General features: G+C 63.7%; 58 protein-coding genes (1 of these 58 cut by a window edge). 36 read left to right on the top strand and 22 right to left on the bottom strand.

The genetic code is table 11. From position 1 onward, the window contains the following. Positions 1-129: 129 nt before the first annotated feature. Genes ACZYTC_RS03210 through ACZYTC_RS03200 form a run of 3 tightly spaced genes read right to left on the bottom strand, consistent with a single transcriptional unit; the run spans position 130 to position 1,604 of the window. Positions 130-480 carry a cupin domain-containing protein gene (locus ACZYTC_RS03210; RefSeq protein WP_488988884.1) on the bottom strand — a complete coding sequence of 117 codons (351 nt, stop codon included), beginning with the start codon at positions 478-480 and terminating at the stop codon, positions 130-132. 21 nt (positions 481-501) lie between these two features. Further along, entirely contained in the window at positions 502-1,167 is a 666-nt protein-coding gene (locus ACZYTC_RS03205; protein ID WP_488988883.1) for a ribonuclease T2 family protein, read from the bottom strand. Continuing rightward, positions 1,164-1,604, bottom strand: coding sequence for a hypothetical protein (locus ACZYTC_RS03200; protein WP_434957451.1), 441 nt, complete (start codon positions 1,602-1,604; stop codon positions 1,164-1,166). The genes ACZYTC_RS03205 and ACZYTC_RS03200 overlap by 4 nt, the downstream gene beginning before the upstream one ends. A gap of 367 nt (positions 1,605-1,971) precedes the next feature. Here ACZYTC_RS03200 and ACZYTC_RS03195 point away from each other — a divergent pair, with 367 nt between their 5' ends. Beyond that, on the top strand, positions 1,972-3,186 hold the full coding sequence (locus ACZYTC_RS03195; protein WP_441770502.1) for an alanine racemase: 1,215 nt from the start codon (positions 1,972-1,974) through the stop codon (positions 3,184-3,186). Positions 3,187-3,282: 96 nt separating this feature from the next. Beyond that, complete coding sequence (locus tag ACZYTC_RS03190) at positions 3,283-3,873, top strand: PDZ domain-containing protein (RefSeq protein WP_488988882.1); 591 nt, start codon at positions 3,283-3,285, stop codon at positions 3,871-3,873. On the opposite strand, the gene ACZYTC_RS03185 is transcribed toward ACZYTC_RS03190, so the two are convergent. Together ACZYTC_RS03185 and ACZYTC_RS03180 are read right to left on the bottom strand one after the other, a co-directional pair. Beyond that, the gene (locus tag ACZYTC_RS03185; protein WP_441770500.1) at positions 3,870-4,658 is read right to left on the bottom strand and encodes an SDR family oxidoreductase; all 789 of its coding nucleotides are present in this window, start codon (positions 4,656-4,658) and stop codon (positions 3,870-3,872) included. The genes ACZYTC_RS03190 and ACZYTC_RS03185 overlap by 4 nt on opposite strands. A gap of 32 nt (positions 4,659-4,690) precedes the next feature. Then, positions 4,691-5,149, bottom strand: coding sequence for a RidA family protein (locus tag ACZYTC_RS03180; RefSeq protein ID WP_434957455.1), 459 nt, complete (start codon positions 5,147-5,149; stop codon positions 4,691-4,693). 92 nt (positions 5,150-5,241) lie between these two features. Between ACZYTC_RS03180 and ACZYTC_RS03175 the strand changes: the two genes are divergently transcribed. Then, on the top strand, positions 5,242-6,093 hold the full coding sequence (locus tag ACZYTC_RS03175) for a LysR family transcriptional regulator (RefSeq protein WP_488988881.1): 852 nt from the start codon (positions 5,242-5,244) through the stop codon (positions 6,091-6,093). A 32-nt stretch (positions 6,094-6,125) separates the two neighbouring features. Here the strand turns inward: ACZYTC_RS03175 and ACZYTC_RS03170 are convergent, their stop codons facing one another. Then, on the bottom strand, positions 6,126-7,148 hold the full coding sequence (locus tag ACZYTC_RS03170) for a helix-turn-helix transcriptional regulator (RefSeq protein WP_488988880.1): 1,023 nt from the start codon (positions 7,146-7,148) through the stop codon (positions 6,126-6,128). A gap of 315 nt (positions 7,149-7,463) precedes the next feature. Between ACZYTC_RS03170 and ACZYTC_RS03165 the strand changes: the two genes are divergently transcribed. Genes ACZYTC_RS03165 through ACZYTC_RS03145 form a run of 5 tightly spaced genes read left to right on the top strand, consistent with a single transcriptional unit; the run spans position 7,464 to position 13,822 of the window. Next, positions 7,464-9,644, top strand: coding sequence for a TonB-dependent siderophore receptor (locus ACZYTC_RS03165; protein WP_488988879.1), 2,181 nt, complete (start codon positions 7,464-7,466; stop codon positions 9,642-9,644). Beyond that, positions 9,638-10,843 carry an ABC transporter substrate-binding protein gene (locus tag ACZYTC_RS03160; protein ID WP_488988878.1) on the top strand — a complete coding sequence of 402 codons (1,206 nt, stop codon included), beginning with the start codon at positions 9,638-9,640 and terminating at the stop codon, positions 10,841-10,843. Before ACZYTC_RS03165 ends, ACZYTC_RS03160 begins: the two co-directional genes overlap by 7 nt. Next, positions 10,840-11,910 carry a FecCD family ABC transporter permease gene (locus ACZYTC_RS03155; protein WP_488988877.1) on the top strand — a complete coding sequence of 357 codons (1,071 nt, stop codon included), beginning with the start codon at positions 10,840-10,842 and terminating at the stop codon, positions 11,908-11,910. Before ACZYTC_RS03160 ends, ACZYTC_RS03155 begins: the two co-directional genes overlap by 4 nt. Further along, positions 11,907-12,749, top strand: coding sequence for an ABC transporter ATP-binding protein (locus tag ACZYTC_RS03150; RefSeq protein ID WP_488988876.1), 843 nt, complete (start codon positions 11,907-11,909; stop codon positions 12,747-12,749). The genes ACZYTC_RS03155 and ACZYTC_RS03150 overlap by 4 nt, the downstream gene beginning before the upstream one ends. Beyond that, the gene (locus ACZYTC_RS03145; protein WP_488988875.1) at positions 12,746-13,822 is read left to right on the top strand and encodes a DUF2218 domain-containing protein; all 1,077 of its coding nucleotides are present in this window, start codon (positions 12,746-12,748) and stop codon (positions 13,820-13,822) included. The genes ACZYTC_RS03150 and ACZYTC_RS03145 overlap by 4 nt, the downstream gene beginning before the upstream one ends. Positions 13,823-13,853: 31 nt before the next feature. Here ACZYTC_RS03145 and ACZYTC_RS03140 read toward each other — a convergent pair whose 3' ends face one another. Then, positions 13,854-14,282, bottom strand: coding sequence for a MerR family transcriptional regulator (locus ACZYTC_RS03140; protein WP_434957463.1), 429 nt, complete (start codon positions 14,280-14,282; stop codon positions 13,854-13,856). 80 nt (positions 14,283-14,362) lie between these two features. Here ACZYTC_RS03140 and ACZYTC_RS03135 point away from each other — a divergent pair, with 80 nt between their 5' ends. The 4 genes from ACZYTC_RS03135 to ACZYTC_RS03120 all read left to right on the top strand — a co-directional run bounded on the left by ACZYTC_RS03135 (position 14,363) and on the right by ACZYTC_RS03120 (position 18,324). Next, complete coding sequence (locus ACZYTC_RS03135) at positions 14,363-16,672, top strand: heavy metal translocating P-type ATPase (protein WP_488988874.1); 2,310 nt, start codon at positions 14,363-14,365, stop codon at positions 16,670-16,672. A gap of 219 nt (positions 16,673-16,891) precedes the next feature. Continuing rightward, positions 16,892-17,242: an ArsR/SmtB family transcription factor gene (locus ACZYTC_RS03130; protein ID WP_434957465.1), complete on the top strand. Its 351-nt coding sequence runs from the start codon at positions 16,892-16,894 to the stop codon at positions 17,240-17,242. Continuing rightward, positions 17,235-17,711 (top strand): SRPBCC family protein, encoded by a 477-nt coding sequence (locus tag ACZYTC_RS03125; RefSeq protein WP_488988873.1) that lies wholly within the window; start codon positions 17,235-17,237, stop codon positions 17,709-17,711. The genes ACZYTC_RS03130 and ACZYTC_RS03125 overlap by 8 nt, the downstream gene beginning before the upstream one ends. A 25-nt stretch (positions 17,712-17,736) precedes the next feature. After that, a complete protein-coding gene (locus ACZYTC_RS03120; protein ID WP_441770488.1) occupies positions 17,737-18,324 on the top strand; it encodes a dihydrofolate reductase family protein in 588 nt (195 codons plus the stop codon). 9 nt (positions 18,325-18,333) lie between these two features. Here the strand turns inward: ACZYTC_RS03120 and ACZYTC_RS03115 are convergent, their stop codons facing one another. Continuing rightward, entirely contained in the window at positions 18,334-19,224 is an 891-nt protein-coding gene (locus ACZYTC_RS03115; RefSeq protein ID WP_488988872.1) for a LysR family transcriptional regulator, read from the bottom strand. Positions 19,225-19,318: 94 nt separating this feature from the next. Here ACZYTC_RS03115 and ACZYTC_RS03110 point away from each other — a divergent pair, with 94 nt between their 5' ends. Continuing rightward, complete coding sequence (locus ACZYTC_RS03110) at positions 19,319-20,317, top strand: aldo/keto reductase (RefSeq protein ID WP_488988871.1); 999 nt, start codon at positions 19,319-19,321, stop codon at positions 20,315-20,317. A 671-nt stretch (positions 20,318-20,988) separates the two neighbouring features. Here the strand turns inward: ACZYTC_RS03110 and ACZYTC_RS03105 are convergent. Then, complete coding sequence (locus ACZYTC_RS03105) at positions 20,989-21,882, bottom strand: branched-chain amino acid aminotransferase (RefSeq protein ID WP_488988870.1); 894 nt, start codon at positions 21,880-21,882, stop codon at positions 20,989-20,991. Between the two features lie 580 nt (positions 21,883-22,462). Here ACZYTC_RS03105 and ACZYTC_RS03100 point away from each other — a divergent pair. From ACZYTC_RS03100 to ACZYTC_RS03085, 4 genes are all read left to right on the top strand, one after another. Beyond that, on the top strand, positions 22,463-23,014 hold the full coding sequence (locus tag ACZYTC_RS03100) for a MarR family winged helix-turn-helix transcriptional regulator (RefSeq protein ID WP_434957471.1): 552 nt from the start codon (positions 22,463-22,465) through the stop codon (positions 23,012-23,014). Continuing rightward, the gene (locus ACZYTC_RS03095; RefSeq protein WP_434957472.1) at positions 23,011-23,724 is read left to right on the top strand and encodes a response regulator; all 714 of its coding nucleotides are present in this window, start codon (positions 23,011-23,013) and stop codon (positions 23,722-23,724) included. Before ACZYTC_RS03100 ends, ACZYTC_RS03095 begins: the two co-directional genes overlap by 4 nt. 53 nt (positions 23,725-23,777) lie before the next feature. Beyond that, positions 23,778-25,172, top strand: coding sequence for an ATP-binding protein (locus tag ACZYTC_RS03090; protein WP_434959678.1), 1,395 nt, complete (start codon positions 23,778-23,780; stop codon positions 25,170-25,172). 143 nt (positions 25,173-25,315) lie between these two features. Then, positions 25,316-25,882 (top strand): hypothetical protein, encoded by a 567-nt coding sequence (locus ACZYTC_RS03085; RefSeq protein WP_454815107.1) that lies wholly within the window; start codon positions 25,316-25,318, stop codon positions 25,880-25,882. 25 nt (positions 25,883-25,907) lie between these two features. On the opposite strand, the gene ACZYTC_RS03080 is transcribed toward ACZYTC_RS03085, so the two are convergent. After that, the gene (locus tag ACZYTC_RS03080; protein WP_488988869.1) at positions 25,908-26,516 is read right to left on the bottom strand and encodes a TetR/AcrR family transcriptional regulator; all 609 of its coding nucleotides are present in this window, start codon (positions 26,514-26,516) and stop codon (positions 25,908-25,910) included. After that, on the bottom strand, positions 26,506-27,315 hold the full coding sequence (locus tag ACZYTC_RS03075) for an alpha/beta fold hydrolase (protein WP_488988868.1): 810 nt from the start codon (positions 27,313-27,315) through the stop codon (positions 26,506-26,508). Before ACZYTC_RS03075 ends, ACZYTC_RS03080 begins: the two co-directional genes overlap by 11 nt. Positions 27,316-27,408: 93 nt before the next feature. Here ACZYTC_RS03075 and ACZYTC_RS03070 point away from each other — a divergent pair, with 93 nt between their 5' ends. Beyond that, a complete protein-coding gene (locus ACZYTC_RS03070) occupies positions 27,409-28,599 on the top strand; it encodes an acetyl-CoA C-acyltransferase (protein ID WP_488988867.1) in 1,191 nt (396 codons plus the stop codon). Positions 28,600-28,677: 78 nt separating this feature from the next. On the opposite strand, the gene ACZYTC_RS03065 is transcribed toward ACZYTC_RS03070, so the two are convergent. The 5 genes from ACZYTC_RS03065 to ACZYTC_RS03045 all read right to left on the bottom strand — a co-directional run bounded on the left by ACZYTC_RS03065 (position 28,678) and on the right by ACZYTC_RS03045 (position 31,771). Then, positions 28,678-29,040 (bottom strand): tRNA-binding protein, encoded by a 363-nt coding sequence (locus ACZYTC_RS03065; protein ID WP_434957477.1) that lies wholly within the window; start codon positions 29,038-29,040, stop codon positions 28,678-28,680. After that, positions 29,037-29,777 carry a TetR/AcrR family transcriptional regulator gene (locus ACZYTC_RS03060; RefSeq protein WP_488988866.1) on the bottom strand — a complete coding sequence of 247 codons (741 nt, stop codon included), beginning with the start codon at positions 29,775-29,777 and terminating at the stop codon, positions 29,037-29,039. The genes ACZYTC_RS03065 and ACZYTC_RS03060 overlap by 4 nt, the downstream gene beginning before the upstream one ends. A 96-nt stretch (positions 29,778-29,873) precedes the next feature. After that, a complete protein-coding gene (proC, locus tag ACZYTC_RS03055; RefSeq protein ID WP_434957479.1) occupies positions 29,874-30,701 on the bottom strand; it encodes a pyrroline-5-carboxylate reductase in 828 nt (275 codons plus the stop codon). A 135-nt stretch (positions 30,702-30,836) separates the two neighbouring features. After that, positions 30,837-31,337: a type III secretion system chaperone family protein gene (locus ACZYTC_RS03050; protein ID WP_068288472.1), complete on the bottom strand. Its 501-nt coding sequence runs from the start codon at positions 31,335-31,337 to the stop codon at positions 30,837-30,839. Positions 31,338-31,516: 179 nt separating this feature from the next. Continuing rightward, positions 31,517-31,771, bottom strand: coding sequence for an accessory factor UbiK family protein (locus ACZYTC_RS03045; RefSeq protein WP_488988865.1), 255 nt, complete (start codon positions 31,769-31,771; stop codon positions 31,517-31,519). Between the two features lie 110 nt (positions 31,772-31,881). On the opposite strand from ACZYTC_RS03045, the gene lgt reads away from it, so the two are divergent. Both lgt and ACZYTC_RS03035 read left to right on the top strand, forming a co-directional pair. Next, positions 31,882-32,745: a prolipoprotein diacylglyceryl transferase gene (lgt, locus tag ACZYTC_RS03040; protein WP_434957481.1), complete on the top strand. Its 864-nt coding sequence runs from the start codon at positions 31,882-31,884 to the stop codon at positions 32,743-32,745. After that, positions 32,742-33,842, top strand: a complete 1,101-nt coding sequence (locus tag ACZYTC_RS03035) for a class I SAM-dependent methyltransferase (protein ID WP_441770481.1) — start codon at positions 32,742-32,744, stop codon at positions 33,840-33,842. The genes lgt and ACZYTC_RS03035 overlap by 4 nt, the downstream gene beginning before the upstream one ends. Before the next feature lie 17 nt (positions 33,843-33,859). Here the strand turns inward: ACZYTC_RS03035 and ACZYTC_RS03030 are convergent, their stop codons facing one another. Continuing rightward, the gene (locus ACZYTC_RS03030) at positions 33,860-34,435 is read right to left on the bottom strand and encodes a DUF992 domain-containing protein (RefSeq protein WP_434957483.1); all 576 of its coding nucleotides are present in this window, start codon (positions 34,433-34,435) and stop codon (positions 33,860-33,862) included. 179 nt (positions 34,436-34,614) lie between these two features. Between ACZYTC_RS03030 and pgeF the strand changes: the two genes are divergently transcribed. From pgeF to ACZYTC_RS02980, 10 genes are all read left to right on the top strand, one after another. Further along, on the top strand, positions 34,615-35,400 hold the full coding sequence (gene pgeF, locus ACZYTC_RS03025) for a peptidoglycan editing factor PgeF (protein ID WP_441770480.1): 786 nt from the start codon (positions 34,615-34,617) through the stop codon (positions 35,398-35,400). Positions 35,401-35,429: 29 nt separating this feature from the next. Beyond that, the gene (locus tag ACZYTC_RS03020; protein WP_434957485.1) at positions 35,430-36,578 is read left to right on the top strand and encodes a M24 family metallopeptidase; all 1,149 of its coding nucleotides are present in this window, start codon (positions 35,430-35,432) and stop codon (positions 36,576-36,578) included. Between the two features lie 172 nt (positions 36,579-36,750). Then, on the top strand, positions 36,751-37,719 hold the full coding sequence (locus ACZYTC_RS03015) for a ribose-phosphate pyrophosphokinase (protein WP_434957486.1): 969 nt from the start codon (positions 36,751-36,753) through the stop codon (positions 37,717-37,719). A 418-nt stretch (positions 37,720-38,137) separates the two neighbouring features. After that, on the top strand, positions 38,138-39,733 hold the full coding sequence (locus ACZYTC_RS03010) for a peptide ABC transporter substrate-binding protein (RefSeq protein ID WP_488988864.1): 1,596 nt from the start codon (positions 38,138-38,140) through the stop codon (positions 39,731-39,733). 223 nt (positions 39,734-39,956) lie between these two features. Continuing rightward, complete coding sequence (locus tag ACZYTC_RS03005) at positions 39,957-40,880, top strand: ABC transporter permease subunit (protein WP_434957488.1); 924 nt, start codon at positions 39,957-39,959, stop codon at positions 40,878-40,880. Beyond that, positions 40,873-41,997, top strand: a complete 1,125-nt coding sequence (locus tag ACZYTC_RS03000) for an ABC transporter permease (RefSeq protein ID WP_434957489.1) — start codon at positions 40,873-40,875, stop codon at positions 41,995-41,997. Before ACZYTC_RS03005 ends, ACZYTC_RS03000 begins: the two co-directional genes overlap by 8 nt. Positions 41,998-42,006: 9 nt before the next feature. Continuing rightward, on the top strand, positions 42,007-43,656 hold the full coding sequence (locus tag ACZYTC_RS02995) for an ABC transporter ATP-binding protein (protein WP_488988863.1): 1,650 nt from the start codon (positions 42,007-42,009) through the stop codon (positions 43,654-43,656). A 379-nt stretch (positions 43,657-44,035) separates the two neighbouring features. After that, positions 44,036-44,467 carry a DUF6636 domain-containing protein gene (locus ACZYTC_RS02990; protein ID WP_488988862.1) on the top strand — a complete coding sequence of 144 codons (432 nt, stop codon included), beginning with the start codon at positions 44,036-44,038 and terminating at the stop codon, positions 44,465-44,467. A 124-nt stretch (positions 44,468-44,591) separates the two neighbouring features. Further along, positions 44,592-45,872, top strand: coding sequence for a BtaA family protein (locus ACZYTC_RS02985; protein ID WP_441770475.1), 1,281 nt, complete (start codon positions 44,592-44,594; stop codon positions 45,870-45,872). Positions 45,873-45,880: 8 nt separating this feature from the next. Then, entirely contained in the window at positions 45,881-46,537 is a 657-nt protein-coding gene (locus ACZYTC_RS02980) for a class I SAM-dependent methyltransferase (protein ID WP_488988861.1), read from the top strand. A gap of 34 nt (positions 46,538-46,571) precedes the next feature. Here the strand turns inward: ACZYTC_RS02980 and ACZYTC_RS02975 are convergent, their stop codons facing one another. The 3 genes from ACZYTC_RS02975 to ACZYTC_RS02965 are packed head-to-tail and all read right to left on the bottom strand — an operon-like array spanning position 46,572 to position 48,149. Further along, positions 46,572-47,045 (bottom strand): MaoC family dehydratase, encoded by a 474-nt coding sequence (locus ACZYTC_RS02975; RefSeq protein WP_434957494.1) that lies wholly within the window; start codon positions 47,043-47,045, stop codon positions 46,572-46,574. Continuing rightward, positions 47,042-47,500, bottom strand: coding sequence for a MaoC family dehydratase (locus tag ACZYTC_RS02970; RefSeq protein ID WP_434957495.1), 459 nt, complete (start codon positions 47,498-47,500; stop codon positions 47,042-47,044). The genes ACZYTC_RS02975 and ACZYTC_RS02970 overlap by 4 nt, the downstream gene beginning before the upstream one ends. Positions 47,501-47,504: 4 nt before the next feature. Further along, positions 47,505-48,149, bottom strand: a complete 645-nt coding sequence (locus ACZYTC_RS02965; protein WP_488988860.1) for an LbetaH domain-containing protein — start codon at positions 48,147-48,149, stop codon at positions 47,505-47,507. 204 nt (positions 48,150-48,353) lie between these two features. Between ACZYTC_RS02965 and phnC the strand changes: the two genes are divergently transcribed. The 4 genes from phnC (at position 48,354) to phnE (ACZYTC_RS02945) (ending at position 52,065) form a co-directional block, all read left to right on the top strand. Then, positions 48,354-49,178 carry a phosphonate ABC transporter ATP-binding protein gene (phnC, locus tag ACZYTC_RS02960; RefSeq protein WP_481272702.1) on the top strand — a complete coding sequence of 275 codons (825 nt, stop codon included), beginning with the start codon at positions 48,354-48,356 and terminating at the stop codon, positions 49,176-49,178. A gap of 60 nt (positions 49,179-49,238) precedes the next feature. After that, entirely contained in the window at positions 49,239-50,171 is a 933-nt protein-coding gene (phnD, locus tag ACZYTC_RS02955) for a phosphonate ABC transporter substrate-binding protein (RefSeq protein ID WP_434957498.1), read from the top strand. Between the two features lie 71 nt (positions 50,172-50,242). After that, positions 50,243-51,175, top strand: coding sequence for a phosphonate ABC transporter, permease protein PhnE (gene phnE, locus ACZYTC_RS02950; RefSeq protein ID WP_488988859.1), 933 nt, complete (start codon positions 50,243-50,245; stop codon positions 51,173-51,175). Further along, complete coding sequence (phnE, locus tag ACZYTC_RS02945) at positions 51,172-52,065, top strand: phosphonate ABC transporter, permease protein PhnE (RefSeq protein ID WP_488988858.1); 894 nt, start codon at positions 51,172-51,174, stop codon at positions 52,063-52,065. Before phnE (ACZYTC_RS02950) ends, phnE (ACZYTC_RS02945) begins: the two co-directional genes overlap by 4 nt. A gap of 3 nt (positions 52,066-52,068) precedes the next feature. On the opposite strand, the gene ACZYTC_RS02940 is transcribed toward phnE (ACZYTC_RS02945), so the two are convergent. Next, the gene (locus ACZYTC_RS02940) at positions 52,069-52,749 is read right to left on the bottom strand and encodes an ArsR/SmtB family transcription factor (protein ID WP_434957501.1); all 681 of its coding nucleotides are present in this window, start codon (positions 52,747-52,749) and stop codon (positions 52,069-52,071) included. 74 nt (positions 52,750-52,823) lie between these two features. Here ACZYTC_RS02940 and ACZYTC_RS02935 point away from each other — a divergent pair, with 74 nt between their 5' ends. After that, positions 52,824-52,952 (top strand): hypothetical protein, encoded by a 129-nt coding sequence (locus tag ACZYTC_RS02935; RefSeq protein WP_434957502.1) that lies wholly within the window; start codon positions 52,824-52,826, stop codon positions 52,950-52,952. A gap of 564 nt (positions 52,953-53,516) precedes the next feature. Beyond that, complete coding sequence (locus ACZYTC_RS02930) at positions 53,517-54,557, top strand: lysine-2,3-aminomutase-like protein (protein WP_434957504.1); 1,041 nt, start codon at positions 53,517-53,519, stop codon at positions 54,555-54,557. Between the two features lie 111 nt (positions 54,558-54,668). On the opposite strand, the gene phnF is transcribed toward ACZYTC_RS02930, so the two are convergent. Further along, on the bottom strand, positions 54,669-54,883 hold the end of the coding sequence (phnF, locus tag ACZYTC_RS02925) for a phosphonate metabolism transcriptional regulator PhnF (protein ID WP_488988857.1). Its footprint extends 613 nt past the window's final position; the window shows 215 of its 828 coding nt (coding positions 614-828); its start codon lies off the right edge, out of view; the stop codon is at positions 54,669-54,671.

The raw sequence follows: 54,883 nt of genomic DNA, 5'->3' as shown, positions 1-54,883 counted from the left end.
TCCATCTGCCACGAGTATTCGACCGAGGGATTGAAGGCGAAAGGGCCAAGTAACGCTTCAGTAATACTCAAAGGCCGCGCGCACCCAGCCTTTCATACCAATCTGCATAGAGGACTACTCGGTTGGTATTCAAAGCCGGATCACGTAGCTCTTGCGCGTCGTCTCTACCACTTCCCAACTACCGGCAAAGCCCGGCTCGAGGATCATGGTGTCGCCGGGCTTCAATTCCACCGGCGCCCCGCCATCCGGCGTGACGATGGAGTGGCCTTCGAGCAGGGTGCAGCTCTCCCATTCTTCATAGACGATGCGCCAGCGCCCAGGGCTCGCCTCCCAGATGCCGCAGAAGGTCTTGCCATCGGCGCTCTCATAGCTGTTCCAGGTGCGGAACGCCGGATTGCCGGCCTCCAGCCGCTCGGGCTTGGGCGCTCCCGCCTCAGCCTCCCCTTCCCCCATGCCTGCGAATTTAAGCCATAGAGCCATGTCGGTTCACCAAGACCAATGTCAGTTGAGCGCTGGTATCAGAATGTTTCGCGTTCGGCAGCCTTGATATTGCAGCTGCGTCGGACAGGTCCGGAAACTGCGCAGATCCTTGCTCAGGCAGATGCGCAATTCGGTCAGCACGCTGCCGCGCTCGCCCCGGCTGCAGACCACGGTCATCATGTCGGGCCGCAAGCCAGGATTGGCTTGCGAAAAGGCCCGCTCGATCTCGATGGGCGCGGCGCGGCTATCCTGTGCCGGGCTCCTATAGGCCTCGGGAACGACGATGCGGCGATAGAGCGTCGCCATCGCCTCGAAATAGCGCGCCGGCGACAGGCCCGAGCAGGCCCCGTGCTTGCGCCACTCATAGCGGGCAAGGCCCTCCGAGGGCATCACCCCTCTGGTTGCGGCGAGATCGCGCCGCTGTACGAAGGCACCGGGATTGCACTCGGTGGGATAGTCGCGCTCCCCCTGCGGCCACAGGCCGTGCACGAGGAAGCCGAGGCGCGATCCCATATCGCATTGATCGGGCTGCTTGGTCGCCCCGCCCGTAGCGCAGAAGCCCGGCGACCAGGTCAGTGCGAGCAGATAGAGATCGAAATACCCCGGCGCCCCGCCGCGGATCTCACGCGCGGCAAGGCCGCTGCTCGCCGCCACCATGACAATGGCCGCGAGCAGAAGACGGATCACGGACGCGCCATCTTGCAGGCGGGTGCGTAGGCCAGATTGTGATCGGTGCCATCGACGCACCATTCCACGCCCCAGCTTGCGCCGATCCAGCCGGTATCCTCGGCGATGGCATAGGAAACGCGACGGTAATGCCCGTCATTGGTCAGCACCCGGGCCACGCAGAAGCGGCGCGGAATATAGCTCGGGCCCCAGGGCGAAAAGGCAATCTGGCGATGACGATCGATCTGCTGGATCGCCAGGTTGGAGTGCCAATAATTGGCCTCTTTGCGGGCAAAGCGCGCAGCGATCTGATCGGAGACGGCCTTGTCGGCGCAATGGGGCAGGATGGCGTCGTAGTTGGGCCCGGACAGCCAGAAATTCTTTTCCAGCGCCGAGGCGGCAAGCGCCGGCGCACAGGATGCAGCCAGCAGGACGGCGGCAAGACCGGCAATACGCATGATGAGAATCCTTAAATCAGCAACTGTGCGAATCTGTCCGTGCCGAGGCCGCCCGTCAAGCGCCAAGCCGTACGGCCGAGCCCCAATCGCTTCCGGTCCGGATAAGACCGATGCAATCACCGCCTGCGGCGAAAGTCCAGGCCGATGAAGCCTCGTTTCTGGGAATTTCGGACCGCGCTTGAGTCACGGTGGCGAGAGACACCGTTCAGGGAGTGCGCATGGCCGTGCGTGACGCAATCGACCCAGTTTGGCGGGGCCGCTTCTCTCCTCATCGCCGCCGTCACATTTCTGTCAGGAAAGACGGTTGTTTTGCAGCAGCCATGAACAGGCTTAAACATGGATCATGAAACGGGGCGTCGATTCGGCCATGCAGAAATTCACCACCGCCCGCGAAGCTGCGCTGGCGCTCCGCCCGGACGAGCCGGTCTACGGTTTCCGTCCGCAGGTCCTGGCCGCCGATGCGCGCGAGTTCATGGCGCAGTTCCCCGGCAAGACTGCCTATGCCGTTAAGACCAATGGCGAACCGATGATCCTCAAGGTGCTGGCCGAGGCCGGCATCACCTCCTTCGATGTGGCCAGCCCTGCCGAATTCGAGGCGGCCCGCGCAGCCTCTCCCAATTGCGAACTGCTCTATATGCATCCGGTCAAGGCCCAGTCCCATATCCGGCTGGCGTTGGAGACCTATGGCATCCGCGAGCTCTCGCTCGACCATGAGGACGAGGTCGCCAAGATCCTGCGCATCGTGCGCGCCCTCGATATTCCGCCCGAGGAGATCACGCTGTTCCTGCGCCTGGCCACCAAGGGTGCGGCGGCCTATGAACTCTCCAAGAAATTCGGCGCCACACCGACACACGCCGTTGAGCTGCTCGACCGCATGGCCGGCATCGGCTTCAAGACCGGCATCGCCTTCCATGTCGGTTCCCAGGTCGAGGATCCCGAGACCTATGAGCGGGCACTCGCTTCCGTTGCCTGGGTGCGTTCGCGCATCAAGGAGGATATCGTCAGCCTCGACATCGGCGGCGGCTTTCCGGCGCAATATGGCGTGGATCCGAAGAAGAAGGGCTCGAACCAGGGCACGCCGACGACCGAGGCCCTGATGCGCCAGATCGGCGTCGATATCGCCGACTGGAAGCTGGACGACCTGCCGCTGGTGGCCGAACCCGGCCGCGTGATCGTGGCGCGCTGCCTGTCGGTGATGGTGCGCGTGCTGCTCAAGAAGGGCCAGCGCCTCTACATCAATGACGGCGTCTGGGCCTCGCTCTCCGATTCATGGACGGGCAAGCTGCTGCTGCCCACCCGCTTCATCCCCGACCCCGCCCGCAAACGCCGCAATGGCTCGCCCGACAAACTCTTGCCCTTCCGCATCTGCGGCGCGACCTGCGATTCCGTCGACATCCTGACCCGCCCCTTCTATCTGCCCGAGACTGTCGACACCGGCGACTGGATCGAGATCGGCCATATCGGCGCCTATTCGCTCGGCCTGCGCACCCACTTCAACGGCTTCTTCCCCGACCGTTTCGTCGAGCTGGAAACTCCGTTCGAGGAAGAGCCCGGCGTGAGCATTCCAATCGCGGCGGAGTAGCACCGCGCCTCCCTCCTTGATCTTTTCGTTGGGATGACGACTTCGGTTCCGAAATCGTTTGCTTGCCCCAGGCCTCGCCCTTAGCTTGATGACGCAATGGAACAGGTCGTCTGTTCTTGCATCCTGGGGGTTCACTTGATTCGTCTTCTTGGTACCTTTCTGATTTGTCTTGCACTGGGCGCCTGCGCGGGAACGTCGGGGCGCACGTCATTTTCGCCAGCTTCCGACCCAGGCCTGGCCTCACAGGGTTGGGTAGAGGCGCGATCCTACGGAGGGCTTGTCCCGGCCGGGGCGCGCATCAAAAAATTACTGGTCTGCGTCAAGCCGCAATGCGGAGGCCTCGGTTTCTTGGTAGTCGGCACCGCGGCAACGCCAGCCAACAGTGCCGTGGGCGTTCGCGCAATATTGGCCAATCCGAAGTTGACCGACGCAAAACTACGCCAGGCTCTCCAGCTTCTCATGGAGGGGTCACCGACGCTCGCTCCCTATAACGGCCATCTCGTCGACGCGCGCAAATCGAGGGATTCGGTGATCATGACTTTCTCCTTCAGCAAGAACGTACCTAATGCCGGCCTCACGCAAGGCCTGGTGCGCGCAAACGTCACCGCGTCGCAGATGAATATCGTGGCGGCCGGCGGCCCCACGCTTGCCAAAGCTCGGGACAGGTTGAGGTTAGGCGGGAACTAAAGAATCGCCCTCGCCAGGCCGCCGTCGATCGGAATGGCCGTGCCGGTGACATAGGAAGCCAGATCACTGGCCAGGAAAGCGGCAACCGCGCCGAATTCGTCGGGCGTACCGTAGCGCCCGATCGGAACCTCGGCCTGGCTTTCCGCTGCGATCGTCTCGGCCGTGACGCCGCGCGCCTCGGCATCGAGACGATCGAGCACTTTGGTGCGTTCGGTGTCGAGCCGGCCGGCAAGCAGAAGGTTGACGGTGATGCCGTCGGCCGCAACCTCGCTGGCCAGGCTCTTTGCCCATCCGGCCACCGCCGCCCGCAGGGCATTCGATGCCGCGAGCCCTTTGATCGGCTCGCGCACGCTTGTGGATGACACCACGAGGAGCCGCCCCCAGCGCCGGGAGCGCATGCCAGGCAGGACATGGGCGGCGATGCGCAGCCCTGTCATGAAGATGGCGTCAAACTGCCGATGCCATCGGGCCGCGTCGGTATCGCAGGCGCCATAGGGCGGCGGCCCGCCGCCATTGAGCAACAGAATGTCGACACCGCCCCATTCACGATCGACCTGTTCGAGCATTTGGGTCACTTGCAGGGGATCGTCGAGGTCGGCCCGAATCCCGAACGAGGCCGGCGAAAAACGGTGAAGGTCCTCGAGCGTCCCCTTGAGCGCCTGATCGTCACGGCCGACCGCGGCAACCGCCGCGCCTTCTTCCGCCAGGCGCGCGGCGACACCACGACCAAGGCCCTTATTGCCGCCCAGGATCAAGGCGCGTTTTCCATCTATGCCGAGATTCATTCCATTTTCCAATATCTTATGAATAATCTTGCCTATCGGACATGCACGATGGCATCGACCTCGACGGCTACGCCGAGGGGAAGCGACGCCATCCCCAGCGCGGAGCGGGCATGCTCGCCTCGTGATCCGAGGATCTTGAGAAACAGTTCGGAGGCGCCATTGCCCACCTGCGAGATTTGGCTGAATCCCGGCGCCGCATTGACATAGACCGCGACCTTGGCGATGCGAACGACCCGGTCGAGATCCCCCTGCAACGCCGCGTCGAGCCAGAACAGCACGTTGGCGGCGCATAATTCGGCGGCCTTGCGGGCCTCGTCGAGGCTCACATCCTCGCCGACCTTGCCGATCGCGACAACTTCCTCCCCCCGCTCCGGGATCTGGCCGGAAATGTAGACGATGTCGCCGACACGCACGCAAGGCGCAAATGGCAGGTCGGCGCGGGCGACCAGCGGCGGTGCGAGACCGAGTTCGTGAAACCGTTTGGCGAGCATGATGGCCTCCTGCAATTCAGCGGGAGCAGACTTGCCAGATCCGGTAATTAAAAAGTATTCTTATAATGATTATGTCAATATCAGGATAATTTATGACCAGGGATCTGGATCCCCATCTCTTGCGTGCCCTGCTTGCGGCCGCCGAAACCGGGACGATCAGCGCGGCAGCCGAGCGGCTGTCGCGGACGCAGGCGGCGGTCAGCATGCAATTGCAGCGGCTCGAAAGCGATCTCGGTGCCAGACTGCTCGACAGAACCTCGCGCGGCGTCTCGCTGACGCAGGCCGGCGAGACACTGGCGGCCTATGCCAGGCGCCTGCTCGCCCTGACCAGCGATGCCCGGCGGCAGATCGAGGGCCAGCAATTGGCCGGCAGGATCAGGCTGGGACTGGTCGAGGATCTCGCGCTGACGCAACTGCCGCTGCTGCTGGCCGATTTCCGCCAGCAGCACCCCCGGATCGAGCTCGACCTGATGACGGCCCACAGCCCCGACCTCGACCTCGCCGTGCGGGACGGTCGCTGCGATATCGTCATCGCCGACCCCTCCCGTTTCGGGTCGTCACCGCATTTCCACTGGTCGCGCCGGCTGGTCTGGGGCGGCAGCCGCCTGATCGACCTGCCCGTCGACGAGCCGGTACCGCTGGTTGCCTTCGAGGAATCCTGCACCTGGCAGGATCGGACGGCCGTCGCCTTCGCCGAGGCCGGCATCGCCTGGACGATCGCCTGCCACGTCACCACCTTCGCGGCGCTGGTCGGGGCACTGAGGGCCGGTCTCGGCATCAGCCTGATGCTGCCGGAAACGCTCCCGGCCGATTGCGAGACCCTCGCGCCGCGATATCGCCTGCCACCGCCGCCGGCTGCCTATTTCGGCCTGTTCCTGGCGCAAGAACCGAGCAATCCCACACAGCAGCTCGCCTCATTTCTGCGCGCCAAGCTGATCGCCTGACACCAGGCGGGTTCATGGATGGTCCGGTGGCCTCAATGGGCCCGTCGCGCGCCCAGCACCTCGCGGGGAGTGATACCAAACTGGCGACGGAAAGCGGTGGCGAAATTGGCCGGGCTGGCATAGCCCGCCAGCTCGCTGGCCTCCTGCACACTCTTCTCGCCCGACAGCAGGGCGGCATGGGCATGTTCCAACCGAATGCGCCGCACATAGTCGAAGACACTATGGCCCTCCCCCAACCGGAACAGCCGTTGCAGGCCGCTGGCGCAGACCCCCGCCTCCCGGGCGATCGCCTCGATGCTGAGCGACTCGGCCAGATGGGCTTCGATCAGATCCTTGGCGCGCCGCAGGCGGACCAGATCCTGACGAGCCAAAGCACCGCTGGCGGGCTTGCCGCGATCTGTCCGCGTCGCCGCAGCGATGGTCTCCGCTACGATCTCCACGGCGCGCCCCTCCAGATAGAGATTGCGCAGTTCCGGCGCGAAGGCCGTCGGCGTCATGACCTGCCGCACCAGCTCGGCCAGGCGCGGTGTCAACATCCAGCGATGCTCGCCCAGATGATCCTTGAGCAGCCCGGCCACGACCCCATCGCCATGCACCGCTTCAAGACCTTCGATCTGCAACCATTCCGGCGAGGCGGACACGACCAGATGGCGGACATGCTGGCGTTCCCGCGAGATCCTGCGGAAGATCTCGGGCGTGGTACTCATGATGGCAACGCCTTCCATCGCCCCGCGCGGCCCGCCCCGAAACTCAAAATGACGGTCGCCGATCCCAAGCCCCACCTTGCCGTCCACGAAGAAGATGCAGGACAGGCCCGCCTGCAGATGCGAGGTGACCGTAAAGGCGTGCTCTTCGACCACATCGCCGCCATGCAGGAACAGGCCCGGGCGCAATTCCCGGTGCATAAACTCGCCTTCCATCAGGATATCATCCATCGACAGGCGGCTGTCGGGACTATCGAGGGCAACCCGGTCCCTTTCGAGGAAATCGCGCACGCGAATGGCCTTGAGCTCGCCGCCGGTAGCCTGCCCGCGCTGGCTTGACACTGTGCTCATCGGCAAAGCCCTTCCGTCTACGTCCGGCATCTCTCCACCCCAGAGTCAGGGCTTGGGACGCCGCGATCATCCGTCACCAAAGATTTCATCGGCGCGCAAAGATCTAAGATCGGCGCGCAAAGACCTTAACATTGCCAAGTACGAAACAATGCCATAGCCGATAATTAAACTCACCTAGTAAGTCAATTCCCTGGGCCTCGCATGTTTTTGAATAGATCAAAACTAGAATACAATCGCAGCGTTACCAGTGGATCGTTACGAAATTCAAAATCTAGAATGAATCTAGACTGCGCAGAATTCGTGTTGCGATTGCGTATGGTTGCAAACGTCTCCGGGCTGACGCTCACCATCGTCCTTCTCCATGGCGTGTCCGCGCCCGCCGCCCTGGCGCAGCAGAATGGCACGGCGACGTCGCAACCGATCGAGCTCGATCCGGTCGTCGTCCAGGCGACAGGTGGCCCGAGCGGTGAGCGGAGCGTGGTGGCCAAGCGCAACAAGAGCGCGTCCAAGACCGATACGCCCCTGATCGAAACACCACAGGCGGTCAGCGTCGTCACGCGCGGACAGATGGATGCGCAGGGTGCCAATACGGTTGCCGAGGCACTGCGCTACACGCCGGGCGTGATGTCGGACCCGAACGGCAACGATATCCGCTATGATTGGCTCTACATCCGCGGCTTCAACACCTACGCCACAACCTGGCTCGACGGGCTCGTGCTGCCCGGCGATCCCAGCGCCTACGCCAATCCCGCCATCAACCCCTATACGCTTGATCGGGTCGAGGTGATCAAGGGCCCGGCCTCGGTGCTCTATGGGCGCACGGTGCCGGGCGGCTTCATCAACCAGGTCAGCAAGCGCCCGCTCACCACCGCCCGCCGCGAAATGTCGCTGCAATCCAGCGCTTTCGGCGGCATCCAGGGCGCCTTCGACTTCACCGGCCCCCTCAGCAACGACGGCGCCTGGTCTTATCGGCTGATCGGCTTGGCCAAGAACCTCAACACCCAGATCGACCATGAGCGCGACCGGCAGTTCCTGATCGCGCCGAGCCTGAGCTGGCGCCCCGACGAGAACACCACGCTGACGCTTTACGGCTACTATCAGAATGATCGGCCGGTCTTCAATCCGCGCTTCTATCCGGCCGTGGGCACGCTGCTGCGCAATCCCAAGGGCCAGATCCCGCGCGACATCTTCCTTGGAGAGCCGGATTGGGGCCACTTCCACCGCGACTATTTCCATCTGGGCTACGAGTTCGAGCACCGTTTCAACGACACCTGGACGGTGCGCCAGAACCTGCGCTACGGCCGCTCCGACCAGAGCATGAAACTGGTGCTGGTGAACCCTGCCTTTGCCTGGCAGTCCGACGGACGAACCCTTGATCGCGTCACTGCCATGTCGCAGGACACGCTATCGGCCTTCACGGTCGACACCCAGATCGAGGCCAAATTTGCCACCGGCCGCTTCGATCACACGGTGCTGGCGGGCCTCGACTATGTGCATGGCACCTCGTCGACCAATTTCGGCAATAGCGGCCCGACACGGCCGATCGACATCCTCGATCCCGTCTATGGCAATGGCCCGTTCCCACTGGCCCCGCTTCAGCGCTCCGGCCTGCAGACACAGAACCAAGTCGGCGCCTACATCCAGGACCAGGTCCGCTATGACCGCTGGGTCGCAACGCTCGGCCTGCGCTACGACATCTCGCAGATTGATACGAAAGACCGCATGCCCAGAGGTAAGGCACCTGTTACCACCAAGGACAGGCAATTGAGCGGGCGCGCAGGGCTAACCTACCTGTTCGACAATGGGCTGGCACCCTATGCGAGTTATTCGACCTCCTTCTTGCCGTTGCTTGGAACCAGCGCTTACGGGCAACCTTTCGAGGCCTTGACGGCGGAGCAATATGAGGCCGGCCTGAAGTACGAGCCCCCCGGTGGCGGGGGTATGGTGAGCGTTTCAGCCTTCCAACTCACCACGGATAATTCGCTGTCCTCCCTCGGAATCGTGGGTTCTGTCCAGAACGGTCGGCAGCGCGTTCGCGGCATCGAATTGGAAGGCAAGTATGATTTCTCGCCGCAATTCCAGGTGATGGCCTCCTATGCCTATTCGGACTCCAAGATCCTGTCCTCCACCAATGCGGTGGAGCGTGGCAGGGAAATGCTACGGCTGCCCGAGCACCAGGCCAGCCTGTGGGCTCTCTATCGCCCCGGCATCGTGCCCGGCCTGTCCCTGAGCGCCGGCATGCGCGCAACCTCCTCCTATCAGACCGATGTCACCTATTATCCGGAGTTGCGTATTCCCGGCCGCATGCTGGTCGATCTTGGCGCGGAATATGATTTCGGCACGCTGCGCAAGGAACTCCAGGGCACGACCCTTCGGGTCAACGTTACCAACCTGTTCGACAAGACCTATGTCTCGCACTGTCTCAACAGGACCGGTGGCAGCTGCAATTACGGTGCGGCACGCGCCATCACCGCGAATCTGAAATACACATGGTGATGATCGCAGAGCTCTACCGCACCGAACCGCAGGCCGCAGTCACCGGAATGGTGGCTCACGTGCGTATGACCCTCCTCTTGCTCGGCAGCCTCATCCTGGCTGCCATGAGCCTGGTATCGGTGGCCCAAGCCGAGATCCGGCTGACGGACGCCGCCGGCCGCGAGGTTCGCCTGCAACAGCCGGCCAGGCGCATCGTCACCAATGACAGCCTCGTCCTGCTGTCGCTGGCCCTCGTCGATCCGCAGCCAATCTCCAAGCTGGCCGGCTGGGCCGCGCCGCAGCGTTTCGATCGCGGCCTCTACGATGCCTTTCGCCGCCGTTTCCCCGAGATCGACAACATTGCCGTGGTCGGCGCAGTTTCGCCCGCCAACAGCTCGGTCGAGGCGATCCTCGGCGCGCAACCCGATCTTTTCGTCGTCAGCATCTGGCAGCCCGATTGGGACGCGATCGCGGCCAAGCTCGAAGCTGCGGGCGTGCCGGTAATCTTTCTCGACTCGCCCCGCAACAGCAGGCGAGCCGGCGAGGCAACCATCGCCTCGATCCGCCTGCTTGGCAGGGCCATCGGCCAGGATACCCGTGCCGAAGCCTTTGCGGCCTTCCTGAAGGCTCGCTACGACGCCATCGCACAGCGACTTCGAGGCGAGAAGACGAAGCCCCGGGGCACCTGGCCCCAGGTCCTCGTCGATGCCCATGCCGGCCTGCAATGCTGCTCCACCCCCGGCGCGGACAATCCCATCACGCATGACCTGGCCTTTGCCGGCGGCCGCGTACTCGGAGCGGACATCGTTCCCGGCTATGATGGCCAGCTCAGCCCCGAATATGTCCTGGCCGCCGATCCAAAAGTCTATGTCGGCACCGGCGGCTCGCATCTGGCCAAGCGCGGCGGCCTCGTTCTCGGCGCCGGCATCGAGCCGGAAACAGCCCGCACCTCCCTGCGCGCCGTGGTCCAGCGCAATCTCCTCGGCGAACTCAGCGCCGTGCGTGAAGGCCGCGCCTATGGCCTGTCGCACCAGGTCGCCATTTCGGCCCTGAACATCCTGGCGATCGAATGCCTGGCGAAATGGACGCATCCGGAGCTGGTCGCCGATCTCGACCCGGCGCAGACCCTGGCCGAGATCAACCGGAGCTTCCTGGCAGCCCCGATCGAGGGAACCTTCTGGATCGATGCGAGACCTGTGACGGGTCCGTCGGCGCCATGAGCCCCGTCCCTTCCACCGATGGCTCCGGCCGCACCGCCCTCACCGACTATCGCGCGAGCCAGCGCCGCCGCCTGCTCCTGGTCCTTACACTGATCGCACTCGGGCTCGCCGCCTTCTCGATCGACCTCGTCGTCGGCCCGTCCAGTGTCGGCCTGCACAACACGTTGGCGGCTCTGTTCGACACGGACGAAGTGGCCCGCCCCATCCAGGTTATCGTCTGGCAGGTCCGCCTGCCGATGAGCGTGATGGCGTTGCTGGTCGGCGCCGCCCTTGCCTTGGCGGGTGCGGAAATGCAGACGGTGCTCGGAAATCCCCTCGCCGAACCGTTCACGCTCGGCGTGTCCTACAGCGCCGCTCTCGGCGCGGCGGTGGCGATCGTGCTGGGCCTGTCGCTGCCCGGGTTACCGGCGGGCTGGATGGTTTCGGCCAATGCCTTCTTGTTCGCCGTCCTCTCGCTGGGGGCGATCCACGTGCTCGCCCGCTGGCGCGGCGCCAGTCCGCAGACCCTGATCCTGTTTGGCATCGCGATCGGCCTGTCGGCCGAAGCCCTGCTGTCGCTGCTGCAATTCATGGCCTCGACCGATGCCCTGCAGCAGCTCGTCTTCTGGCGCATGGGCAGCCTGGTGCGCGCGGATGCCGGTTCCACCCTGATCCTGGCTGTCGTGCTCGCCGTCAGCATTCCCTTCTCGCTGGCGGCTTCCTCGCGCTTCACGCTGCTGCGCCTGGGGGAGGAACGCGCCCGCAGCCTCGGCGTCGACATTTCCAGGTTGCGGCTGGGATCGCTGCTGCGCGTCGGCCTGCTCTCGGCCACCGCGGTGGCCTTCGTCGGCGTGATCGGCTTCGTCGGCCTGGTCGGCCCGCATATCGCGCGGCTGCTGGTCGGCGAGGACCATCGCTTCCTGCTGCCCGCCAGCATGGCTGTGGGAGCGCTGGTCATGCTGGTCGCTTCCATCGTCACCAAGCTGATCATACCTGGCCTGCTGCTGCCCGTCGGCGTGGTGACAGCGCTGATCGGCCTGCCCGTGTTCTTCACCCTGGTGCTGCGAACGCTGGGGAAAGGCCGATGAAAGCGGATCATACCCCCACACTCGTCGTGCGCGGGCTTCATGCCGGCTATGGCGGGCATGACATCATCGCCGATCTCACTTTGCCCCCCCTGCAGCCGGGGCGGCTGGTGGCGCTGGTCGGCCCCAACAGTGCCGGCAAGTCGACCCTGCTGCGCGCCATGGCTCATCTCATTCGCATGCGCGGTGAGGTCGCGCTGGGCGAGCGCGACCTCACCCGCATCAGCCCCGCCGCACGGGCGAGGCTGGTCGGCTTCATGCCGCAGGCCCTGCCGCTCGACGTCTCCCTCAGCGTGCTGGAAACGGTGATCGCGACCCTGCGGGTCGCCCAGGCCGGCGAAGGCGCAGGCTCGCATGCCGAGCAGGCGCTGGATGTCCTCACCCGTCTCGGCGTGCCCTATCTCGCCTCCCTGCCGCTCGACCGGCTCTCCGGCGGACAGAAGCAGGTGGCCAGCCTGGCGCAAGCCATCGCCTGCGCACCGCCCGTGCTGCTGCTCGACGAACCCACGAGCGCACTCGATTTGTCGCGGCAATATTTCATCATGCGCAGCATCAAGGACTATGCCGCGGGTGGCCGCATCGTGGTGGCCGTGCTGCACGATCTCGCCTTGGCCGCGCAATGGGCCGACGACCTCATCGTCATGCGCCAGGGCAGGCTCCATGGCGCCGGACCGCCCGACGAAATCCTCACCCCGCGCATGCTGGCCGATGTCTACGACGTCGAGGCGCGGGTGGAGCACTGTTCGCAGGGACGGCTGCAAATCATGGTCGACGGTGTGGTCGAGCGGAGCAGCCGCTCAGGCATCCCCCCGACCCATCAACACCAGAAGGCAAACCCATGAAGCGTTTTGTCGCCCAGGCCCGCATCGAATTGCCTGACCCCGAAGCGGTGATCGGGCCGCTCTGCGAGCATTTCATCGAACATGGTGCGGCGGTCGAGCAGCGCGACGGCGCCCATATCCTTCGTTTCCGCGGCGCCCAGGCCCGCTTTTCGAAGACCGGCCCAGCCACACTGGTCGACACCGAGGCGGAGAGTCTCGAGGAACTCTACTTCATCCGTCAGGCCGTAGCCTCGCATATCCTGGAATTTGCCCAGGGCCGCCGGCCCACCATCGCCTGGACTGGGGATGGCACGGAGATCTCACGTCCTCCCAACTTCCAGATCTTCCGGGTGATCGGAGTAAAGGATGTGACGCCTCGGATGCGCCGTATCACCTTTTCCGCCAGTGACGTCTCGCGCTATCAGTCCATGGAGGCACTGCATCTCAACATCCTCGCCCAGCACCCCGACCTGTCCGAGGCGCAATGGCCGAGCGTCGGTCCGGACGGGCTGATCCATTGGCCCGATCCCGATCGCAAACCCAGCCTGCGCAAATATACCGTGCGCTCGCTCGACGTTGCGGCGGGTACGCTCGATATCGATTTCGTGCGCCATGCCGATGCTGGCCCGGGCTCCATCCTGGCGGAAAGCGTGAAGCCGGGCGAGGAGGTCGGCGTTCTCGGCCCGGGCGGCGGCGGCCTGGCAGAGGCCGACTGGTATCTGTTCGTGGGTGACGAAACCGCGCTTCCGGCAATCGGACGCATGCTGGAGCGCCTGCCCGCAAGCGCGCGCGGCAAGGCCCTCATCGAGGTCGCCGACGAAAGCGAGGTACAGCAGCTCGATTTTGCCGCGGCCATCGAGATCGAGTGGTTGTTCCGCAACGGCGCGCCGGCCGGCACCACGAATCTACTGGTCGATGCGGTCAGCCGCACCGCCCTCCCCGGCGACGGTTCCCGCCTCTATGCCTGGGTGGGCTGCGAATACCAGGCTTTCCGCACTTTGCGCGCCCAGCTCCTGGGCGAGCGTGGCCTGCGCCAGCACAAGCATCTCATCGTCGCCTATTGGCGCAGGGGGCATGACGAGATCGCTCATTGAGAAAGCGCTGCGGCGCCGGGACGCGCCGCGCTCAGTGATGCACATGCAGGCATTTGTCGTGATCGGCCAGGATCTCGATCACGCGGCATTCGGCGACGCGGCCGTGGCGGCAGCCTTCCGCCATGCGCTGCAGCTCCACCTTCAACGCCTGCAGGCTGGCAATGCGCTGCTCCACCTCGATGAGGCGAGCCTGGGCGATGGCATCGGCCGCCGCGCAGGACTGGCCAGGATTGTCCTGCAGATCGAGCAGGGTTCGGATCGCATCGACCTCGAAGCCGAGTTCCCGCGCATGGCGGATGAAAGCGAGCCGGCGCACATCGGCTGCCTCGTAGAGACGCCGGTTGCCATCGGTGCGCGGCGGCGCCGGCAGCAGGCCGACCTGCTCGTAGTAACGGATGGTCGGCACCTTGACGCCGCTACGTTTGGCCGCCTCGCCGATCGCCACGCCTGAAAGCTTCATTTTCCGCTTGCTCCTCTAGCCACTAGAGGATGTAGTCCCCTTTGCAGAAGATACAACCCATTCGAAATGCGAGACTCGAAATGGCAATCGCTGCAAGCCAGACCCGTTACCGCGTGGAGGGCATGGACTGCGCCTCCTGCGCCAGCAAGATCGACAAGGCCGTACGCGGCGTCACCGGCGTGGAGGACGTCTCGGTTTCGGTGACGGCCGGCACCATGACGGTCAAGCATGGCGACGGCCAGGATCTCGGCGTCGTCGAGGACAGGGTCCGCCGCCTCGGCTACATGGTCTCGCCCCTGAGTGCCTCGACGCCGGCGGCCGTGGGAGCGAAGCCCGCACACGATCATAAGCACGATCACGATCACGGCGCCTGCTCTGGTCACGACCATGATCATGCGGGGCACGATCACGATGACCACGACCATGACGATCACGCTGGACACGACCACAGCAAGCACGATCACGGCGCCCGGGGCGAGGCCCCGACCCTCGCCGGCCTGCATGGTCATGATCATGCCCCCTCCTCAGGCCCGTGGTGGCGCTCCAGCAAGGGCGTGCTCACCATCGCCGCCGGCATCGCGCTGGTAGCGGCCTATGGCATCGGACACCTCTTCCCTTCGATCGCGGTCTGGTCTTTCGAGATCGCCATGCTGGTCGGTCTCATTCCGATCGCACGGCGCGCCTTCGTCGCGGCTCGCTACGGCATGCCCTTCACCATCGAGATGCTGATGACCATCGCCGCCGTCGGCGCGGTGATCATCGGGGCGGCCGAGGAAGGCGCCGCCGTGGTCTTCCTGTTCCTGGTCGGCGAATTGCTGGAGGGCGTCGCCGCCGGCAAGGCACGCGCCAGCATCCAGTCTCTCGCCAGCCTGGTGCCGAAGACCGCTCTTCTCGAAGAAGAAGGACGCACCAAGGAGATTCCGGCCGAAACCCTCGCCGTTGGCGCCGTGATCCTGGTGCGGCCGGGCGACCGCATTCCCGCCGACGGCGTCATCGTCTCGGGCGAGAGCTCCATCGACGAAGCACCGGTCACCGGCGAGAGCACACCCAAGCGCAAGGAGACCGCCGACACCGTCTTCGCCGGCACCGTCAATGGCGACGGGGCACTGCGCATCCGCGTGACGGCGACCGCCGCCGACAACACCATCGCCCGGGTGGTCAAGCTGGTCGAGGAAGCCCAGGAAAGCAAGGCGCCGACCGAGCGCTTCATCGATCGGTTCTCGCGCTACTACACGCCGGGCGTGGTGGTAGTGGCCGCCCTGGTGGCGATCCTGCCTCCCCTCATCGGCGGCGCTTCCTGGAACGAATGGATCTACAAGGGCCTGGCGATCCTCTTGATTGGCTGCCCCTGCGCCCTCGTCATCTCCACGCCGGCGGCGATAGCCGCCTCGCTCTCGGCCGGCGCGCGCCGCGGCCTGTTGATGAAGGGCGGCGCCGTGCTCGAAACCGTCGGCAAGATCACCGCCGCCGCCTTCGACAAGACGGGCACGCTCACCGAGGGCAAGCCCAAGGTGACCGACATCGTGCCGCTCGGCCGCCAGGAAGCCGAGGTGCTGCGGCTGGCCGCGGCCCTTGAAGCCGGTTCCAGCCACCCGCTCGCCACCGCGATCCTGGCCAAGGCCGCCGAACAGAACATCCTCACGTCCGTTGCCACGAACTCCAAGGCGCTCGGTGGCAAGGGCGTGACCGGCAGCATCGACGGCCTCGCGCTCTTCCTCGGCTCGCCCAAGGCCGCGGCGAGCGAAACGGCACTCTCCGCCGAAATCACCGCGCGCATAGAGGCCCTCAACCAGGAAGGCAAGACCGTCTCGGTGCTCCTGGCCGGCGGCACGCCGGCCGGCCTCATCGCCATGCGCGACGAGCCACGCGAGGATGCCATCGCCGGCTTGTCGGCCCTGCGTGCTGCCGGCGTGCGCACTCTCATGCTCACCGGCGACAATGCCCGCACCGCCCAGGCCATCGGCGGCAAACTCGGGTTGGAAGTGCATGCCGAATTGCTGCCGCAGGACAAGCAGCGCATCGTCAACGAACTCAAGGCGCAGGGACTGACCGTGGCCAAGATCGGCGACGGCATCAATGATGCGCCGGCGCTAGCGGCGGCCGATATCGGCATCGCCATGGGCGGCGGCACCGACGTCGCCCTGGAGACGGCCGACGCCGCCGTCCTGCATGGGCGCGTCAGCGACGTGGCCAGCATGGTCACGCTGTCGCGGCGGACCATGACGAACATCCATCAGAACATCACGATGGCGCTCGGATTGAAGGCGGTGTTCCTGGTCACCACCATCGCCGGCATCACCGGCCTGTGGCCGGCCATCCTCGCCGATACCGGCGCGACCGTGCTGGTCACCCTGAATGCACTGCGGCTCTTGCGGGTGAAGGCCGGCTGAGGCGATCCAGCCCCTTCTTTCTAGGCCGCGTATCACCCCTCATCCCCCTGCGGGTGTCGTCAACTCTCTTGAGTTGACTAGAGATCCCGGCAGGGGGATGAGGGGTCGCGCGCCCTAACCAGGACCCGCCCTTTCAAACACAGAACAAATCAACCTTGACGCGTCGTCCCTAGATATCGTATATAGCCATTAGGTTAATTAACCATATGGCTATATACGATGCCCGATCATCTCAGCGACACCTTCTCGGCCCTCGCCGATCCGACCCGCCGGGCCATCCTGGCCCGGCTGGCCCGGGGCGAGGCAACCGTCATGCAATTGTCGGAGCCCTTCACGCTGACGCAGCCCGCCATCTCCAAGCATCTCAAGGTCCTGGAGAAGGCCGGCCTCATCAGCCGCGGCCGTACGGCGCAATGGCGCCCGTGCCGGCTGGAGGCCGAGCCGCTGCGGCAAGCCTTCGACTGGGTCCAGCATTATCGCCGCTTCTGGGACGAGAGCTTCGACCGTCTCGACGACTATCTCGCCGAACTCCAGGCCCGCGGAAACAACAAGGACGACAAACATGACTAGCCACACCCAGGCTGCCCCGGCGGCCGGCGAGCACGAGCTCGTCATCACCCGCCTGTTCAAGGCTCCGCGCGAACTGTTGTTCAAGGCCTGGACGGACCCGCAGCACCTCGCCCACTGGCCCGGACCCAAGGGCTTCACCGCCACCGCCGACCAGTTCGACTGCAATCCCGGGGGCTTCTACCGCACCTGCCTGCATGCGCCTGATGGCACGGATCATTGGGTTCGCGGCACCTATCTGGAGGTGGAGCCGCCTGCCCGCCTCGTCTTCACCCATGCCTGGGAAGGCGACGACGGCAATCCCGGCCCCGAGACCATCGTCACCGTCACCTTCAAGGATGAGAACGGCCAGACCTTGATGCGCTTTCACCAGGCCATCTTCACCTCCCTCGCCTCGCGGGACGGCCATGGTGAGGGCTGGAACCAGAGCTTCGATAGGCTCGAAGCCTATCTCGCCGAGGTGTCGCCCTGAAATTCCCCCACAGCGAGGCCAGGCCATGCGCAAGCTCAAGCTGGAAATGCAGATCTCCGCCGATGGCTTCAGTTCGAGCCAGGATGGCATCAATGACTGGATGGTGTGGAACTGGGCACCGGATTGGGGCTGGGATGAGGAATTGCGCCGCTACCACCACGATCTCAACTTTTCCTCCGACTGTATCCTGCTCAGCCGCGTGATGGCAGAGGAAGGCTTTCACCAGCATTGGCAGACGGTTGCGGAGGATTCCGCCAGCCTCCAGTCAAGTTTCGCCAAGGCGATCGGCGACATGCGCAAGGTCGTGTTCAGCCGCACGCTGACGGAGACGCGCTGGGCCAATACCGAAATCGCCAGGTCAGGCCTCTCCGAGGAGGTCACCCGCCTCAAGCAGGAACCCGGCAAGGACATCATCGTCTATGGCGGCCCCATCCTGGTGTCGTCCCTGGCGGAGGCCGGGCTGATCGACGAATTCCATTTCATCGTCAATCCGGCTCTGCTCGGCAGCGGCAAGGCAGTCCTCGGCGAGCTTCGCAAAACGACCCGGCTCAGGCTCATCGACGCCCGCCCCTTCCCCTGCGGCGTGGCCGTGCTGCATTACGCCAAACTGTAACGGCTTCGGTTAGGCCTGTGTCTTCAGGAAATCGACAAAGGCACGCAAGGCCGGGCGCATCAGGCGCCGGCTCGGGTAATAGAGGAAGAGCCCCGGAAAGGCTGGGCACCAATCCTCCATGAGGCGCACGAGCTTGCCTTGCACGAGCGCCTCGGCAACAAGTCCCTCGATCAGCAGTGCCAGCCCCTGACCGGCAAGGGCGGCATCGAGCATCAGCGCATCGTCGTTGACGATCAGGCTGCCCGTCACGGCCAGTTCGATCGCCTTGCCGTCCCGTTCGAGTTCCCAGCGATAGAGGGAGCCATCGGTGAAGCGACGCTGGATGCAATCGTGATCGTGGAGATCGGCGGGCAGCTCCGGCCTAGGACGACCGTTCAGATAGCTGGGCGCCCCGACGATGGCAAAGCGCAGCGGACCCCCGAGCGGTACGGCGATCATGTCCTGATGCAGGCTTTCACCGAATCGGACGCCGGCGTCGACCCCCGACGCCACGATATCGGTGAAGGCATCCTGCGCCAGGATTTCCACGGTCACTGCCGGATATCGGCGCATGAACCGCAATGCCAGTGGCAGCAGCACGGACTGCACGGCCGCGCGTGGTGCACTGAAACGCAGCATGCCGGCGATATCGGCCTGCGAGGCGCTCGCCTGATCGAGCGCCTCCTCGATCGAGGCAAGCGCTGGCTGCAACTGGATCAACAGCCGCTCCCCTGCGACGGTCGGGGCGACACTACGCGTCGTGCGAGTCAGCAGCCTCACGCCGAGACTTTCCTCGAGGCCCGTGATCGCCTGGCTGACGGCGGAGACCGACATGCCAAGTTTGCGGGCAGCGCCACGAAAGCTGCATTGATCGGCCACGGCCGCGAGAATGACGAGGGCAGGCAAGTCGGCTCGCTTCATTGTTAAGCCATATAGAACAAGCCGTTCATAAAAGCATGGATTATCGAACATTGTATTTGGGTACATGGTCCCCGCCACCACGGAGGATCGTCCCATGAAGACACGCAAGCTCGGTTCAAACCTCAACGTTTCCACCATCGGCCTCGGCTGCATGGGGATGAGCTTTGCCTATGGCGGCCAAGCCGAGGCGGATGCCATCCGCACGCTGCATCGCGCCGTGGATCTTGGCATCACCCTTTTCGATACCGCGGAAGTCTATGGGCCCTTCACCAACGAAGAGCTCGTCGGCAAGGCGTTGAAGGACGTAAGGAACAAGGTGGTCATCGCCACCAAATTCGGTTTCCGCATTGCGCCGGAAGGCCAGGATCGGGACCGCATCATCGGCGTGGACAGCCGTCCCGAACATGTGCGCGCCGTCGCCGAGGCCTCTCTTCGTCGCCTGGGCATCGAGGCCATCGACCTCTTCTACCAGCATCGCGTCGACCCCGCCGTGCCGATCGAGGATACGGTCGGTGCCATGGCGGATCTGGTGAGGGAGGGCAAGGTCAAGGCCCTCGGTCTGTCGGAGGCCGGCGCGACGACCATCCGACGCGCCCATGCCGTCCATCCCATTGCCGCCGTCCAGACGGAATACTCGCTCTGGAGCCGCAATGTCGAGGCGGATGTTCTGCCGGTCTGCCGGGAACTCGGCATCGGCTTCGTGCCCTACAGCCCGCTGGGCCGCGGCTTGCTGACCGGCGCGATCCGGGATCACAGCACGCTCGCCGCCGACGACTGGCGTAAATCCCTGCCCCGCTTCCAGGAAGACAACATGGAGGCGAATCAGCGCCTGTTGGCCGAATTTTCCCTTATCGCCGACGGCAAGGGGGTAACCCCGGCTCAACTCGCCCTGGCCTGGATACTGCACCAGGGGGACTTCATCGTGCCGATCCCAGGTGCACGGCGGTTGCCTCACCTGGAGGACAATGCGGCCGCCGCCGGGATTGCCCTCAGCGGAGCAGACCTTGCCGCCATCGACGCGGCCATGCCGCCGGCCAACGTCCGCGGCGAACGCTACATGCCGGAAGCCATGGCGCTGGTCGACGCCTCGTAAAGCGGCGGAAGGCGTTCAGTCGAATCTGCCGGTCAGGTGGCGCGGCGCAAGGCTGCGGATGGCCTGGCCGGCAACTCCATCGGGCCAGGCCGGTGCGAACAGATGGAGCGGTATCTCCCGCAGGCCCTGGGAATATGCGTCAGGCTCTCAGCATCGCCGCAAGATGCTTGATACGTGCAGGCTCGCGCCGGCGCCGGACTTTTCCACACTGCCCCGGACGATCAGGCAGGCCCGCTGCCGCCAGGCACGACGGATCGCGGCCGCATCGGCGGGCTTTGCCTGCAGCCTGGGCAACGACCCTCGATAGAGCGGGTGCGGCGAATCGGTAGCGTCCACTGATCTGATTGCCATCTCGCCCCAGGGACATGGTGCCCGAATGCACATGATCTGAAGCGGCGCCAGACGCAATATTTGCGAGCGGTCCCGTGCAATGCCGACAGCCGGCGCGAAAGCGCCAGCGAATGCCAGTGCCGTGACAGCCCCTAGGGTCAGATGCCGAAATGCCCGCATCGCTCGCGCTCCCATCCTGGCCGCAACCTCATCTATTCCAGCACGGCGGCGAGGCTGTCGCTGTTGCCACCGCAACAGGTTTCGTTCCTTACGGCACCATAGACGCAAAAGGCAGGCCTGTGGGCCTGCCTCCCTGCTTCGTCTCGCTGATCTCAGCCCGGTCAGGCCGCGGCCGACTGGCTCTCCGGACGCACGGCCTGATTAAAATCCTCGATCAGCGTGCGGGTGATGGTGCCGGGCGTATAGCTATGCTCGAGGATCTCTGAGACCGGCGTGATCTCGGCGGCCGTACCGGTGAGGAAGCACTCGCTGAAGCTGCCGAGCTCGTCCGGCATGATGCGCCGTTCGATCACTTCCAGGCCGCGAGCCTTGGCGAGATCGATCGCCGTGCGGCGGGTGATGCCATCCAGGAAGCAGTCGGCGATCGGCGTGTGGATTTTGCCGTCCTGGATGAAGAAGACATTGGCGCCGGTGCATTCGGCCACGCGGCCCTGCCAGTCATACATCAGGGCATCGGCATAGCCGCGACGCTCCGCGCGATGCTTGGAGATGGTGCAGATCATGTAAAGGCCGGCGGCCTTCGACAGCGAGGGCGCGGTCTGCGGGTCGGGCCGACGATATTCGGCCACGTCAAGGCGGATGCCCTTCATCTTGGTCGCCATGTCGAACATGCTCGGCCATTCCCACACCGCAATCGCGGTATGGATGGTGGCATGCTGGGCGGCCACGGCCATCATTTCCGAGCCCCGCCAGGCGACCGGCCTGACATAGGCGTCCTTCAGGCCGTTCTTGTCGAGCACGGCCTGCTTGGCGGCATCGAGTTCCTCGACAGAATAAGGAATGGCGAAGTCGAGAATCTCGGCCGAACGGCGGAAACGCGCCGAATGTTCGGAGGACTTGAAGATCTTGCCGCCATAGGACCGCTCGCCCTCGAAGACGGCGCCGCCATAATGCAACCCATGCGACAGAACATGAAGCTTGGCATCGCCCCAGGCCAGCATCTGGCCATCAAACCAGATAAAGCCATCGCGTTGATCGAAGGGCAACATCGACATGACAAATCCTCCAGCGCCTCGCGCTTCCTCGAGCAAAGCGCGTTTTGTCGAAAACGCTTGTTTGCTCTCACTCTCAGTTCGACGCGTCTTTGCGATTTGAAACGCTTCCGTCAAATCACAAAACGCTTTGGAGCAAAGCGCGTTTTGTCGAAAACGCTTGTTTGCTCTCACTCTCAGTTCGACGCGTCTTTGCGATTTTGGACAACTCCATCAAATCGCAAAACGCTTTGGAGCAAAGCGCGTTCATGTCCGCGCGCTCGTTTGTTCCAACTCCTTGCCTCGAGGTATCCTTGCAATTGTCGGCAACTCCGCCGGATCGCAAAAACACCTTGATGACCGCAATGTTATAGCCATTGGCGGGCAGTTGCGGAAACTGTTCCGTTCGCCGCGAGCATCTTTTTCCGCTCGGGACGTGGCTGGATAAGAACAACCGTCGCTTTTGCGTCGGGGGCCAAATCCTCTTATGTTTCGTACCGGAAACGGCACCGCACTTCACGCGTTGAGGTCTCCACCCGCCCTTGCGGAACATCCTTTCGCCGTGAGCCCCGTTTGCGTAATGATCTGACGAAAATATGTCAATATGACTGACGTAAATTTCTCGTTCTCGCCTACCCCCGCCCCTCGCTCGGAAACCGAGCGGGGCGAGCCTCCGCTTTATGAGCTGATCGAACTTTTCTTCTTCGCCTATCGGGATTTCGTCGCGGATCCCGATCATGCCCTCGAAGCCTATGGCTTTGGGCGGGCCCACCACCGCGTGCTGCATTTCGTCGACCGCAATCCGGATCTTACTGTCGCCGAATTGCTGGATATTCTGAAGATCACCAAGCAGTCGCTGGCCCGCGTGCTGAAAGACCTGGTCGACCAGGGTTTCATCCTGCAGCGCGAAGGCCGGGAGGATCGGCGCCAGCGCTTGCTGACCACCACGGTGAAAGGCAAGCAACTGGCCGTCGAGCTGGCAACGACTCAATCCCAACGCATCGCGCGGGCGCTCTCCGAAGCCGGCCTGACCGGTCCCGAACTGGCGCAACGCTTCCTGTTCGCCATGGTCGATCCGGACGGGCGAGCGGAAGTCGCTCGGCTCATCCACGGCAATGTCACCAGAGGTGACAAGATTCGGGGCGAAAAGAAATGAACAAGGTTGCCGTCCTTCCCGACGACGCCCCCCATATCCTGCTGGTCGATGACGACAGCCGCATCCGTACGCTGCTCTCGCGCTATCTCGGCGAGCATGGCTATCGCGTAACCACGGCCGAGCATGCCGCCAGCGCCCGCCAGCGCATTGAGGCGTTCACCTTCGACCTGATGATCGTCGATGTGATGATGCCGGGAGAGAACGGCTTCGATCTGACCCGCTGGATCCGCGGCAGTTCCAGCGTGCCGATCCTGATGCTGACGGCGCGCGGCGATCCGGACGATCGCATCAAGGGCCTGGAGATCGGCGCCGACGACTATCTGCCCAAGCCGTTCGAGCCGCGCGAGTTGTTGCTGCGCCTCAACAACATCCTGAAACGGGCGGTTGCTCCGCCACCGGCGGAACCGGCGAGCGACATCGTCACCTTTGGCGACTTCACCTTTCATGTCTCGCGCGGCGAACTCCAGCAGGGCGGCGAGACAGTCCGCATCACCGAACGCGAGCGCGACATGCTGCGCCTGCTGGTCGAAGTTCCGCGCGAGACGGTCGATCGGCTGGCACTCGCCGGCCCCGCCGCCGACATCGCCAATGAACGCACCGTCGACGTGCAGGTGAATCGGCTGCGGCGCAAGATCGAGAGGGATCCGGGCAATCCCGTCTATCTGCAGACGGTACGCGGCACCGGATATCGCCTGATGGTCGACATGTGATGGAGCCTCGTCTGCCGGCCCTCCAGTTTGCCGGGGCCCTGCTCCGCAAATGCCTGTCCGGGGTCTCCGAGGCCGCACGCATTGCCTGGCCCAGGGTACGTGAACTCTCTGCTGGTCCCGGGCGCGTGCTTTCGGCGCTGGGCGACCGCATGCCCAAGGGCCTTTATGCCCGCTCGCTGCTAATCATCATCACGCCGATGGTGCTGCTGCAGGCCATTGTCACCTATATGTTCATGGAAAAATATTGGCAGGGCGTGACGGCGCGGCTGTCGGCCGCCACCACCAAGGACATCGCGGCGATCGTCGAGCTCTACCAGCAAATGCCCCATGACAAGAACACGACAGACCTGCTCCAACTGGTGGCCCAAAAGCAGCTCGCACTCGGTATCGAGTTTCGTCCACTCGAGGATCTGCCGCCACGCGGCGCCCGCCCCTTTTTCGACATTCTCGACCAGGCGCTGTCGGACGAGATCCGCATGCGCATCGGCCTGCCTTTCTGGATCGATACCGTCGGCCGCTCGGACTTCGTCGAGATCCGCGTCAAGCTCGACGATGCCGTGCTGCGTGTCTTTGCCCGTCGCAGCCAGACCTTCGCCTCCAACTCCTATATCTATCTGCTCTGGATGCTCGGCTCCTCGCTGATCCTGATCACAGTGGCGATCCTGTTCCTGCGCAACCAGATTCGGCCGATCCAGCAACTCGCCAATGCCGCGCAGGATTTCGGCAAGGGGCGCGATGTCCAGAATTTCCGTCCGCGCGGTGCGCGTGAGGTGCGCCAGGCGGCCAGCGCCTTCATCGAAATGCGCCGGCGTGTCGAGCGCGCCTTCGAACAGCGCACAGCCATGCTCAACGGCGTCTCGCATGACATGCGCACCATCCTCACCCGCTTCAAACTTTCGCTGGCCCTGCTCGACGAAAGCAGTCCCGAATATGAGGACCTGCAGAAAGACGTCGACGAGATGAGCCGCATGCTGGAGGCCTATCTCGCCTTCGCGCGCGGCGATGCGGCGGAGCAAGCCGAAGCCACCGACATCGCCGCCCTGTTGGAGGAATTGCGCGCCAATGCCATGCGCCAGGGCCAGGACGCACGGGTCAGCTTCCAGGGCGATCCCATCGTGGTGGTGCGGCCGGACGCATTCCGGCGCTGCCTGACCAATCTGGTATCTAATGCCCAGCGTTTTGCCAGGACCATCCTCATCACCGGCGTGCGCGAGCAGCGCTATCTCATCGTTACCGTCGATGACGACGGGCCCGGCGTTCCCGAAGAAAGCCGTGAGGACGTGTTCAAGCCTTTCTTCCGGCTGGACGAGGCCCGCAACCAGGACCATGGCGGCACCGGCCTCGGCCTCGCCATTGCGCGCGACATCGCCCGCTTCCATGGTGGCGACATCACCCTTGCCACCAGCCAGTTGGGCGGCCTGAGGGCGATTGTGCGCATTCCAGTCTGATGCCAAGAGGCATCGGGGATGACTTTTGGTTCCTTCTCATGATTTGGAATCGAAAATCATCAGGTGTTCAAGGTACGAATGCGTCAGCATCTTGGTGATTTGGTAAGACACCATCTCGACCCGCCAGGACTATGCCAAGCCTCATGCCCAATGACATCGCGCCCGATCCCGTCAACATCGTAGTGATCACCGGTCCCGCGGGGATCGGCAAGTCGACGCTGACCTGGGAAGTCGGGAGGCAACTGGCGGCAGCCGGCATTGCCCATGCCATCGTGGAGACGGACGAACTCGACAGGGTGTATCCGCGCCCAAGCCGAGCGGACCTGGAGCGCCTGCGTCCAGGCACGCTCGACATGAGCACGCTCAATCTGGCGGCGATCTGGGCGACCTATCGCGCTCTCGGCCATCGGTGCCTGATCATGTCGGGCGTGATGCTGCATCTCGACTTCGACCGGCGCTGGATCCTTGCCGCCATTCCCGATGCGCGCATCACCGTCGTGCGCCTGCAGGCCAACGGAAACACGCTGACCGAGCGCCTCATTCAGCGCGAAATCGGATCCGGACTGGACGACCAGCTCGAGCGCACACTGGCACAGGCAGAGCGCATGGCAGGAGAGGCGGACAACGGAGCGATAAGGCTGGAGACGGACGGCCGCTCACCCGAGGAACTCGCCCGCCTGCTGCTGGCAGAGCTGGGCTGGGTTCGATGACGGCCAGAGGCCGACACGAAGAGGGTTATTTCCCGCCGATTTCCTTATCGCCCAAGGCAGGGCCACGAGCCAGTTTCAGCGCCGCCTCGACGCCGTTCTCCAAAATCGCGTTGGACTGTTCGGGATCGGGGACGACGCGTGCAAGCTGCAGCGTTCCCGCCAGCAGGGCCATGATGGCGAGCGCAGTGCTGCGGCGCGCTTCGGCATCGCCACCGGGCAGATGATCCGCGATCACGCCGATGCTGCCGAAGAGCTCTTCGGTAAAGGCAGCCCGGGTCTTCTCGGACTGACGCGCAATTTCACCGGAAAGCGCAGCGATTGCGCAGCCCTGCCCGGGCGTATCCCGGTGGATGGGACGCAGATAATAGCGGATCAGTCCCTCGATCGGATCATCGGCGCGTTCGGCGGAGCGGCGCAATTTGCCGCGCCGTTGGGTCAGCGTATGGGTGACGGCTTCGCGAACCAAGGCATCCTTCGAGGCGAAATGGCTGTAGAAACCGCCATGGGTCAGGCCCGCATCCGCCATCAACGGCGCAATGCCGGTGCCGTCGATGCCATCGCGCAACAGACGCAGCGCGGCGGTTTCAAGAATATGCCGGTGCGTCTCGTCCTTGTGCCCCTTGTCATAGCGCATGAACAGCCTCGTCTCCCACCAGGAATCGCGCCGCCAGAAAATCCACTGCGTGGCCGATCACGCCAGCATCGCCGAGAATGCGGCCATGGCCAAGTCCATCCATCTCGATCAATCGCGATCCCCGCCAATATCTGGCGATCTCGCGGGCTTCGCTAATGGCGACGACGCGATCATCGCCGGAATGGATGAGAAGGGCTGGCTGCGTCAACCGTTCGGCGAAACTGGGCAGGTCCATGATCGGCAGTTCGGTGCCCAGGCGAATGAGTTCGTCTGCCATGTGGGCGAGATCCATGGTGTCGACGACCCCCGAGGCCATCGCGGCAGCCCGCATCTGACGGCCGTAATTGGCTGGTGAGGCGATCAGGACGACCCGCCCGGCATCCAGCCCTCCGGCGAGTGCGACGGTCAGGACCGGCCCTCCGACGGAATGGCCGATCACGCCATGCAGGTGCCCGCAGGCCTTGCCGACGGCGGCCACGGCCCTGGCCATGTGCGGAATGGTCGCCGACACGCCCTCGGACACGCCATGGGCGGGCAGATCGATTGCAATCACGCCAAGGCCGCGCGCCAGCAAGGGTTCGACGAAGGCAAGCATGTCGACATGGGAGGCTTCCCAGCCATGCACCAGGAGCACCGGCTCGCCTTGGCCCCAGCGCCACCCGGCGACGAGGCCGCCTTCATGCGCCACGGAAAAACGGCTCGCACCTTTGGGAAGCGGAATGGCACGCGGGGCAAGCCGCCGGGGCGTAATCATCTGCAGAGCCAGTTCGCGCGGGTCGACGCGTTCCGAAAGATCCATGGCTTTCTCCTCTTTATATTATGATCATAATATAATATGTCATTCATCATGCAATGGGTACTCCGCCGTGCCTGCGCCAGCGAGGATTGAACCATGTCCAACAGCGACCCCGTCGTCATCGTCTCCGCCACACGCACCCCGCTGGGGCGTTTCCAGGGCGATCTCTCGAGCTTGGCTTCCCCCGCGCTCGGCGCCCATGTCGTGAAAGCGGCCCTGACACGGGCGAACCTGCCCGCCGACCGCGTGGACGAGGTCGTGCTGGGCTGCGTGCTCCCCGCCGGTCTTGGCCAGGCACCCGCCCGTCAGGCCGCCCGCAATGCGGGACTGCCCGACGCCACGGGCGCAACGACCGTCAACAAGGTGTGCGGCTCCGGCATGAAGGCAACGATGCTCGGTCATGATCTCATTCGCGCCGGCTCCGCCGATATCGTGGTGACGGGGGGCATGGAGTCGATGTCGAATGCGCCCTATCTGCTGGCCAAGGCGCGCAGCGGCTACCGCATGGGCCATGACCGCCTTCTCGACCACATGATGCTCGACGGCCTGGAGGATGCCTATGAGGGTGGCCGCCCGATGGGCGATTTCGGCGAGGCGACGGCACAGGCCTATCAGCTTAGCCGCGATGACCAGGACGCCTATGCGGTGGAGACCCTGACCCGCGCCCGCAAGGCGATCGAAACCGGCGCCTTCACCGCCGAGATCACGCCGGTGGAGGTGCCCGGCAAAGGCGGCCCCAGGCTGATTGCCGACGACGAGAACCCGCTCAAGGTCTCACCCGACAAGATCCCGCAGCTCAGGCCGGCCTTCCGCAAGGACGGTACCATCACCGCCGCAAGCTCTTCGGCCAATGCCGATGGCGCGGCTGCTCTCATCCTCACCCGCCGCTCCATCGCCGATCGTGATGGACTGCCCGTGCTTGCCGAGATCAAGGGCCATGCCACCCACAGCCAGGATCCGGCCTGGTTCACCACGGCGCCGATCCCGGCCATCCGCAAGCTGCTCGAACGCACCGGCTGGAGCGTCGGCGATGTCGACCTGTTCGAGATCAACGAGGCTTTCGCAGCGGTGGCCATGGCGGCCCGACGCGACCTCGACATCCCAGCCGACCGGCTCAACATCCATGGCGGCGCCTGCGCTCTCGGTCATCCGATCGGCGCCACCGGCGCGCGCATCATCGTCACTTTGCTGCACGCCCTCGCCGGCAACGGCCTCAAGCGCGGTATCGCCTCGCTCTGCATCGGCGGCGGGGAGGCGACCGCCATCGCGATCGAGAGGATCGTGTAAGTGGAGGTGACCGGGGGCGCAGGCGTTTGGGTAACCGCCCATTCTTCCGCGGATGTCGCGCTGCCCCTCACTCCATTGTCAGAACAAGCGCGAGCCGTTCGGGGCGCTGCGTTCCGGCGTCGCCAGCACGACGGCACCGTCGGCGCCAGGAAAGCCGAGCGTCAACACCTGTGACATGAACTTGCCAATCTGGCGCGGTGGGAAATTGACCACCGCCATTACCTGGCGCCCGACCAGTTCCTCGGCATTGTAGAGCGCGGTAAGCTGGGCTGATGAAGCCTTGATGCCGATCTCATCGCCGAAATCGATCCGCATCCGGTAGGCCGGCTTGCGGGCCCCTTCGAGGGGCACCGCCTCCAGCACCGTGCCGATGCGAATATCAACCTTGAGGAAATCGTCGAAGCCGATTTCCGCTGCCGGCTGCCCGTTACTCGTACTCACACCGCCTCCGCATCGTCGCGATCATCCCTGCCCCGCCGGCGAGAATCGGCGAAATCGTGAAAACGCTCGCGCAGCCTTTCGCGCATGCGGGCACGGCGCGCATGGGAGCGTTCGGCGATGCGGCGGAACGGCGCGAAGATCTGGCAGAGATCGTCGGCCCGCTCCATCCAGCGCTCGCCCGAACGAAGCTGCCGATCGACTTCCTTCATCGTCGTGGCTAGGCCCTCATCCTCGTCCTTCAGCCAGACCTTGATGATGCGGGCCCAGGCCAGCGCCAGCCCCTGCGCGCGCACGGCTCCCATCGGGCCCTCGGCGTCGATATCGGCAGCCGTCAGCATCCACTGCATCGAATTGGTGACGACACGGTTCCAGGCGGTGAACGCGAGGGGATCGAGTGCGAAGGCCCTGGAAATGTTGGCGATGGCCGTCTTATGCGGCGAAAGCACATCGATACGTCGCATCAGAATGTCGAACAACCTCTCGCGGGCCGGTTCCGCGGCCATGCTCTCGTCAATGCCTTCGAGCACCTTCTGGTCGACCTGGCGCGCATAAGCGGCGAGGATGGCTCCCTTGGAGGGATAGAGGCCGCGCAATTGCGACAGGGACAGCCCCGCCTTCTCGGCAATATCGGCCAGACCGATCTCGCCCCAGGGATTGTCGGCGCACAACGCCAGCAAGGCCTCGATCGCAGCCTGACGCGGATCGACGGCATTGTCTGCTTTCGACTTGGCAACCATGGCTCGGACCTCGCTTTCTGGTTTGCCCATCCTAAGATAGGCCGATCGCGAGCCGGATCAATGCGGCGCATTGGCAGACAGGAGCCCTTCTGTCCGTCAGGAAGCGAGTTCGCCCGCGCGCCGGCGTGCCGCCTCGACCGCCCGCTTCATCAGCGGCGTCAAGCCGTTTTCAGCCATCAGCACGTCCAGAGCCGCCGCGGTGGTGCCGCCCGGGCTGGTGACGTTCTGCCGCAGCGTGGCGGCCGGCAGATCAGACTGGTGCAGCAATTCGCCGGAACCCGCCACGGTGGCGCGCGCCAGCCGCATGGCGAGATCGGCGGGGAGCCCCGCCGCCGCTCCGGCTTCGGCCATGGCCTCGACGAGATGGAAGACATAGGCCGGCCCCGATCCGGAGACGGCCGTCACCGCATCGATGAGGCTTTCATCCACAACCCACTCGACCGCGCCGGTCGCCCGCAGCAGAGCATCGGCGGCCCGTTCCTGGTCAGCGGTGACGAAGGCATTCGACACCGCGGCCGTGATACCGCGGCCGACGGCCGCCGGCGTGTTCGGCATGGCGCGCACGATAGCAGTATCGGCCGGCAGCAGCGCCGCGATGCTGGCGATGGTCTTGCCCGCCATGATGGAGACGGCGAGGGTATCAGGCCCGAACAGCGGCGCGACGGAGGCCATGGCGACATCCATCATCTGAGGCTTGATCGCCAGGAGCACCACGGCCGGCGTGCCGAAGGAGGCCAGCATCGGGTTGACCGCGACACCTTTCACGGCAAGGTCACCGGCAACCTCCGGCGGCAAATGCGGATCGATAACCGCCACATGGGCGGGATCGAGGCCGAGCTTCAGCCACCCCTCCAGCATGGCCCCGCCCATCTTGCCGGCGCCCAGCAGCAACAGCTTGCCGCCAATGTCCAATGTCTCAGCCATGGGAAAAACTCCTGCGAATGGGGAATGCCGAGGGGGAAAGGGTGTCGGGAGTGTCAGCCTCCGGCTGACATTTGTCGACCAGAGGCCAACACTCCGCGTTTCCCGCGCTCGGTCAAACGACCATGCAACCGTACATCAAGCTTCGCCCACGGTCTCGAACAGCACGGCCTCGAGCGCTTCCTTGGGGGTCTTGCCGGCCCAGATCACGAACTGGAAGGCCTGGAAATAGCGTTCGCAAGTTTCCACCGCGATCTCGATCAGGGCTTCGCACTGGCGCGGCGTGGCCTCGGCGCCGCCGGCCAGGAACAGGGCATGGCGATACATGATGACCTGATCAGCGTTCCAGACGTCGAAATGGCCGATCCACAACTGTTCGTTGACGAGCGCAATCGTCTGCAAGAGATCGGCGTGGCGACGCTTGGGAATCTTGGCGTCGAAGGAGCAGGCCAGATGCAGCGACTCGATATCGTCCATCCAGGTGAAGGAGACAGCATAGTCGCAGCCATGCCCCTTCACGACGATGGAGATCTCATCTTCGCCGAGTCTGTCGAAAGCCCAGTCATGAAGACTCGCCAGATGTTCGACGAGATCAACCGGATGACCGGCCCGCTCGCTCTGGAGCTCGATTACCGACATTGCAACTCCCGGCGCCTCCGAGGAGGCGCATTGGCGCTGCGAACACCGATCGATACGCAGCCTGTGAGGGGAGAGTTCAGGCATTCGGGCTGAATCGGCAAGGATTCGTTCCCGCCGTCCACAAGGAGGCCTCTCATTCTTAGCCGGTCTTATTGTCGCACGGCGGGACAGTCTTGCGCTCAGCGTGCAGCAAGTTTGGCCTCGAGCTCGGCGACACGGGCGGCGAGACGTTCGTTTTCGTCGCGGGCCTTGATCGCCATCTCGCGCACGGCGTCGAACTCGTCGCGGCGGACATAGTCGAGATCGCGCATGATGCGCTCGGCCTGGCTGCGCACGACGCTGTCGACTTCCCGGCGCACGCCCTGGGCTACGCCGGCGGCGTCGGTCATCAATTTGGCGAACTCTTCATAGATACGGCCGGATTGCTGTGGCATCACGAAACTCCTTTGCGGCGTCGATAGCACGGGCCAGACCTCGATAAAAGCTTGGCCCCGATAGAAGCTTCTGCCTTGACGCTGTCACCTCTAGTCACCAAAAGGCACCCATGCCTGAGCAATATTTCATCGTCCCCTACATCCACCCCGAAATTTTCAGCATCGGCCCCCTCGTCGTCCGCTGGTATGCGCTGGCCTATATTTTCGGCCTGCTCGGCGGCTGGTGGTACGGACGTCGCCTGATCGGCAATGCCAGGCTCTGGCTGGTACAACCTGGCACCAAGCTGCAATTCGACGACCTCTTGATCTGGGTCACGCTCGGCGTGGTGGTCGGCGGGCGGCTCGGCATGCTGCTTTACGAGCCCGATTATTATCTCGCCAATCCGATCGAGATCTTCAAGGTCTGGGAGGGCGGCATGGCCTTCCATGGCGGCTTCCTGGGCGCGGCCCTCGCGATCATCCTGTTCGCCTGGCGCAACAAGATTCCGATCCTGTCCTATCTCGACATTGCCGCTTGCGTGGCGCCGATTGGCCTGTTTCTCGGCCGCATCGCCAATTTCATCAATGACGAATTGTGGGGTCGGCCAGCCTGGGGATCTTACTGGGGCGTGATCTCGCCTTCGAGCCCCTTCGCCCTGGTGCCACAACAGGGACCGACGCCGCGCTATCCGAGCCAGCTGATCGAGGCCGCTCTGGAGGGCCTTGCTCTGTTCGTGCTGTTTGCCGTCATGACACGCTTCGGCGCCTTGAAACGGCCCGGCTTGATCGCCGGCCTGTTCGGTATCGGCTATGCCGCCGCCCGCTCCTTCAGCGAACTTTATCGCGAGCCGGACGGCTGGTGGATTCAAAATGTGCTGACTATCGGCCAGGCCTACTCCCTGCCGATGATCGTGGCCGGCCTTGGCCTGGTGATCTACGCCCTGATGCATCGCCCCGAGGCGCCAAAGGCCTCCGACACACCGAAATCGGCATGAGCGAAACGCCGCTCGCCCGCGAAATCAAGGATCTCATCCGCCAGGACGGGCCGATCGACGTAGCGCGCTATATGGCGCTCGCGCTCGGCCATCCCCGTTACGGCTATTACATCACGCGCGATCCGCTCGGCGCCGCCGGGGATTTCATCACTGCTCCCGAGATCAGCCAGATGTTCGGCGAGATCCTCGGCCTGTGGGCTGCCCATCGCTGGATGATCCTGGGTTCGCCCACCCATATCGGCCTCGTGGAATTGGGGCCGGGACGCGGCACGCTGATGGCGGATGCGCTGCGTGCCATCGGCAAGGTCCTGCCGGCCTTTGCAGCCGCCATCGAACTGCATCTGGTCGAGACCAGCCCCACGCTGCGCAAGGCCCAAGCCACCATCTTGGCCGAGGCTCTCGGCCCCAGCCTCGCCGGCCGATCTCCGATCTGGCACGACGACATCGCCACCTTGCCGGACGGGCCATCGATCGTCATCGCCAACGAGTTCTTCGATGCCTTGCCCGTGCATCAACTGGTCCATCGCAGCGGACACTGGCATGAACGTCTTGTCGGCCTGGTCGATGACGAACTGGCCTTCGGCCTCGCTGCCGAGCCCGTGCCGGCCAGCCAGGCCCCTTCCCTTTCTAACACCGCACTCGACGGCACCATCGTCGAATACCCGGAAGCCGGTTCGCAGGTGATGGCTGGCCTCTGCGATCGGCTCGCCCGATTTGGCGGTGCTGCCCTGATCATCGACTATGGCCATCTTGAATTCGGCGTTGGCGACACGCTGCAGGCCATGGCGGCGCATGCCTTCGTCGACCCGTTGGCCCGGCCCGGCGAAGCCGATCTCACCACCCATGTCTGTTTCGAGACACTGGCGCGGATCGCCGCCGACAAACGCCTTGCGATCGACATCCTCGCCACGCAGGCGCAATTCCTCAACGAACTCGGCATCCGCCCGATGGCGGCCAATCTCAGCCGCCATGCCACGCCGGAGCAGGCAGAGGCGATTGCCAAGGCGCTCGAACGCCTCACCGACGATGCCCCGCGCGCCATGGGCTCGCTGTTCAAGGTGCTGGCCGTTTCAGCGCCAGGAACCCAGCGAAGCTGAGAAAGGCCCGGTCAGCCTCACACCTTGCAGCGGCAGCTCTTGCGATGCTTCTTCGCCTTGTAGTGATGCCGGTGCGCCTTGTGGCGGGGGCGATAGACCCGCTCAGACTGAATGATCACCGGCGCCGCGACCGGGCGGATATGCAGGCTGCCAATGCCGGCCGAAGCGTTGAGGCCAGTCTGCCCCTGCACCGAGATCGGCTGCAGCGTCACACCGCCATTGCCGCCGCCGAGCAGCACATTGGCCCCGACACCGACCGCGGCGCTGGCCTCGGCCGACACGCCGGCATAATTGCCGCCCAAGGGCGCGTGGCGATTGGAGGGTTCGAACACGGCCCAGACCATTCGGCCACCGAAGGTGAAACCGACATCCACGCCGATCTTGGTGATGGTACCATCATAGAGTTCGCTGTAGCCGTTGAAGTCCGAGAACCGGCAGGACACCGACTTGCGCGAACCCAGCACCACGCCGATGCCGCCGCCGATATCGCAGGTGAGCGTTCCCGTCCTGACGGCCGCCTGTGCGGAGCCGGCCGCCGCAGGCGCCAGCAAGGCCGCCAGCGCGAGGGCGGGCAGGATTTTCGTGATTTTCATGGGGCACCTATTTCAACAAATCTTTCTGGCCACGGCCAGATAGCTGAGCACTTTGAACCAACGGCTTCAAAACGCAACGGTTCCTGGAGCGAAATCGCCGGCGTCACAATCCTGGCTGGCATCGACTTCCTTCCCGGCACCCGTTTGACATCCCCCGCCTTCCTCCCGATCCTGCCGCCATGACCGATTCGCCCGCCATCGCGCTCCAGCACGCCGCCCTCGACCTGCCCGGCATCCGCCACGGCTTCTTCACGCGCCAGGGAGGTGTATCGGCCGGCATCTACGCCTCCCTCAACGGGGGATCGGGCTCCGACGACGTTCCCGATCATGTCCGTGAGAACCGGGGCCGCATGGCCGACAGCCTCGGCGTGCCACGTGACCGCTTCATCACCTGTTATCAGGTGCATTCACCCAACGTGGTCACCGTCACCGCCCCCTGGTCCCGCGAGCATGCGCCCAAGGTCGACGCCATGGTGACGCGCGAGCGCAATCTCGCTCTGGCCGTCGCCACCGCCGATTGCGGTCCCGTCCTGTTCGCCGATGCAAAAGCCGGCGTGATCGGCGCGGCCCATGCCGGCTGGAAGGGCGCCTTCACCGGCGTGCTCGAAACCACGCTCGACGCCATGGTGGGCCTCGGCGCCACGCGCGGCGACATCGTCGCGGTGCTTGGCCCCATGATCTCGCGCGCGGCCTACGAGGTCGGCCCCGAATTCAGGGAGCGCTTCATCGAAGCCGATACCACCAATGAACGTTTCTTTGGCCCGAGCCCCAATGCCGGCCACGCCATGTTCGACCTGCCTGCCTATATCACCATGCGGCTCACAGCCGCCGGGATCGGCCGCTTCGAGGACATGGCGCTGTGCACCTATCAGGATGAGGAACGCTTCTTCTCCTATCGCCGGGTGACCCATCGCAAGGAGCCCGATTATGGCCGCCTGCTGCATGCTATCGCTCTGATGGACTGACAGGAACGGGATTCGAGGCAGGATCTGCCATGCTGCATTTTTCAAACGACGAATTCGCCGCGCGCCTAAAGCGCCTGCAGGCCGAGATGGCCGCGCGCAAGCTCGACGCCATGCTGCTCTTTGCGCAGGAGAGCATGTATTGGCTCACCGGCTACGATACGTTCGGTTTCTGCTTCTTCCAGTCCCTGCTGGTCCGCGCCGACGGCACGATGGCCCTGCTCACGCGGACGGCCGATCTGCGCCAAGCCCAGCACACCTCGATTCTCAGCGACATCCGCATCTGGACGGATAGCAAGGATGCAACTCCGGCCCAGCAGCTCCTGGCCATGGTGCGCGATCTCGGCGTGACCGGCGGCCGCATCGGCGCGGAGTTCGATTCCTACGGCCTCACCCATGCCAATGGCCGCAAGCTGGAGGCGGCCTTCGCCGGCGATTTCGAACTGATCGATGCCTCCGATGTCATCGCCCATCTGCGAGCCGTCAAGTCGGCTGCCGAAATCGCCTATGTGCGCGAAGCGGCCCGCCTCTCGGATGCCGCCGATGCGGCCGGCATCGCCGCCGTGTTTCCTGGCGCGGACGAGGGTGATATCCTCGCAGCCCAGCACAATGCCATCTTCTCGGCTGGCGGCGACTACCCCGCCAACGAGTTCATCATCGGTTCAGGACGCGACGCCCTGCTCTGCCGCTACAAGAGCGGCCGCCGCAAGCTCGCCGAGCGCGACCAGATCACGCTCGAATTCGCCGGCGTCTACAGGCACTATCATGCGGCGCTGATGCGCACGGTCACCGTGGGCGACGTCTCGCCCCGCCACAGCGAGCTTTACACGGCTGCGCATGAAGCCCTTCTCGCCTGCGAGGCTGAGATTCGGCCGGGGCGCACAGCCGGCGACGTCTTCGCCGCCCATGCCCGGGTGATGGATTCGCATGGGCTTGAAAACCATCGGCTTGCCGCCTGCGGCTATTCGCTCGGCGCCAAGTTCACGCCGTCCTGGATGGACCGGCCGATGTTCTACGAAGGCAATGACTGGGTGCTGGAGCCGGGCATGGTGATGTTCGCCCATATGATCCTGATGGATTCCGACAGCGGCACCGCCATGTGCCTCGGGCGCACCAGCCTGACGACCCAGAACGGCAGCGAAGTGCTGAACGGAGCCGATGCCGGATTGCAGATGCGCTGATGCGACGGGAAGGCCGCCCAGGCCCGACCGGGCATCGGAACAGCGGCAAATCATCCCAATCCGCACGCATTCCAGCCATGCAAGTGTGAACTCCTTGTGACGCCCCCATTGTATGCGGGGCGGCCAGTTGCTAAGAGCCGGGTGCATTTTTCTCAAAGCGGGAGCCGGCTTCATGGCGGCAGGTGACAGGGGCCACGGTTCGGGCGAGATCAAGCTCGTCGCCGGCAATTCGAATCGTGCACTGGCCGAATCGATTGCGACCTATCTGAAAACCCCCCTGACGAAGTGCTCGGTGCGGCGGTTCGCCGACATGGAGATCTTCGTCGAGATTCAGGAAAATGTCCGCGGTGCGGATGTCTTCGTCATCCAGTCGACCTCCTTCCCCACCAACGACCATCTGATGGAATTGTTGATCATCACCGATGCCCTGCGCCGCTCCTCGGCACGGCGCATCACGGCGGTGATCCCCTATTTCGGCTATGCCCGGCAGGATCGCCGCGCTTCCGGCCGTACGCCGATCTCGGCCAAGCTGGTCGCCAACCTGATCACCCATGCCGGCGCCGACCGCGTGCTGACCCTCGACCTGCATGCCGGGCAGATCCAGGGCTTCTTCGACATTCCCACCGACAACCTCTTCGCCGCCCCGGTGATGGAACGCGACATCAAGGCCCGCATGGAGCTCGAAAAGCTCATGGTGGTCTCGCCCGACGTCGGCGGCGTGGTGCGCGCCCGCGCTCTCGCCAAGCGCATCGACGCCCCCCTCGCCATCGTCGACAAGCGCCGTGAACGCGCCGGCGAGAGCGAGGTCATGAACGTGATCGGTGACGTGAAGGGCCGTACCTGCATCCTGATCGACGACATCATCGATTCCGGCGGCACGCTGGTGAACGCCGCCGAGGCTCTGCTGGAACGTGGTGCCAAGGACGTGCTGGCCTACATCACGCATGGTGTGCTTTCGGGCGGCGCGGTTGCCCGTATCGCCTCCTCCAAGCTGCGCGAACTGGTGATCACCGACTCGATCATGCCGACCGAGGCCGTGCGCGTGGCCCAGAATATCCGCGTCATCTCGATCGCGCCGCTGATCGGCGAGGCCATCGGCCGTACCGCATCCGAAGAGAGCGTCTCCAGCCTGTTCAACTGAGCCTGCCCGTCCCTCCGTTCGGATTGGTTTTTTCAGAACCGCCCGCGCAGCCTCCTTCTCGCGGCGGTTCAGCGTCCTATGGCCTCGACATCGGGGCTTCCTCCTGCCGCGCCACTCGCGGCCAGGTTGTCCGTGGCTTATCCCCATATTTCAGCCAGATCTTCGCGCCATCAGTCTCCGCAACGTAGAAGGCACAAAGCGCAGTCGGTTATGGCGAATATTGCGTCGTATCCCGGCCATCCGCAATTTTCAGACGATCACTATACCCCTCGACATACTGTTCCCCTGCACGCAGCGCGCGCAGCACTACCCTTCCTCTCCCCGTCGAAAATCGCGGGTTGCCGTAGTGAACGCGAGAGCCTTTACTGCCAGCCTTCAACCAATAGCCGGAACAACTGGCTTCAGAGGGGAAATCAGGATGACAGCGATTATTCGAACGCGCCTGTTCGGCGCCCTGCTTGCCATCGGCATGCTCGGCGGCACGGCCCTGCCGGCCTCAGCCGAAACAGTGCTGAACAAGGGCCTTGGCGGCGAACCTCAATCGCTGGATCCTATCCACACGACCACCAATATCGAGCAGTTCATCATCGACGACCTCTACGAAGGTCTCACCGCTTATGACGGCGCCGGCAAGGTGGGTCCCGCCGTCGCCGAAAGCTGGACGGTTTCCCCGGACGGGCTCGTCTACACCTTCAAATTGAGATCCAGTGCCAAGTGGTCGAACGGCGATCCGGTCACGGCGGAAGATTTCGTCTATAGCTTCCGGCGCAATCTCGATCCCAAGGAAGCCGGCGAATATGCCAGCCTGTCCTATCCGATCAAGAATGCTCAGGCGGTGAACACCGGCAAGGCAGCGGTCGATACTCTCGGGGTCAAGGCCATCGATGCCGGCACGCTGGAAATCACCCTCGAAAGTCCGGTTCCCTTCTTCCCCGAACTCCTGGCTCATCAAAGCGTGGTGCCGGTGAACAAGGCCAATGTCGAGAAATATGGCCGCGACTTCGCCAAGGCGGGCAATCTGGTGTCGAACGGTGCCTATACGGTCACCGAGCAGATACCAGGCGACCACCTCACCTTCGTCAAGAACCCCAACTACTGGGGTGCGGCAAATGTGAAGATCGATCGCGTCGTTGCCTATCCGAGCGAGGACCAGGCCGCCATCCAACGCCGCTTCCTCGCCGGAGAGCTCGACCTCGCCTATCAATTCCAGGCCGATCAGCGCAAATTCCTGCAGGAGAAGGTCGGCGACGAGGTTCACGTCTCGCCATCGACGTCGAGCGAATATTATGCCTTCGACACCCGCAAGCCCCCCTTCGACGATGTCCGGGTCCGACGAGCCTTTGCCATGGCTATCGACCGCGACTTCCTGGCCAATGACATGCTGAACGGCGTCTATCAGCCGCTCTATAGCTGGATCCCGGACGGCATCGTCAATTACACGCCGGCCAAGGCCGACTTCGCCGACATGCCCCAGCTCGACCGCGAGGATAAGGCCAAGGAATTGCTGAAAGAAGCCGGTTACGGTCCGGGCGGCAAGCCGCTCAAGGTCGAGATCCGCTACAACACCAATGAGAATTGGAAGAAAGTCGCCACGGCGATCGCCGATATGTGGAAGGGCCTCGGCGCCGAGGTCACCATGCTCAATTCCGATCTCAAGTCCCACTACGCCTATCTGCAGCAAGGCAACAGTTTCGACATCACACGGGCCGGCTGGGTCGCCGACTATGCCGATCCGGAGAACTTCCTGACCCTGGGTGTCTCCACCAACAAGGTCTTCAACTACGGCCACTACAACAATCCCGAATTCGATGCCTTGATGGCCAAGTCCTTCGCCGAGCGGGATGTGCCCAAGCGCATGCAGATCCTGCATGACGCGGAAGCCATGCTGCTGCGCGACGCCTCCGTTACGCCCCTGCTGGTTTACAACGACCCCTGGCTGGTTTCCAAGAAGGTCAAGGGCTGGCACGACAACCTCGCCAACCACCACGGCACGCGTTTCCTCACCAAGGAATGAAACGCCGTATGTGAGAGGCAGGCGACCCACCCGCCTGCCTCTCATCCGCGGCTAAAGCGTTTTGCGATTTGGCGGGGTCGGCAAGAATCGCAAAGACGCGTCCGAACAAAGAGTTAGAGCTAAGAAGCGTTTCCACTTAAACGCGCTTTGCTCTAGGGAAGCGCGCTCGCCTCGCTGATGCCAGGCCTGAACGCTTCGCGGGCAGCCAATCCGAGGCGATGTCATGCTTTCATTTGTACTGAAGCGCCTGGCGAGCGCGATTCCGACCCTGTTCGTGATCATCACGCTTTCCTTCTTCCTGATGCGGCAGGTACCAGGCGGCCCCTTCAATCTTGCCCGCCCGCTGCCACCGCAGATCATGGACAACCTCAACCGGGTCTATCATCTCGATGACCCGGTCTGGAAACAATACTTAAACTATATCTGGAATGTATTGCGGGGCGATTTCGGCCCCAGCTATGTCTATCGTGATTATACGGTCTCCGAAATCATACTTCAAAAACTGCCATATTCTTTGCAGCTTGGCGGCATGGCATTGCTCTTGGCTGTCGTCGGCGGCATTCTCATCGGCACCATTGCCGCTCTACGCCAGAATTCGATCGTGGATGTCGCCGTGACCGCGATCGGCAATATCGGCATCACCGTCCCCAATTTCGTCATCGGTCCGGTCCTTGCGCTCCTCTTCGGACAAACCCTGCACTGGCTGCCGACCGGCAGTTGGGGCGACGGTTCGTTTCGCTACCTGCTCCTGCCGATGATCACCCTGGCTCTGCCGGAGCTGGCGACGTTTGCCCGCCTGATGCGCGGTTCCATGCTGGAAGCCTTGCATGCCGACCATATCCGCACGGCCAAGGCCTATGGCTTGCCGGCCAAGCTGACCATTATCGGCCACGCCATGCGGGCCGGCGTCCTGCCGATCGTCACTTACCTTGCCCCCGCCGCCGCCTCGCTCCTGACGGGCTCGGTGGTGGTCGAGAAGGTCTTCGGCATCCCCGGTGTCGGCAAGGATTTCGTCGAAGGTGCGCTCAACCGCGACTATACGCTGGTGATGGGGACCGTCGTGCTGGTCTCGGTCTTCATCATCGTTTTCAACCTGATCGTCGACCTGCTCTACGCCTGGCTCGATCCGAGGGTGCGCAATGACTGAGACGAATTTGACAACAAGCGCCCCTCGTCGCAGCCGCAGTCTGGTCGAGCTTGCCTGGCTCCGCCTCCGCCGCAACAAGGCCGCCATGGTCAGCCTGTTCGTGTTTGCGGCCATAGTGCTCTTTTCCGTGCTGGGGCCGTTTTTTTCGCCTCATGGCTACGACCAGGTCTACGGGTCCTACGTCAAGGTTCCCCCCAGCCTCTCGCCTTATCCCAAGCACGCGACACTCGAGGAGGCCATGAAGCGGGCGGCCTCCCAGGCCCGTCTGCAGGTTCAATCTTTCGAGACCTCAGGCACGCAGTTCACGGCGACATTGACTTCCAGCCGGTCGATCGATCCGCGCGCCACCCGCTATGTCGATCGTATCGACGAGTTCCGGAACACCAAGGTCACCGAAACCCGGGACGACGGCCGCACGGTGGTCATGCAGGGCGACATCAATGGCCAGTATTTCCTGCTCGGCACCGATGGCAATGGCCGAGACCTGATGACCAGGATCATGATCGGCGGCCAGGTCTCGCTGCTCGTCGGCCTGCTCGCCAGCCTGGTCAGTCTCATCATCGGCGTCACCTACGGCGCTGTTTCGGGGTTCATCGGCGGGCGTACCGACAATCTGATGATGCGCTTCGTCGAGATCCTCTATTCGCTGCCGTTCATGTTCTTCGTCATCTTGCTGGTGGCTTCCTTCGGGCGCGACTTCTGGCTGATCTTCGTTGCCATCGGCGCCATCGAGTGGCTCGATATGGCCCGCATCGTGCGGGGGCAGACCCTGTCGCTGAAGCGGCGCGATTTCATCTCGGCAGCCCACGCCCTGGGGCTCAGCGAGGGCGCGGTGATCCGCCGCCACATCATTCCCAACACGCTGAGCCCGGTGCTGGTGTTCCTGACGGTGCGTATTCCGCGCATCATCCTGTTGGAAAGCTTCCTCTCCTTCCTCGGGCTCGGCGTGCAGGCTCCTCTGACCAGTTGGGGGGCGCTGATCAAGGAAGGCGCCGATTCCATGGAAGCAGCGCCTTACCTCTTGATCTGCCCAGCCATCTTCCTGGTCACCACCCTGTTCTGCCTCAATTTCATCGGCGACGGCCTGCGCGACGCCTTCGACCCCAAAGATCGCTGAGGAAGACCGATGCAACAGACACCCTCGGATCAGGACACGACAGACACCCTCCTCGACATCAGCGGTCTGGAGGTCAGCTTCAGCACCCCCGACGGCACGGTCAAGGCGGTCAAGGGCATCGACCTCAAGGTCAACAGTGGCGAGACCGTCGCCATCGTGGGCGAATCCGGCTCGGGCAAGAGCCAGACCATGATGGCGCTGATGGGCCTGCTGGCCGGCAACGGCCAGGTGCGTGGATCGGCCAAATATCGCGGCAGGGAATTGCTCGGCCTATCGCCGAGGGAGCTCAACAAGGTACGCGGCGACAAGATCACCATGATCTTCCAGGAGCCGATGACCTCGCTCGATCCGCTTTACAAGGTCGGGCGCCAGGTTGCCGAGCCGATCGTCCATCATCGCGGCGGCAGCTACAAGCAAGCCCGCAAGAAAGTGATCGACCTGTTCAAGCTCGTCGGTATCCCCCATCCGGAGCGGCGGGTGGATGCCTATCCGCATGAGATGTCGGGAGGCCAGCGTCAACGCGTGATGATCGCCATGGCACTGGCCAACGATCCCGACCTCCTGATCGCCGACGAGCCGACCACCGCGCTCGACGTCACCGTACAAGCGCAGATCCTGTCCCTGCTCGCCGAGCTCAGGCAGCGCCTGGGCATGTCCATCGTTTTCATCAGCCACGACCTCAACATCGTCCGGCGCTTCGCCGATCGCGTCTATGTCATGCGTCGTGGCGAAGTGGTGGAGACCGGCACCACGGAAGAGGTCTTCGACAATCCCCAGCACGACTACACCAAGATGCTGCTGGCGGCCGAGCCGTCAGGTCACAAGGATCCACCGCAGCCCGATGCCCCCGTGCTGCTCGAGGGCCGCAACATCCGGGTCACCTATCATCTCAGCGGTAGTATGTTCGGCGGCCACAAGGCCATGGACCTGAAGGCGGTGGACGATGTTTCCGTGCGCCTGCAGCAGGGACAGACCATCGGCATCGTGGGTGAATCAGGCTCGGGCAAGTCGACCCTGGGGCGTGCCTTGTTGCGACTGAATTCCGGCGAGGGCGACATCCGCTTCGACGGCAGGGACATCTCGAAAGCGAGCGTGCTCGAGATGCGGCCGCTGCGGCGCGCCCTGCAGCTGGTGTTTCAGGACCCCTACGGCTCGCTCTCTCCGCGCATGTCGGTGGGTTCCATCGTCACCGAGGGCCTGAGGGTGCACGAGCCGAATCTATCGGCTGCCGATCGCGACAAGCGGGCCATCCAGGCTCTGACCGAGGTTGGTCTCGATCCTGCCGCCCGCAACCGCTATCCGCATGAATTCTCCGGTGGCCAGCGCCAGCGCATCGCCATTGCACGGGCGATGATCCTCAAGCCCAAGGTGGTGGTGCTGGATGAGCCAACCTCGGCACTCGACCGCTCGGTGCAGAAACAGATCGTCGAACTGCTGCGCGAACTGCAGGCCACGCATGGCCTGTCCTACCTGTTCATCAGCCATGATCTATCGGTGGTGCGGGCCTTGTCCGACTATGTCGTGGTGATGAAGGAAGGCCGCATCGTCGAGGAAGGGGCGACCGCCCAGATCTTCGATGCGCCGCGGGAACTATATACCCAGACCCTGATGGCGGCGGCGCTGGGCAAGGAGCGCGTCGAGGCCACGAATACGGTTTGAGGCCTGGCACGACAGTTGCGTTTGAACAGGTAAAGCATTGTCCGAAAATAATTGAAATGCCTCCTTTGTCATGCCCGGGCTTGACCCGGGCATCCAGCGGCCTCGTCTTCGATACCTGGAAGGAGCTGGATTGCCGGGTCAAACCCGGCAATGACAAAGGTCGAGCCAATTCGATTCTATTATCGGCGGACGAGCCCTAAGGAGGCGGGATATACGGAGCGTCAGCCAGGAGGCTGACGCTCCGTATATCCCCTTCAAACGTGAACTGCGGCTGTAGTGCCGGGGGGTGTCGTGAGTATCCTTCGAAACTTCGCCCCATCACGCTTGCAGAGCATCATTCTTCGTCTTCCCCCGCCTGTGTTTCCAACGGAAATATCAAATGAAGAAGCCCAGATTCATCCTGCCCGTCACCCTCGCGCTGTCACTCATGCCTACCACCTTGAGCGTGCCGGCGCTGGCTGACGATTCGATGGTGAGCTTTGCCATGCCGAGCGGCAATATTTCCTGCCGCTTCATTCCGCAGAGCGAGGGCGAGGGCGAGGGCGCGAGCGCGGGATTGGAATTGCCGACCCTGAGCTGCGAAAGGGAGAAGCAATCACCCGCGCGGATCATTCTCGGGCCGAGCGGAAAAGGCGCCATCTACAAGGATATCAGCGATCCCTTCTGCTGTGACGGCGACACCACTGTCGGCTATGGTCAGACTTGGGAGAATGGCCCTTTCAAATGCGTCTCGGCTGAGGATGGCCTGACCTGCCGCAGACGAGACGGCCACGGCTTCTTCATCAGCCGGGCCAAACTGTTGGCCTACTGAGGAGGCAGCGGAAAGCTGTCGCCTCCACGTCGCTTTGAAGAGCCCCTGTCATCCCCCCGTCATCGCTTGGTCTTATCCGCGAATCCCATCACGCAACCTGGATTCGACGAAGGAGCGGCTGGGGATGACGGATGTGAACAGCATCGGGACACAGGCACGAGCCAAGAGCCAGGGCCAAGCCAAGCAGGGCCACGTCAAACAAGCCGTGGAGCACCATCGGCTGTTGTCATTGCGCGGCATCCAGGATCGGCTTTTCACCTTGGCTTTCAGCGGCCTCGTCTACGCCCAGATCTGGGAAGACCCCGAAATCGACATGGAAGCGCTGGCGCTGAAGCCCGACGATCGGCTGGTCGCAATCGCCTCGGGCGGCTGCAACGTGATGAGCTATCTCAAGGCCGGCCCGGCCTCGATCACCGCCGTCGATCTCAACCGCCATCACATCGCGCTCAATCGCTTGAAGATCGCCGCGGCCCAGCAATTGCCGGATCATGCCACCTTCTACGATTTCTTTGCGCGCGCCGATCAGCGCCGCAATGTCTCGGCTTATGAAACCGCGCTTCGTCCGCATCTCGATGCCGAGACACGCGCCTATTGGGATGGCCGCGACCTGCTTGGCCGCCGTCGCATCGGCTATTTCGGCAAGAACCTCTATCGCTATGGCCTGCTCGGCCGTTTCATTGGTCTCGGCCACCTGATCGGACGGCTGCATCGCATCGATCCGGCCGACCTGCTGGCAGCCCGCGACCTCACCGAGCAGCGTCGTGTCTTCGACGAGCGCATCGCTCCCCTGTTCGATCGCCCGCATATCAAATGGCTGACCCGCCGGCGGGCCTCGCTCTATGGCCTGGGCATTCCGCCGGAACAGTATGACGCCCTGGCTGGCGCCGCCGCCGACGGGGAAGGCATTGCCGATGTGCTGCGCGAACGACTGGAGCGTCTCGCCTGCGATTTCGACCTCAAGGACAATTATTTTGCCTGGCAGGCCTTCGGCCGCGGCTACAAACCGGAGGGCGACGGGCCGGTGCCGCCCTATCTCGAGCGCGCCGCCTATGAGGCCGTGCGCGATCGGGCCGACCGCATCGAGGTGCGCCACGTCAACCTGATCGACCACCTCAAAGCCCAGCCAGCAGCCAGCCTAGACGCCTATGTGCTGCTCGATGCGCAGGACTGGATGACCGATGTCATCCTCACCAAGCTGTGGAGCGAGATCACCCGGACTGCCCGCCCCGGCGCCCGGGTAATCTTCCGTACCGCCGCCGAGGAGAGCCTGCTCCCGGGCCGCATCCCCGCCGACTTGCTGGCACGCTGGTCCTATGACCGCGAGCGTTGCCGAGCCTGGACCGCCCGCGACCGTTCCGCGATCTATGGCGGTTTCCATCTCTACGAGCTGCGAGCCCTCCATTGAGCATCGAGATGCAGACAGGCGATGCTGCGGCGGCGATGAACCGGATCTATCGCCACCAGCGCTACATCTACGATCTCACGCGCAAATATTATCTGCTCGGCCGGGATCACCTGATCGCCTCGCTGCGACCGGCCGCCAGCGATGCGATTCTCGAAATCGGTTGCGGCACCGGCCGCAACCTCATCGCCGTAGCCAGGCGCTATCCCGCCACACCACTTTACGGCTTCGACATTTCGACGGCGATGCTCGAAACGGCACGGCACTCGCTCGACCGCAATCGCCTGGCGCGAGTCACCGTGGTCCAGGCCGATGCCACCCGCTTTTCGCCTGAACAGCTCGGGCGCAAGGGTTTCGAGCGCATCTACATCTCCTATACGCTCTCGATGATCCCCGACTGGCGCGCCGTACTGGAACGCGCCATTGCCGGCCTGAACCCAGGCGGGCGCCTTCTGATAGTGGATTTCGGCCAGCAGGAGGGCCTGCCGGGCTGGTTCAAGCACCTGCTCTTCGCCTGGCTGGCACGCTTCCACGTCCATCCCATCGCGGCATTGCCCACAGCGTTGGCGGACCTCGCAAGCCGCGAGGGACTGCGGCTTCGGACCAAAGACCTCTACCGTGGCTACGCCTTCTATGCGGAACTGGAGAGGCCGGCCATAATGACATAGGTTCGAGCCAATTGCGGGGCACGCTATATTTCCCTTACCCCCGCCTTTCCCAGAACACCGTGCCCTCGAAGCGGAAGGCCTGCTCGCCATGCTGGTTGATGGCTGAACTCAGCATCGAGACGATGCCCCATTCGGGACGGGAAGCGCTCTCCTTCTTGCCCGTGATCTCCACGCTGTAGCGCAGCGTATCACCAGCATGCACCGGCTTGGCCCAGACCATGTTGCGAAAGCCCGGTGACGGGCCGAGCTTGACCACCGGCTTGCCGAGTTGGCGCGCCCTGATGATCTCGACCTCCTGATGCGCCACCAGGAGTTTCATCCAGACCGCGGCAACCTGCCAGCCCGACGCCACCAGGCCGCCAAAATGGCTGGCCGCCGCAGCCGCTTCGTCGACGTGAAAGGGCTGGGGATCGTAGAGCACCGCAAAGCGCTTGATGTTCTCGACCGAAAAGGTGAAGGCACCGATCTCGTCGGTATCGCCGATGGCGAGATCCTCGAAATATTTCATGCCGCCAGCCTCCGGCCGAACATGATGGAGCCGGTCTGGGTGGTCACCACCGTCTTTCCATCAGCCACGAGCTCGAACAGGAACTTCACCAGGCCCATCTCGGGGCGGCTCTTGGAAGCGCGCGCCTCCAGGGTCGTGCGGCGAACGCTCAGCGTGACATCCGGGCGGAGCGGCGCCAGCCATTTGACCTCGTCGATGCCGGGCGCGCCCATCGAGGTGGAGCCGAGCATGAAGCCATCGCAGTTGAGCCGCATCAAGATGCAGCAGGCATGCCAGCCGGAAGCGGCGAGCCCGCCCAGCATGGTGCCTTTTGCCGCCTCATCATCGAGATGAAACGGCTGGGGGTCGTATTCCCTGGCAAAAGCGAGGATGGCCTCGCGCGTCAGCTTGTACGATCCGTAGGTGGCAATCTCGCCGACCGGGAAATCTTCGAAATGGAGCAGGGTATCAGCCATGCCCTCAGGATGGACCGATTAGGCCCTCAACGGCAAGAGCCTGATATTTGTCGAGGAAGGCCTCGACCGGGAGCTTACGGAAGTCGGGCAAGGCAGCGCGCAGGGTCTCGTGCGACCAATTCCACCAGGCCAGGGCCTGCAGGCGGTCGGCAATCGCTTCCTCGAAACGACGGCGGATCGGCCGTGCCGGATTGCCGGCGACGATGGTGTAGGCTTCCACGTCCCGGGTGACCACGGCGCCGGCCCCCACCACGGCGCCGATACCGATGCGGCGCCCCGGCAGCACGATCGCGCCATGGCCGATCCAGACATCATGGCCGATATGGACGTCATGTTCCCTGCGCCAGGCAAAGAAGTCGTCCTCGTCGCTCTCGCCTTCGAAATAGGCCGAGGCGCGATAGCTGAAATGGCTCTGGCTCACCCGGTTCATCGGGTGATTGCCCGGATTGATGCGTGTATGGGCCGCGATCGACACGAAACGGCCGATATGGCTGTACGCAATGTCCGAATCGTTGACGACATAGGAATAGTCGCCGAGTTCGACCTCATGCAGGCTGGTGCGGGGACCTACTTCGGTGTAGCGCCCGAGCCTGCTTGCGGAAATCAAAGCCGCCGGGTCGACGAAAGGCGTCAGGCTGAGTTTGGGCAAAGGGCGATCCAACGATGATGGAAAGGCCCTGCTTCCCACTCCGCTGCGACAGCCACGTGACAAGCATCCGCCGGAGCGCCCGATCTGTCGCATAGGCCCGCGACATCCGCGGGGGATCGTCACCGAAACATCATTGAACTGCCATCCCTCTGTAATGGCCCAGCGTTACCGACTTCGGAAAGCTGCACGAGAAGGGATCTGTTCATGCTGGCGATCAAAGGAGTTTCCAGGCGCTTCGGCGGCAAGGCTGCCGTCGCGGACGTCAATCTGGAAATCGCGCCCGGCGCCTTCATCGGCGTAATCGGGCGTTCGGGTGCCGGCAAGTCGACATTGCTGCGCATGCTGAACCGCCTCGTCGATCCGAGCGAGGGCACGATCTCCTTCGACGGCGTCGATGTCACGGCCCTGCGCGGCCAGGCCCTGCGCGACTGGCGTGCGCGCTGCGCCATGATCTTCCAGCAGTTCAATCTGATCGGCCGCCTCGACGTGCTAACCAATGTGCTGATGGGCCGCCTCAACAAGGTCTCGACCGCCAGTGCCGTGCTGCAGCTGTGGGGCCTCGAGGACAAGGCCATGGCGCTCGCTGCGCTCGAGCAGTTCGACATCGCCAATCTCGCCGGCCAGCGTGCCGACAGCCTGTCCGGCGGCCAGCAGCAGCGCGTGGCGATCGCCCGCGCTTTGGTGCAGGAACCCTCGATCATCCTGGCGGACGAGCCGATCGCCTCGCTCGATCCGCGCAACACCAAGGTCGTGATGGATGCGCTGCTGCGCATCAACAAGCATTTCGGCATCACCGTCATCTGCAATCTTCATTCGCTGGATCTCGCCCGCGGCTATTGCGACCGCCTGATCGGCATGTCCGCCGGCCGGGTGGTGTTCGACGGCACACCCGCCATGCTCACTGCCGATGCAGCGCGCGACCTCTACGGCCTCGAGGCCGGCGAAGTCATGGATGCCGATGCCGACGCCAAATGGGCAGGCGACACAAACTCGGCAGGTTTGGCTCGCCCTGCCAGCGTCGCGGCCTGACAGGCCGGCTGCGCATCTTCAAGAGCCACAAGAACACGATATTTCCGACAGGAGAGACCTATGCTTTCGCGCCGCACGCTGCTCGGCCTTGCCGCAGCAGCCATGAGCTTTGCCGCTGGTACCGCCCAGGCCGAGGACTGGAAGGCCCAGTATCCCGAATTGACGCTTGCCGTCATCCCAGCCGAGAATGCCTCCACCACCAATGACCGCTACCAGCCGCTGGCCGACTACATCGCCAAGCAGGTCGGCGTGCCGGTCAAGCTCAACATCGCCAACGACTACGCCGCCGTGATCGAAGCCCAGCGCGCCGGCTTTGCCCAGATCGCCTGGTACGGCCCGGCCTCCTACGCCCGCGCCATCATCACCGGCGTGGCCACCGAGCCGGTCGCCGTTCCCCGCCACAACAATGGCCTCACCGGCTACTATTCGGTGATCTATGTGAAGGCCGACAGCCCCTACAAGACCATCGAGGATCTCAAGGGCAAGAAGCTCGCCCTCGTCGACCCCAACTCGACCTCCGGCAACAATGCGCCGCGCTTCGGCCTGCACAGCCAGGGCATCGACGTCGACAAGTTCTTCTCCTCGGTCGTCTTCGCCGGCAGTCATGACAATGCCGTGCTGGCCCTCGCCCAGGGTACCGCAGATGCTGCCGCCAACAGCTGGAACTCGGAAGACGATTCCAACCTGACCCGCATGCTCAGCCGCGGCATCCTCAAGAAGGATGACGGCACCCCGATGACCAAGGGCGACTTCCGCGTCATCTACAAGACGCCCTTCCTGCCCGAAGGCCCCTATACGGTGCTCGCCTCGCTGCCCGACGATCTGAAGAAGAAGATCGGCGCCGCCCTGATCGACTACGCCAAGAACGATAAGGCCAATTTCGATAAGCTTTCCGACGGCAAGGATCTCGAACTCACTGCGATCAGCGCCAAGGAATATCAGCCGATCGTCGACATGGTGAAGTTCAACGACGCGCTTCGCAAGACCCAGTAAGGGGTCGCAACGACGCAATGAAGGGCGCGCACCGAAAGGTGCGCGCCCTTTGCGCAAGCGGATTACGCCACATGGATTTCCATTGGAACCGCCTGCGTTCGACCAGGCAGGAGGATACACAATTGCCGGCTATCAATAGCCTGCCCCAGGCGCAAACCCAAGCTCTGCTCAGGGCCTACCAGGCAACCATTGCTGCCAAGAAACGCAGGATCTGGCTCGCCGTCATCGTCGGCATCGGCCTCTACGCCCTTTCGGCCCATGTGGCGGCGATCCGGCCGGGCTTCCTGTGGACCCATCTTGGCAACTTCACCTCCTTTTTCAGCCGCATCGCCCCGCCGCTCAGCCTCGGCAATTTCGTCGGCGATGTCAGGGAATGGTATTGGGGCTTCGGCAAATGGCTGGTGCTGCTCGGCGATACGCTGCTCGTCGCCTATCTCGGTACGCTGCTCGGCGTGCTCGGTGCGTTCCTCCTGTGCTTTGCGGCTGCCGCCAATCTGACGCGTAGCCGGCTATTGCGCGCGCTGGTGCGCCGCTGGCTTGAGTTCTGCCGCACGGTGCCGACCATCGTCTTCGCCATGATCTTCTTGATCGCCTTCAAGTCCGGGCCGATGGCCGGCGCACTGGCACTCGCCATCCACACCATGGGCGCGCTCGGCAAGCTGTTTGCCGAAGTGGTCGAGAATGCCGACATGAAGCCGGTCGAGGGCACTGTCGCCACCGGTGGATCCTGGCTGGAAAGCATACGCTTTGCCGTGTTGCCCCAGACCCTGCCGAACTTCGCTTCCTATTCCCTGCTCCGCTTCGAGATCAATGTCAGGGAAGCCGGCGTGATGGGCTTCATCGGCGTGGGCGGCATCGGCCAGGAACTCCTGGTCGCCATCCGTACCTTCGCCTATGCCGACGTCAGCGCCATTCTTTTGATGATCATCGTCACGGTCTTCATCATCGATTTCGCCACCGAGAAGCTGCGCCATCGTCTGATCGGTCAGGAGGCGACACCATGAACAACGGCATCAACGGCTCGGCACCGCGGTCGGCAAGCCCTCTCGCCTCCCTCAGCCCCGAAAGGCTCGCCTCCGTGGCAGCCCGCCACCGTGCCCATTTCGAAATCTCCTGGCGGACACGTTTCCTGGCCGGAGGCGTGATAGTCGTCCTGCTCGCCCTTGCCGTCGTCGCCATGGTCCGGCTCGAGGTGACGCCGGCGCGGTTCTTCAGCGGGCTTTCGCGGCTCGGCACCTTCGTCGTGCAGATGTTCCCGCCCAATGACGAGGGTAAGTTCTGGTTCTTCGTGGAGGCTCTCACCGAGACGCTCGCCATCGCCTTTGCCGGCACGCTCACAGCGGCTGTGCTGGCTGCGCCCGTGGCCTTCCTGGCGGCACGCAACGTCATCCCCAATGTCTTCGTCCGCTTTGCCGTCCGCCGTAGCCTCGATGTGATCCGGTCCGTCGATGCGCTGATCTGGGCATTGGTGTGGGTCGGCGTCGTCGGCCTCGGTCCGTTTGCCGGCGTGCTCGCCATCATCTGCGTCGATTTCGGCGCCTTCGGCAAACTGTTCTCGGAAGCCATCGAAACCACCGACAACAAGGCGAGCGAGGGCGTGCTCTCCACGGGAGGCAATCGGATCCACCGCATCCGTTTCGCCCTGATCCCGCAGGTCCTGCCGGTCATGGCGAGCCAGGTGCTCTATTTCTTCGAATCCAATGTGCGCTCGGCCACCATCATCGGCATCGTCGGAGCCGGCGGGGTCGGCCAGTATCTCGCCGAATTGCTGCGGGTGCTCGACCTGCCGCCGCTTGGTGTGCTGATCTTCATGATCCTCGTCACTGTCGCCGTCATCGACGTGATTTCGTCGCGTCTCCGACTTGCGATCATCGGCCAGCCGCAGCGGCCCTGAGGCCTACCCCGCCAGGCCGAATGTTGCATCGAACGCCTTCGCGCCGATGGGCGTGAAGGCGATCACACGCCCCTCCTTGCGTCGGGCCCAATCGCGCTCGATCACCCAGTCGAGGAGCCTCGCGCCAAGGGCGCCGCCGAGATGGCTGCGGCGTTCGCTCCAGTCGAGGCAGCGTCGGCAGACAGGGCGCCGGCTCCTGGCCATGCCCGGGACGTCGAGCCCGAGCCCGACGAAGAAATCCTTGCCCATCGCCGTAACCACGGGATCCTCGTCGCCGCTGATCAAGCCCTGACACACGAAGCCATCCAGCAGGGCAACACCGCGTGCTCCGGCCAAATGGTCGTAGCAGATCCTGGCCGTCCGCATGGCTTCGTCACGCGGGCCGGTCCGCACTCTTATCGCACCGGTGCGCTCGGCCAATCCCATCAGGGCTTCCAGGACCTGGGCCACGTCGTGGCCGGACAGGCGGAAATAGCGGTGCCGCCCCTGCTTTTCGGCGCAGAGCAGGCCGGCGGCATCGAGCTTGGCGAGATGGCCGCTGGCCGTCTGCAGGCTGATGCCACCGGCCTCGGCGAGTTCGCTCACCGTCAGCGCCCGGCCGTCCATCAGCGCAGTGAGCATGTTGGCGCGCGCCGGATCGCCGATCAGGGCGGCAACCGAGGCGATCATCGGTCCGTCTTTCATACTACGACCATAGCCGAAGCATCGACGCTGCTCAATCGCCTAGCCTGTCCCGGTCGCTTTCAACCCGGGACACCATGATGATCGCCTGCTTCACCCGCCATGACGTCGCCCCCTTCAGGCTTGCGCCGCATGAGGGATCGGCGACGACGGCCCATGGGGCCGACAACGCCGGAGACCTTGGCAATTTGGAGATCGAGCCATGACGATGGCTCAGATTGGATGGATTGAGCGATCTTGTTTGCGAGGGAGCGAGACGGAGGGGAGCAAGCCACGGCCGACAACACCGCCGGCAATGCCGAAGAAGGGGTTGCACGGTCTCTCCGATCGGTTGCTGAGCGACATCGGCGTGATCGACGGTCATGGGAAAAACGACCCGCCCCAGCCTGCCGCCTGCGCCCGAGACCTGATCGATCGCTATCGCTAGAGCATCGCGCCGAAAAGTGGAGACCGGTTTTCGGCAAAACGCATTTTAGCGGAAACGCCCATAGGTGCTAACTTTGGGTGGTGGCACCAGATTGGAGGGTCGATCTCCAGATCGACCATCTTGGAAATGTCGAGCCAGATAGAAGACAAAGGTGGTCGATCTCGCTCCATCAATTGATGGAGCTGTGGAGATCGACCCTCCACGCTACCTACGCCTCCACTCGCAAAGTTAGCGCCTATGGCGGAAACGCCTGTTTGTTCCTGGGTTGGCATATCCAGCCATTGCCTGCTAAAGGGCTGCCTCGCCGTGGCGATTCAGCCGGCATCATGGCAAGAGCATCGAAATGAACAAGCATTCCAGCCTTCGGAGCGCTTCCGATCTGGAAGCCAGCGGGCTCATTTCCTCGGCTGAGCGTCTCGACATTGAAGAGGTGGCGCGGCGTTACTCGGTGGCGATCACCCCGGCGATGACCGACCTCATCACCGGCTCTCCCCAGGACGATGCCATCGCCGCCCAGTTCGTGCCAACCGGCCGCGAACTGATATCGAGCCCGGACGAACTCACCGATCCGATCGGGGATGACGCCTTCTCGCCCGTGAAGGGCATCGTGCACCGCTATCCCGACCGTGTCCTGCTCAAGCCGCTGCATGTCTGCCCGGTCTATTGCCGCTTCTGCTTCCGCCGCGAAATGGTGGGGCCAGAGGGCGATACGCTCACCAGCAGCGAACTCGACGCAGCCCTGGCTTACATCGCCAACAATCCTGCGATCTTCGAGGTCATCGTCACCGGCGGCGATCCTTTCGCGCTGTCGCCGCGGCGCATCGGCCGGATCGTCAAAGCACTATCGGCCATCGACCATATCGGGGTGATCCGGTTTCATACGCGCGTGCCGGTGGTAGCCCCCGAACGGATCACCGCCGAACTCATCGAAAACCTCGACAGCCCGAAGGGCGTGTTCGTCGCCCTGCACGCCAACCATATGCGCGAACTCACTCCCGCCGCGCGGGAGGCCTGTACGCGGCTGGTGCAGGCGGGCGTCGCCATGGTCAGCCAGACCGTGCTGCTCAAGGGTGTCAATGCCACGGCCGAAGCGCTATCGGCCCTCTTCCGGGCTCTGCTCGGCCTGCGCATCAAGCCCTATTATCTGCACCATGGCGACCTCGCCAAGGGCACCGGCCATTTTCGCACCAGCATCGCCGAGGGCCAAGCGGTGATGCGGGAGCTGCGCGGCAGCCTCACCGGCCTCGGCCAGCCCACCTATGTGCTCGACATTCCCGGCGGCCACGGCAAGGTGCCGATTGGACCGAGCTATCTTGCAGCCGAGAGCGAAGACGGCCATCTCGTCACGGACCCGCGTGGCGGCGTGCACGCCTATCGGGGCTAGAGAAAAATGACTTTTCCCCGAATTGTCATTCTTCTCTAACTCTTTGTTTTAACGCGTTTTCTTCATCGAAAAGTCCATCAACTTTTCTGAAAAACGCTCTAGGTGCTACCGTCAGTTCTGGACCACGATTTCGGTACGGTCGGCGGCGAACAGGCTGAAAATCGCCTGGATCGGCACACCGTCACTATCGACATTGACGCCCTCCACCGTCAGTACCGGGCGGCCCGCCGCAATGTCCAGTCTGGCTGCCTCGTCTGGAGAGGCAAAGCGGGCGCCCAGACGCGTCGCTTGGCGCTTGTAGTCGTCGACGCCGCATTCAGCCAAAG

Source organism: Labrys sp. F242, from assembly GCF_057813875.1.
The sequence above is the reverse complement of the archived record's forward strand: the minus strand, read 5'-3'. Positions and strand labels throughout refer to the sequence as shown.

Bases quoted from the DNA above. Each gene is read 5' to 3' on its own strand.
- ACZYTC_RS03145 (WP_488988875.1), top strand. From the start codon at position 12,746: ATGAAGCGTTTTGTCGCCCAGGCCCGCATCGAATTGCCTGACCCCGAA.
- ACZYTC_RS03160 (WP_488988878.1), top strand. From the start codon at position 9,638: ATGGTGATGATCGCAGAGCTCTACCGCACCGAACCGCAGGCCGCAGTC.
- proC (WP_434957479.1), bottom strand. From the start codon at position 30,701: ATGGCTGAGACATTGGACATTGGCGGCAAGCTGTTGCTGCTGGGCGCC.
- ACZYTC_RS02985 (WP_441770475.1), top strand. From the start codon at position 44,592: ATGACGGATGTGAACAGCATCGGGACACAGGCACGAGCCAAGAGCCAG.
- ACZYTC_RS03045 (WP_488988865.1), bottom strand. From the start codon at position 31,771: ATGCCACAGCAATCCGGCCGTATCTATGAAGAGTTCGCCAAATTGATG.
- ACZYTC_RS02940 (WP_434957501.1), bottom strand. From the start codon at position 52,749: ATGAAAGACGGACCGATGATCGCCTCGGTTGCCGCCCTGATCGGCGAT.
- ACZYTC_RS03140 (WP_434957463.1), bottom strand. From the start codon at position 14,282: ATGAAGCTTTCAGGCGTGGCGATCGGCGAGGCGGCCAAACGTAGCGGC.
- ACZYTC_RS03035 (WP_441770481.1), top strand. From the start codon at position 32,742: ATGAGCGAAACGCCGCTCGCCCGCGAAATCAAGGATCTCATCCGCCAG.
- ACZYTC_RS03120 (WP_441770488.1), top strand. From the start codon at position 17,737: ATGCGCAAGCTCAAGCTGGAAATGCAGATCTCCGCCGATGGCTTCAGT.
- pgeF (WP_441770480.1), top strand. From the start codon at position 34,615: ATGACCGATTCGCCCGCCATCGCGCTCCAGCACGCCGCCCTCGACCTG.
- ACZYTC_RS02980 (WP_488988861.1), top strand. From the start codon at position 45,881: ATGCAGACAGGCGATGCTGCGGCGGCGATGAACCGGATCTATCGCCAC.
- ACZYTC_RS03010 (WP_488988864.1), top strand. From the start codon at position 38,138: ATGACAGCGATTATTCGAACGCGCCTGTTCGGCGCCCTGCTTGCCATC.
- ACZYTC_RS02930 (WP_434957504.1), top strand. From the start codon at position 53,517: ATGAACAAGCATTCCAGCCTTCGGAGCGCTTCCGATCTGGAAGCCAGC.
- ACZYTC_RS03000 (WP_434957489.1), top strand. From the start codon at position 40,873: ATGACTGAGACGAATTTGACAACAAGCGCCCCTCGTCGCAGCCGCAGT.
- ACZYTC_RS03015 (WP_434957486.1), top strand. From the start codon at position 36,751: ATGGCGGCAGGTGACAGGGGCCACGGTTCGGGCGAGATCAAGCTCGTC.
- phnD (WP_434957498.1), top strand. From the start codon at position 49,239: ATGCTTTCGCGCCGCACGCTGCTCGGCCTTGCCGCAGCAGCCATGAGC.
- ACZYTC_RS02990 (WP_488988862.1), top strand. From the start codon at position 44,036: ATGAAGAAGCCCAGATTCATCCTGCCCGTCACCCTCGCGCTGTCACTC.
- ACZYTC_RS03070 (WP_488988867.1), top strand. From the start codon at position 27,409: ATGTCCAACAGCGACCCCGTCGTCATCGTCTCCGCCACACGCACCCCG.
- ACZYTC_RS03125 (WP_488988873.1), top strand. From the start codon at position 17,235: ATGACTAGCCACACCCAGGCTGCCCCGGCGGCCGGCGAGCACGAGCTC.
- ACZYTC_RS03085 (WP_454815107.1), top strand. From the start codon at position 25,316: ATGCCCAATGACATCGCGCCCGATCCCGTCAACATCGTAGTGATCACC.
- ACZYTC_RS02935 (WP_434957502.1), top strand. From the start codon at position 52,824: ATGATGATCGCCTGCTTCACCCGCCATGACGTCGCCCCCTTCAGGCTT.
- ACZYTC_RS03185 (WP_441770500.1), bottom strand. From the start codon at position 4,658: ATGAATCTCGGCATAGATGGAAAACGCGCCTTGATCCTGGGCGGCAAT.
- ACZYTC_RS03170 (WP_488988880.1), bottom strand. From the start codon at position 7,148: ATGAGCACAGTGTCAAGCCAGCGCGGGCAGGCTACCGGCGGCGAGCTC.
- ACZYTC_RS03210 (WP_488988884.1), bottom strand. From the start codon at position 480: ATGGCTCTATGGCTTAAATTCGCAGGCATGGGGGAAGGGGAGGCTGAG.
- ACZYTC_RS03135 (WP_488988874.1), top strand. From the start codon at position 14,363: ATGGCAATCGCTGCAAGCCAGACCCGTTACCGCGTGGAGGGCATGGAC.
- ACZYTC_RS03095 (WP_434957472.1), top strand. From the start codon at position 23,011: ATGAACAAGGTTGCCGTCCTTCCCGACGACGCCCCCCATATCCTGCTG.
- lgt (WP_434957481.1), top strand. From the start codon at position 31,882: ATGCCTGAGCAATATTTCATCGTCCCCTACATCCACCCCGAAATTTTC.
- phnE (WP_488988858.1), top strand. From the start codon at position 51,172: ATGAACAACGGCATCAACGGCTCGGCACCGCGGTCGGCAAGCCCTCTC.
- ACZYTC_RS02995 (WP_488988863.1), top strand. From the start codon at position 42,007: ATGCAACAGACACCCTCGGATCAGGACACGACAGACACCCTCCTCGAC.
- ACZYTC_RS03105 (WP_488988870.1), bottom strand. From the start codon at position 21,882: ATGTCGATGTTGCCCTTCGATCAACGCGATGGCTTTATCTGGTTTGAT.
- ACZYTC_RS03150 (WP_488988876.1), top strand. From the start codon at position 11,907: ATGAAAGCGGATCATACCCCCACACTCGTCGTGCGCGGGCTTCATGCC.
- ACZYTC_RS03005 (WP_434957488.1), top strand. From the start codon at position 39,957: ATGCTTTCATTTGTACTGAAGCGCCTGGCGAGCGCGATTCCGACCCTG.
- ACZYTC_RS03110 (WP_488988871.1), top strand. From the start codon at position 19,319: ATGAAGACACGCAAGCTCGGTTCAAACCTCAACGTTTCCACCATCGGC.
- phnE (WP_488988859.1), top strand. From the start codon at position 50,243: ATGGATTTCCATTGGAACCGCCTGCGTTCGACCAGGCAGGAGGATACA.
- ACZYTC_RS03180 (WP_434957455.1), bottom strand. From the start codon at position 5,149: ATGCTCGCCAAACGGTTTCACGAACTCGGTCTCGCACCGCCGCTGGTC.
- ACZYTC_RS02970 (WP_434957495.1), bottom strand. From the start codon at position 47,500: ATGGCTGATACCCTGCTCCATTTCGAAGATTTCCCGGTCGGCGAGATT.
- ACZYTC_RS02975 (WP_434957494.1), bottom strand. From the start codon at position 47,045: ATGAAATATTTCGAGGATCTCGCCATCGGCGATACCGACGAGATCGGT.
- phnC (WP_481272702.1), top strand. From the start codon at position 48,354: ATGCTGGCGATCAAAGGAGTTTCCAGGCGCTTCGGCGGCAAGGCTGCC.
- ACZYTC_RS03030 (WP_434957483.1), bottom strand. From the start codon at position 34,435: ATGAAAATCACGAAAATCCTGCCCGCCCTCGCGCTGGCGGCCTTGCTG.
- ACZYTC_RS03060 (WP_488988866.1), bottom strand. From the start codon at position 29,777: ATGGTTGCCAAGTCGAAAGCAGACAATGCCGTCGATCCGCGTCAGGCT.
- ACZYTC_RS03190 (WP_488988882.1), top strand. From the start codon at position 3,283: ATGGAACAGGTCGTCTGTTCTTGCATCCTGGGGGTTCACTTGATTCGT.
- ACZYTC_RS03100 (WP_434957471.1), top strand. From the start codon at position 22,463: ATGACTGACGTAAATTTCTCGTTCTCGCCTACCCCCGCCCCTCGCTCG.
- ACZYTC_RS03175 (WP_488988881.1), top strand. From the start codon at position 5,242: ATGACCAGGGATCTGGATCCCCATCTCTTGCGTGCCCTGCTTGCGGCC.
- ACZYTC_RS03080 (WP_488988869.1), bottom strand. From the start codon at position 26,516: ATGCGCTATGACAAGGGGCACAAGGACGAGACGCACCGGCATATTCTT.
- ACZYTC_RS03155 (WP_488988877.1), top strand. From the start codon at position 10,840: ATGAGCCCCGTCCCTTCCACCGATGGCTCCGGCCGCACCGCCCTCACC.
- ACZYTC_RS03075 (WP_488988868.1), bottom strand. From the start codon at position 27,315: ATGGATCTTTCGGAACGCGTCGACCCGCGCGAACTGGCTCTGCAGATG.
- ACZYTC_RS03165 (WP_488988879.1), top strand. From the start codon at position 7,464: ATGGTTGCAAACGTCTCCGGGCTGACGCTCACCATCGTCCTTCTCCAT.
- ACZYTC_RS03115 (WP_488988872.1), bottom strand. From the start codon at position 19,224: ATGAAGCGAGCCGACTTGCCTGCCCTCGTCATTCTCGCGGCCGTGGCC.
- ACZYTC_RS03195 (WP_441770502.1), top strand. From the start codon at position 1,972: ATGCAGAAATTCACCACCGCCCGCGAAGCTGCGCTGGCGCTCCGCCCG.
- ACZYTC_RS03130 (WP_434957465.1), top strand. From the start codon at position 16,892: ATGCCCGATCATCTCAGCGACACCTTCTCGGCCCTCGCCGATCCGACC.
- ACZYTC_RS03020 (WP_434957485.1), top strand. From the start codon at position 35,430: ATGCTGCATTTTTCAAACGACGAATTCGCCGCGCGCCTAAAGCGCCTG.
- ACZYTC_RS03050 (WP_068288472.1), bottom strand. From the start codon at position 31,337: ATGTCGGTAATCGAGCTCCAGAGCGAGCGGGCCGGTCATCCGGTTGAT.
- ACZYTC_RS03200 (WP_434957451.1), bottom strand. From the start codon at position 1,604: ATGCGTATTGCCGGTCTTGCCGCCGTCCTGCTGGCTGCATCCTGTGCG.